This window comes from Massilia sp. MS-15 (assembly GCF_020176695.1).
Lineage (GTDB): Bacteria > Pseudomonadota > Gammaproteobacteria > Burkholderiales > Burkholderiaceae_D > Telluria > Telluria hydrophila.
The window spans coordinates 1-53735 of record NZ_JAIWIA010000030.1 but is presented as its reverse complement, the minus strand read 5'-3'; the positions used below and the strand labels follow the sequence as shown (position 1 = coordinate 53735).

The window sequence follows — 53735 nt, the reverse complement described above, 5'->3', positions numbered from 1 at the left end:
TCACCGGTCCCTACAAGACCTTGCGCGCGCTGCGCCAGGGCGACAGCATCTCGGCGACCGACAGGCCGGCGCAGGACGCGACCGCAGCAAGCGCGCCAGCGCCGGCGCCAACGAAGTCCGCGACATGAACCAGGCTGTCCCGCTCATCCGGCTCGAAGGCATTACCAGGCACTACACGATGGGAGGCGAAACGATCGCGGCGCTGGCCGGCATCGACCTCGAGATCGCGCGCAACGACTACGTCGCCTTCATCGGCTCGTCCGGCTCGGGCAAGTCGACCATGATGAACATCCTCGGCTGCCTCGATTCGCCCAGCGGCGGCCGCTACTTCCTCAACGGACGCGACGTGGCCGGCATGAGCGAGTCGGAGCTGGCGCGCGCGCGCAACGAGGAGATCGGTTTCATTTTCCAGAGCTTCAACCTGCTGACCCGCGCCACCGCCCTGCAGAACGTGATGCAGCCGCTGATCTACCGCGGCGTGCGCCCCGCCGAGCGCGCGCGCCGTGCGCGCGAGGCGATGGCGCGCGTGGGACTGGAACACCGCATGGACCACCTGCCCAACCAGCTGTCCGGCGGCCAGCGCCAGCGCGTGGCGATCGCCCGCGCCCTGTGCAGCGAGCCGTCGATCCTGCTGGCCGACGAACCGACCGGCAACCTCGATTCCAGCACCGCTGCCGACATCATGCAACTGTTTGACACCCTGCACCGCGAAGGCCAGACCCTGATCGTCGTGACCCACGAGCCCGACATCGCCGCCCATTGCCGGCGCACGGTCAGGCTGGCCGACGGCAAGGTGCAGAGCGACACCCTGAACAGCGCACGCGAGGCCGCCCATGTTTAGCCTGGTCGAGAGCTTCCGCTCGGCCCTGCAGAGCATCTTCGCCCATGGCTTTCGCAGCTTCCTGACCTCGCTCGGCATCATCATCGGTGTCGCCTCGGTCATCGCCGTGGTCTCGATCGTGCAGGGCTTCTCGGCCTCGATCAGCAGCGAGTTCAAGGGCCTGGGCTCGAACAGCCTGACGGTGCAGGCCTATACGCCTTTCGAGGAAGCGCTGCAGGGCAAGGAAAATGTGCTGAGCCTGGGCGACTACGAACGCATCGTGGCCCACATCGACGACATCAGCAACGTCTCGCCCACCTTCGCCCCGTTCGGCAACTTCGGCACCACGGTGCGCGCCGGCAGCCAGACCAGCTTCACCCAGGTGCTGGCCGTGACCGAAGCCTACATGGAGTCGAGCCAGGTGTTCCCGCAGAGCGGGCGCTTCATCCGCGCCAGCGACGACGCTTCGCGCCGCAAGGTGTGCGTCATCGGCAGCAAGCTGCTCGAGAAGCTGCGCCTGCCCGCCGATCCGGTGGGCCAGTTCCTGGAGATCGGCGGCGAATGGTTCAAGATCATCGGCGTCACCGAGGAAAAAGGCGAGGCCTTCGGCTTCAGCAAGGACGACTACATCCTGATTCCGTTCTCGGTCGGGCAGATCGTGGCCGGCGCCGGCACCCGGCTGAACATCTCGATCAGCTTCACCGTCGACGACATCGAGCAGATCGATGCGGTGCAGGGCCGGGTGACTTCGCTGCTGCGCCAGGCCCACCACCTCAAGCCGGGGCAGCGCAACGACTTCAAGGTGCAGTCGGCACAGCAGTTGTCCGATGCCTTCGAGAAGATCGTCGGGATGATGACCCTGGTGCTGGGCGGGATCGTCGGCATCTCGCTGCTGGTGGGTGGCATCGGGATCATGAACATCATGCTGGTGTCGGTCACGGAGCGGACCCGCGAGATCGGCATCTGCAAGGCCCTTGGCGCCCAGCGCCACCACATCCTGATGCAGTTCCTGATCGAAGCGACCACCTTGTCGCTGCTGGGCGGGCTGGTCGGCCTGGTGCTGGGCTACCTGCTCGGCTTCGGCGTGGCCAAGCTGATTCCGGGCTTTCCCGGCGCCGTCGTGCCCTGGTGGGCGGTCCTGATGTCCTTCGGCTTTTCCAGCCTGGTGGGCATCCTGTTCGGCATCATGCCGGCCGCGAAAGCCGCCAACCTGCACCCGATCGACGCCCTGCGCTACGAATGATCTGACAGTGGTTTGTTGGACAACGTACCGCGAGGGAGTCTGGTCGGCAGGCGGGTAGCGCTGAACCGCTGAACCAGGCGCAAATAGCCGATGTCAAACGGTGATAGTCGTTTCTGCCCGAGGCGGCCTGGATGCGAAGGCGATCAGGCTGCTTGAAAAATGGCGGCTCCAGGCCGCCATTCCACACTGTCGCAAGGCTTGCCGCTTGGTCCGGCCTTGCCTGCTCAGCCCATGGCCACCGGCGCCCCGCCCTGCTCCGTCACGTATTGCGACAGCGAGGCGAACAGCTCGCTGTCGTCGCGCGTATTGCGCCACTCGCCGCCCACCCGCTTGTAGTGGTAGCCGCCCGAACGCGCGGCCACCCACATTTCCTGCAGCGGGGCCTGGCTGTTGATGATGATCTTCGACGCGTTGCGCAGGAATTCGACTTCGAGTACGTTGCCGCTGCGCTTGCATTCGACGTCGACCACGTCGTCGTCGTTGAGCTTGTCGAGGCAGGCCTCGATGCGGTCCAGGGTGCTTTCGGCCAGCGCCAAAAATTCGGATTCGGTCATGCTACACTCCAAAGTCTGCTAATCAAACCCCCATTCTAATCGTGAAGTCCACCACCGCACTGCTTTCCGGCGCCGCCCTGCTCGCCGTCCTGAGCGGCTGTGGCCAGACGGGTCCGCTGTACATGCCGAACCCGCCGGCCAAGCCTGCCCCTGCCAACCCGCAGCCGGCCCAGCCCGTTCCATCCAACAACGCCTCGACCCCGGCCCCGACCAAGTAACGCATCCCATGTCGCATTTCCAGTACCAGAACGGCGCCCTGCACGCCGAACGTGTTTCCCTGTCCGCCATCGCCGCGCAGTTCGGCTCGCCGACCTATGTCTATTCCAAAGCCGCGCTGCTGGAAAACTTCGGCGCCTATGCCGACGCCTGCCAGGGCCGCGACGCGCTGGTGTGCTATGCGATGAAGGCGAACTCGAACCTGGCCATCCTCGACCTGCTGGCGCGCGCCGGCGCCGGCTTCGACATCGTCTCGGGCGGCGAACTGCTGCGCGTGATCGCGGCCGGCGGCGACCCGGGCAAGACCATCTTCTCGGGCGTCGGCAAGACCGTCGAGGAAATGCGGCTGGCGCTGGAGAAGAACATCCTGTGCTTCAACGTCGAATCGATCCCCGAGCTGCACCGCCTGAACGAGGTGGCCGGCAGCATGGGCAGGCGCGCGCCGGTGTCGCTACGCGTGAACCCGAACGTGGACGCCAAGACCCATCCCTACATCGCCACCGGCCTGAAAGCCAACAAGTTCGGCGTCGCGTTCGACGACGCGCTGCAGACCTACCGCAGCGCCGCCGCGCTGCCGCACCTGGACGTGGTGGGCATCGACTGCCACATCGGCTCGCAGCTGCTGGACGATGCACCGCTGCTGGAGGCGCTGGACAAGCTGATCGAGCTGATCGACACGCTGGCGGACGAAGGCATCCATCTGCACCACCTCGACATCGGCGGCGGCCTGGGCGTGAACTACGGCGCCGAGGGCGACCAGCCGCCGGTGCCGGTGGGCGACTACCTGGGCCGCCTGTTCGCCCGCATCGACGCCTGGCGCGCCGGCAGGCACGGCGGGCAGCCGATCAAGGTGATCTTCGAGCCGGGCCGCTCGATCGTGGCCGACACCGGCGTGCTGCTGACCAGGATCGAATTCCTGAAACCGGGCGTGGAAAAGAACTTCGCCATCGTCGACGCCGCCATGAACGACCTGATGCGTCCGACCCTGTACCAGGCCTGGATGGGCGTGCAGCCGGTGGTGCCGCGCGAAGGCGACAAGCTGACCTACGACGTGGTCGGCCCGGTGTGCGAATCGGGCGACTGGCTGGCGCGCGAGCGCGATCTCGCGGTCGCGCCGGGCGACCTGCTGGCCATCATGACGGCGGGCGCCTATGGCATGACGATGGCCTCGAATTACAACACGCGCGGCCGCGCGGCCGAGGTGATGGTCGATGGCGACCGCGTGCAGCTGATTCGCCAGCGCGAGCATCCGGCCGATCTGTTCGCGCTCGAGTCGATGCTGGAATAAACCGGGCCGTCCATCCGGATCATGCATTGGCACAGCGCATCCGGAAGCTGAACGCGTGGGCGGGAGACCCGCCCACCCTACTTCCTTGCCACGCGCCAGTACACCCGCAAGCCCAGCAGCAGCGCCACGATCAGCCCGAACACGATTGGCTGCTGGAAGTCGTTCTTCCCCGCCTTCATCCACCAGAAATGCAGGATGCCCAGCACCGCCACCACATAGACCAGCCGGTGCAGCCACTGCCAGCGCTTGCCGCCCAGGCGCCGGATCATGCCGTTGGTACTGGTCGCCGCCAGCGGAACGAGCAGCACGAAGGCGATGAAGCCCACCGTGATGAAGGGCCGCTTCACGACATCCTTCAGCATCGCCGCGATGTCGAAGAAATGGTCGAACCAGAAGAAGCAGCTGAAGTGCAGCAGCGCGTAGAAAAAGGTAAACAGCCCCAGCATGCGCCGCAGCTTGACCACCCAGTTCCAGCCCGTGAGCCGGCGCAGCGGCGTCACCGCCAGCGTGATGCAGAGGAGATACAGGGTCCAGTCCCCGGTACCGCGCGTGAGGAAGGCCAGCGGCTCGACCAGCGCGCCTTGCGCCACCAGCCAGGCCATGCGCAGGAAAGGCAGCAGCGCCATCAAGAACACGGCCGCCTTGATGCCGGCCAGCTGGCGCGGGGAAGGAGTCCAGGCCATCGTCAGAAAAACTTTTTCAGGTCCATGCCGCCGTACAGCGAAGCCACCTGTTCGTAGCCGTTGAACATCAGGGTCTTGCGCTTGGGCTTGAAAAAGCCGTCTTCGCCGATGCGGCGTTCGCTGGCCTGCGACCAGCGCGGGTGGTCCACGTTCGGGTTCACGTTCGAATAGAAGCCGTATTCGTTGGGCGCCGATTCGTTCCAGGCGGTGCGCGGCTGGCGACTCAGCAAACGGATGCGCACGATCGACTTGGCCGACTTGAAACCATACTTCCAGGGCACCACCAGGCGTACCGGCGCGCCGTTCTGGTTCGGCAGCACTTGTCCGTACATGCCCAGCCCCAGCAGCGTGAGCGGATGCATCGCCTCGTCCATGCGCAGGCCTTCCACATAGGGCCAGTCGAGCACGGGACTGCGCAGGCCGGGCATCTGCCGGTTGTCGGCCAGGGTGGTGAACTCCACGAACTTCGCATTGCCGGTCGGCTCGACCTGCTTCAGCAGATGCGACAGCGAGTAGCCGACCCAGGGAATCACCATCGACCAGCCCTCCACGCAGCGCAGGCGGTAGACACGCTCTTCCAGCGGCGCCAGCTTGAGGATGCGATCGATGTCGAGCGTGACGGGCTTTTTCACCTCGCCCTCGATCGTCACCGTCCACGGCCGGGTGCGCAGCGTGTGCGCGTTGCGGGCCGGGTCGTCCTTGTCCAGGCCGAACTCGTAGAAGTTATTGTAGGACGTGGCGTCCTTGAACGAGGTCTGGGCTTCCTGCGTGGACAGGGCCGCGTTGCGGACCGCGGCCAGCTTCGTGCCCTGGGCGAAGGCTTCACGGTTGGCCATTTCCCAGATTCCCGATCCGACCGCGGCCGTGGCGGCGATACGGGCGATGAATTGACGCCGGCCTTCATAGACCTCGCGCGGTGTGATCTCGGAAGGATACGGGAGATCCATTCCATTCGGACTGCGTTTGAAAAGCATGCTTGACTCCGCTTCAGAGAGATATCAGGTTACACCAGCCGCCTTGGGCGCACGTTAGTACCGTGCGCCAATCGGCGAGGATGGCCCTGCCGCGCTGGACAAAAGCGTGTCAGGGGCCGCGTCCTGCTTACCCGGTGGGAAAAGCAAGGACAAAACGGGTTTCGGGACCGTTCGACTGCAGCGTCGCCTTGCCACCATGCAAATTCAGGATGGCGTTGACGATGGACAGGCCCAGCCCCGTGGAACCCTCCGCGTCGCTGCGCGCACTGTCGACGCGGTAGAAGCGGTCGAACAGGTGGTCCAGGTGTTCTTGTGGAATCGCCGCGCCCACGTTGGCCACGCTCAGCTCCAGCATGCCGGCACGCGGCTCGGCATGCAGCGTGATCGTGCTGCCCGCATCGGCATGGCGCACGGCGTTCGAGACCAGGTTGGCCAGGGCCCGCCGCACCAGCGCCGGGTCGGCGGCAAAGCTGCCCGCGCCGCTGCAGCGCAGGCGCAGGCCGCGCTCCTCGGCCATGCCTTCGTAGAAATCCGCCACCCGCTCCAGCTCGTCGAGCGCCACCAGCGGCTGGCGCGCCAGGACCACCTCGTCCTGGCCGGCGCGCGCGAGGAAGAGCATGCTCTCGATCATGCGCGCGAGACGCTCGAGTTCCTCGATGTTCGATGCCAGCAGGGCCTCGTATTCCTCACGGCTGCGGCCCTGCCCGAGTGCGACCTGGCTTTGTCCGATCATGTTCGTGATCGGCGTCCTGAACTCGTGCGCCAGGTCGGCCGAGAAGCCGGACAGGCGCGCATAGCCGTCCTGCAGCCGTTGCAGCATGGCGTTGAACGCGTCGATCAGCGGACGCAGCTCGGAGGGCGCGGCGACGATGTCGAGGCGCTGCGCCAGCGTGCCCGGCTTGATGAAGGCCGCGTGCTCGGCGACCTCGCGCAGGGGCCGCAGGCCATGGCGCAGCATCAGCGCCGCCAGCGCCGCGGCCAGCACGGCGCCGACCGCGCAGGCGGCCAGGATGCGGGCGCGGTAGCGCGCGAACATGGCGGTGCGCTCGGCATAGGCGCGCGCCACCACCACCGCTACCTGCGCCGTACCCAGGCGGGCACTGCCCGCTACCACCTGGCCGGGCGTGCCGTCCCGCGTGGTCCAGGCGGCGATGGCGCCGCGTCCCGGCGCCGGTCCGGCGTCCGGCGGCGTGGGGTAGCGCTCGCCATGCGGATTGATATCGGCCAGCACTGCGCCCCCCGGCCCGACGATGCGCACCAGCGAGTTCTCCTGGCCGCTCATGGTGTCGCGGAAGAAGTCGGGTTGCGCCACCAGCAGCTCGGCCGCGCCCGGCCGGCCCAGCACGATCTGCACCTGGCGCAGCTTGCCCAGCAGCTGCAGGTCATCGCGGCGCGCGATCTCGGCCACGAAGGCGCGGTACAGGTAGATGCCCAGGCCCGCCGCAATGAAGGAAACGATCAGCACGAAGGCGAGCGTCACGCGCAGGGTCAGGGAATGGCGCCAGGAGGATGTCATGCCGGGTCCTGCGCGTCGCAGACATAGCCCATGCCGCGCCGCGTGTGGATCAGTTTATGGGTGTACGGGTCGTCGATCTTGCGCCGCAGGCGGCGCACGGCGGCGTCGATGACGTTGGTATCGCTGTCGAAATTCATGTCCCAGACCTGGGATGCGATCAGGGCGCGCGACAGCACCTGGCCCTGGCGCCGCGCCAGCAGGTGCAGCAACGCGAATTCCTGGGCCGTGAGCGCGATCGTCGCGCCGCCGCGCCGCACGCGGCGGCGCAGCACATCGATCTCGAGGTCGGCGATCCGGATCAGTTCTTCCTCGCGCACCGGCCCGCGCCGCAACAGGGTGCGGATGCGCGCCACCAGCTCGACGAAAGCGAAGGGCTTGACCAGGTAATCGTCGGCGCCGAGTTCAAGTCCGCGCACCCGGTCCTCGACCTCGTCGCGCGCCGTCAGGAACAGCACCGGGAGCTGTTCGGTATCGGGGTCGGCGCGCAGGGCGCCGAGCACCTGCCAGCCATCCATGCGCGGCAGCATCACGTCCAGTACGACCAGCGCGATCTCGTCCTCGCGGACGATGGCCAGGCCGTCGCGGCCATTGCGCGCGAGGCGCACGGCAAAGCCCGACTCGGCCAGGCCGCGCTGCAGGTAATCGCCGGTTTTCGGCTCGTCTTCGATCACGAGGATGGTCATGGCGCTGGCAAGGGGAACAAAACCTCATTCTAGGCCGATGCCATCGCTTCCGACATGACAGGATTGTCATCTGGCGGTCAGGCTGGCGTCGCCAGGTACATGCCAGGATGGCGTCCATCCCACCACGAAGGAACACCATGTCCAAGCAACTTGCCATCCTCCTCACCGCGCTGGCCGCGGCACCGGCCGGCGCCGCACTGCCCCGGCATCCGGATCTCGACCTGGAAGCCGCCAACCGGCTGGCGGCGCGCGCGATCGCATCCTGCCGTGCAGAAGGCCGTGCGATCGTCGCCGCCGTGGTCGACCGTGGCGGCAACCTGGTCGCCCTGCAGCGCGACGACGGCGTCGGACCGCACAACACCGAGGCCAGCCGGCGCAAGGCCTATACCGCGCTGTCGACGCGCAAGCCGACGCTGCTCCTGGCACGCGATGCGCAGGCCGTCCCCGACACCCGCAACCTGGCGACCCTGCCCGAACTCCTGCTGCTCGGCGGGGGCATACCGCTGCTGGTAGAGAAGCAGGTCGTCGGCGCCATCGGCGTGGCCGGTGAAGGCGGGCCGCTGAACGACCATGCCTGCGCGCAGCGCGCGATCGGCGCCGTGCCCGGGCTCGACCAACCCACCCCGTGAATTTCTTGTCTTAACCTAGGAGAACACCATGCAAACCATCCACCGACTCGCCCTCGCCAGCCTGCTGGGCTGCGCCAGCCTCGCGGCAGGCGCCGCGCCGAATCCGCTCAGCGTCCATGTGCTCGACCTGCAGAGCGGCCAGCCCAGCGCGGGTATCGAAGTCACGCTGGAACAGCGCGCGGGCAGCGGGTGGCGCGAACTGGCGCGCGGCGTCACGAACGAGCAGGGCCGCATTCCTGCCCTGTATCCGGAAGATACACCGATGGCGGCGGCAAGCTACCGCATCGTGTTCAAGACCGGGGAGCACTACAGGCGCAAGGGACAGGCCAGCTTCTTCCCGCAGATTCCGGTCGAGTTCACGGTGGATGCGCCGGCCCAGCATTACCACGTTCCCCTGCTGCTGAGCCCTTACGGCTACTCGACCTACCGGGGCAACTAGGCTTACAGCTCGCCGTAGGAGTGCAGGCCCGACAGGAACATGTTCACGCCCAGGAAGGCGAAGGTCGTCACCAGGAGGCCCACCACCGACCACCAGGCCGCTACGCGCCCGCGCAGGCCCGACATCAGGCGCATGTGCAGCCAGGCCGCGTAGTTGAGCCAGACGATCAGGGCCCAGGTTTCCTTCGGGTCCCAGGACCAGTAGCCGCCCCAGGCCTCGGCCGCCCACAGGGCGCCGAGGATGGTGGCGACGGTGAAGAAGGCGAAGCCGACCGAGATCGACTTGTACATCACGTCGTCCAGCACCGCCAGGGACGGCAGGCGGTCTTCCAGGATGCCGTGCGACTTGAGCAGGTAGGCGCAGCCGACCATCGCGGCCAGCGCGAAGGTGCCATAGCCGATGAAGTTGGCCGGCACGTGGATCTTCATCCACCAGCTCTGCAGGGCCGGCACCAGGGGCTGGATCTGGGCGGCGTCGCGCGAGACCGTGTACCACAGCAGGAAGGCGACGGCGGCCGCGATGACCAGCAGCACGAAGGGCCCCAGCTGGCGGGTGCCGTAGCGGGCCTCGTAGTACAGGTAGAACATCGCGGTGATCAGGGAGAACAGGATGAACACTTCGTACAGGTTCGACACCGGGATGTGGCCCACGTCCGGTCCCAGCAGGTAGGACTCGAACCAGCGCACCATCATGCCGGTCCAGCCCAGCACCACGGCCGCCCAGCACAGCTTGCTGCCGACGGCACCGCCGAAGTTCGAACGGCTCACCAGCCCCAGCCAGTAGAACACGGTCGAGAACACGAACAGGGCGCTCATCCACAGGATGGCGGACTGGCTCGACAGCATGTACTTGAGGAAGAATTTCTGGTTGGCCGCATCGATGGCGCCGCCATACTGCGCGATCGCCCACAGCGCCAGCACGGCCACCAGCGGGATCAGCCAGCGCACCGGCTTCCAGTGCCAGCCCAGCAGGGCGAAGGTGGGCGCGCTCAGCACCAGGATCACCTGTTCGTAGATGTCCATGTGATGGGCGTAGCGGTTCAGCGCGAACAGCGCCGCGGCCAGCAGGGCCGCACCGTACAGCCAGTCGATCGCGTTCAGGCTGCGGAAAAAGCCCGGCTTCTGCACATAGGTGCCCGGCTGCACGGTCTTGGATTGCGACAGTTCCATCTTGGTCTCCTTGCCGCGTTCAGGCCCGCTGCGGCAGTTTTGCTTTCAAATCCTCGAACTCGCGCTCGAAGTCGAGCGTCTTGCGCTGGGTACTCATGGCCATCAGCGCATGGGCGCCGCCATCCGCATTGCGCACCCAGACCCACATGCGCCGTTCACGAATATAAAACATTGCGAACACGCCCGCCACCAGCAGCAGGCAGCCGAAGTAGACGATGCCCTTGCCCGGGGAGCGGGTCAGCTGCAGCACGGACGCCTTGACCTCGGTGAACTCCTCCAGCTGCAGGTAGACCGGGGCGCCATAGAACACGCTGTCGGACAGGGCATTCGTGGCCAGCTGCAGGTAGCGGCCGTGGGCCTCGGTGGGCTCGACCGGCGGCTCGCCCGCGCGCGCATTGGCGGCCTGCCACAGCTCCCACAGGGAGCCGTTGAGCATCTTCATGAAGATGGCGGCGGCCTTTTCCTGCTCGGCCGGCGGAATCTTTTCCAGGAATTGCGAGACGCCCACGAAGCCGCCCCGTCCGCCGCCCGTACCTGCCCCTGCCCCTTCTCCGGCGAAGATGGCCAGGGTGCGCGCCGCCGATTCCTCCAGCTGGCCGCTGAGCTTGTCCTGTCCCGGCGCCAGCGCGCGCGCCGCATAGCGCCGCGCCGCGTCCTGGCGCAGGGCCGGATCGGCCAGCGCCGCGCGCAGCCGCATCCAGGTGCGTACGCTGTAGGCGTCATCGGCCGGGATGCGCAGGAAGCTGAAGTTTTCCGCCGGGCTGGCGCGCACGCCGGCCAGGTACACCTGCGCGCCCTCGAGCGTGACCGGCTGCATGTAGTTCAGGAATTCGCGCGCCTGCCCGGTCTTGTCGCGCAGCTTGTACTGCACGCTCGGGCCGACATTCTTGAGGTCCTTGTTGTCGTGGTTCTTCGCGGCCGAGCCGGAAGCCTTGCCCAGGGTGGCCGCGAACTGCTGGTCGAAGGGCGTGTTCTTGGCCACCGCGCGCGCGTCCTGCCCGGCCGCGACGTTCTCGACGTTGAAGGGGCGGAAGCCCGACCATTCGACGGTCCAGGCCTCGCCATCCTGCTTCAGCTCGGTCGTGGAACCGACCGTGCCTTCGATCAGGAAATCCTTGCTGGCGCTGCCGCGCATCGGGAAGCCGGTGAGCTTGAGCTTGCTGCCGCCATCGTCAAAGCTCGACTGGTAGACGGCGATGCCCTTGTAGATCAGCGGATGGTTGACCTTGATGGTGGCCGGGAAGCGCTTGCCGTTCTCGGGATCGTGCACGATGACGTCGCTGGCGAACAGCTTGGGCATGCCGGTCGAGTAGAAATCGATGTGGAATTTCTTCAGCTCGATGGAAAACGGCAGTTCCTGCACCAGGACGCCCGACGCTTGCGGCAGCAGCGCGGTATGGCTGGTCTGGCCTTCGGCGATCAGGGTATTGCCGCGGAAGCTGGGGTTCGACACGCTCAGGCGGTGCTGGGCCGGGATATCGGCGATCACGCCGCTGCCGCCGAACGGCGTCTTGCCCAGGAACCACTGCTGGAACTTGACGGGCAACTCCGAATCGAGCATGCCGCCCAGCAGGATCACGATGATGGCCGTGTGGGCGAAGATATAGCCGAACTTGTTGCCGGCGCCCTTTTTCGCCGCCACCAGGATGCCCCGTTCCTTCTCGACCAGCTTCACGGCATAGCCGGCATGGCGCAGCCGTTCGGCGGTCTGGCCGGCGAGCGCGGCCTGGTCCAGCGGCGCCTGCCATTCGAGCTTATGGTGGAAGTTGCGCAGCGACTCTTCGCGCACGTGTTCGCGCCAGCTGCGCATGTCGCGCAGCATCTTCGGCGCGTTGCGCACCACGCACAGGGCGGTGGACACGATCAGGACGACCAGGATCAGCAGGAACCACCAGCTGGCGTACACGCTGTACAGGCCGAGTTTGGCGAAGATCTCGAACCAGAAGGGACCGAACTGGTTCACGTAGTTCGGCATCGGCTCGTTCTGCTTGAGCACCGTGCCGATGACCGAGGCGATCGCCACGATGGTGAGCAGGCTGATGGCGAAGCGCATCGAGGATACCAGCTCGACCGCTTCGGCGAGCCCGCGGCGGCGGGTGTTCAGTTCAATTCCGGTGGTACTCATTCGTTACAGCTTTCGTGAAGCGCCAGCAAATCATCGAGCATACCGCAATGCAGGGTGGGCGGGTCTTCCGGCCCACGCGTTCAAACTTCGGCGATGCTGCCTGTGCGGCTGCTCATCTTCTGGCTGAACGCGCGGGCGGCACAGCCGCCCACCCTACGAACAACGAGACGTCGCGAATTCCTTCCCTGCGCTGCTTATTTCAAGCCCGCGATATAGTCGGACACCGCCTTCATCTCTTCCGCCGACATGCGCTGCGCCAGCGTGGTCATCTGGATGCTGTTCTTGCGCGCGCCATTCTTGAAGGCGTCCAGCTGGGCATAGGTGTAGTCCTGGTGCTGGCCCGACAGGCGCGGGTACTGGGCCGGGATGCCATTGGCGGTGGCGCCGTGGCAGCTGGCGCAGGCGGCGACGCCCTTCTCGGCGATGCCACCGCGGTAGATCTTGCGGCCCAGTTCCACGGTGTCCTTGCTCTTGGCGGCGCCCGGCTTGGCCTTCTGGGTCGAGAGGTAGGCGGCGATGTCGCGCTTCTCGGCCTCGGTGAGCATCTTGGCGTAGGTGCTCATCACCGGGTTCTGGCGGTTCGGCGTAGTGAAGTCGACCAGCTGCTTGTGGGTATAGGCATCGATCTGGCCGGCCAGCTTCGGATTGGCGACGATGGTCGAGTTGCCGGCGGCACCGTGGCAGGACATGCAGGCGGGCAGGCCGCGCGCGGCATCGCCCGAATCGTACAGGGTTCCGCCCTTGGCCGGGTCGGCCTTGGCAACGGCGGTGTGCGGTGCATCGGCCGCGGACACGCTACCGCACAGGGCCAGGCTTGCAACCAACAAGGACTTCAAAAGCGGAAACGTCAAACGATTCATTCAAGCACCCTGAAAAAGTCAAAAACAGATTTTGGAATTTACAGTGAAACAGTGCAGCAGTCTTCTTGGCGCCCCCCCGGGGCGGAGCATGGATCAACCCCTTATTGTACAATAGCTTTGTTTCCCTATCGCCATTTCGTTGTCATTTCAGCCTGCTTCCAGGTCTCCTCTTATGTCCAAATTATGGCAAGCCCGGTTCTTCACGACCGTTAACCAGTTGCGCGACCTGCCGGGCACCCAGGTTCCCGAAATCGCCTTCGCCGGGCGCTCGAACGCGGGCAAATCCACGGCGATCAATATTCTCACCAACCAGAAGGGCCTGGCCTTCGCGTCCAAGACGCCGGGCCGCACCCAGCACATCAATTACTTCTCGATCGGCGGCGCCCACGTGGGCCAGCACCGCAAGGACCCGACCATCGTCGACGAGATCCGGGCGCTGCTGGTCGACCTGCCGGGCTATGGCTACGCCGAAGTGTCCGGCACGGCCAAGCTGCACTGGCAGAAACTGCTGGGCGACTACGTCCAGCGCCGCGAACAGCTGGCCGCGCTGGTCCTGATCATGGATTCGCGCCGCCCGTTCACCGACCTCGACGTGCAGATGCTCGAATGGTTCGCCCCCACGGGCAAGCCGATCCACTGCATTCTCACCAAGGCCGACAAGCTCAATCAGAACGAAAAGACCAATGTCCTGCGCCAGGCGCAAAAGATCCTCGACAGCTACGTCGACGAGGAAGGCGAGGGCTTTCCGTTCACGGTGCAGCTGTTCTCGGCGCTCAAGCGCATCGGCATCGAGGAGGCGGACGCCAAGATCCTTGCGCTGCTCGGCCTGGACCGGGACGCCGGCGAAGCAGAAGAACCTGATGACAGCGCCCAGGATCATCCGGATTCACAATAATCCTCAAGTCCCGTATTGTTTTTCTTGATAAGAGACGCCATGACCATCATCACCCCCGCCAGCTACCCGGCCGCGCGCATGCGCCGCATGCGCCGCGATCCGTTCTCGCGCGCCCTGATGCGCGAGAACGTCGTTACCGCCTCGGACCTGATCTACCCGGTGTTCATCCTCGACGGCCAGAACCAGCGCCAGCAGGTGGCCTCGATGCCGGGCGTGGAACGCCTGTCGGTCGACCTGCTGCTGAAGGTCGCCGAGGAATGCGTGGCGCTCGGCATTCCGATGCTGGCGCTGTTCCCGGTGGTCGATGCCGCCCTCAAGACCTATGACGGGGTGGAAGCGACCAACCCGGAGGGCCTGGTGCCGCGCGCCGTGCGCGAACTGAAGCGCCACTTCCCGGAACTGGGCATCATGACCGACGTGGCGCTCGACCCCTACACGACCCACGGCCAGGATGGCTTGCCGGACGAGAGCGGCTATATCGTCAACGAGAAGACCATCGAGATGCTGGTCAGGCAGTCGCTGGCCCAGGCCGCGGCCGGCGTGGACGTGGTGGCGCCCTCGGACATGATGGACGGCAGGATCGGCGCGATCCGCAACGCCCTCGAAGAGCAGGGCCACATCCACACCCGTATCATGGCCTACTCGGCCAAGTATGCATCGAGCTTCTACGGCCCCTTCCGCGACGCGGTCGGGTCCAGCGCCAACCTGGGCAAGGCGGACAAGAACACCTACCAGATGGATCCGGCCAACAGCGACGAGGCCCTGCGCGAAGTGGCGCTCGACCTGGCCGAAGGCGCCGACATGGTGATGGTCAAGCCGGGCATGCCCTACCTGGACGTGGTGCGCCGCGTGAAGGACGAGTTCAAGGTGCCCACCTTTGCTTACCAGGTCAGCGGCGAATACGCGATGCTCAAGGCCGCCGCCCAGAATGGCTGGCTGGACCATGACAAGGTCATGATGGAAGCGATGATGGCCTTCAAGCGCGCCGGGGCGGACGGGGTGCTGACCTATTTCGCGCTGGACGTGGCGCGCAAGCTGAAGGCGCAGGGCTGATTCGCCTGCGGCCAGCATGTCAACACGGCGCTCGATGCGCCAATGCGGTTTAGTGAGAGCACAAGCGTAGGGTGGGCGGCTCTGCCGCCCACGCGGTCACGCGCCGTTTCCAAGCCCGCACCGTGGCGCTCGAACGCATGCTGACCGCGTGGGCGGCGTAGCCGCCCACCCTACAATCGTTCTTGTCAACGCCACTGTTGCGGCGGCTTGTATTCCGGGAACATTTCCTTGAACAGGAAAGTCATCAGGGCATCGGTGTCTTCCACGCGGGCACTGAGCTTCACGATCCGGCCCAGCCGGTGCGAATCCCACTCGAAGTCGCCCTTCTTTTCGCGCCGGATCAGTTCGATCATCTTCTTGACCACGGCGATCTCGACATCCGCCTCGCTGCCCTGCTCCACCGTCACCTGCGTCAGCCAGCGCCGCTGGAAGTTCGGGTTCCAGCCGCGGAACTTCAGGTCCATGCTGTGGAAGGTCTTGTTCGACACCGAGAACACCCCGCCGGTCTCGTTGCGGTCTTCGCGGCCGCGGCCATTGATGGCGGCAACGTTCGCCAGCGCATTGCGCATGCCCTTGGCCGATTCGCTTTCCTCGGAGGATGATTCGCTGCCGCTGGCCGCGCCGCGCTGGCGGCGGCGCGCTTCGATGAATTCCCGCATGTCGACCGGCCGCGATTCGTCGAACTTCTGCGGCGGCCGGGTTTCCTTCACCGGCTGTTCCGGCGGCGTGGTGATGGTGTCGGGCAGGCGCGCGATCTCGATACGCTCCTGGAGCGGCACCGGGACGGGCGGCAGGGGCAGCGGCTTGGGCGCCTGCTCGCGCGGCGCTTCCGTGGCTTTCTGCTTCATCGGCGACACGTACACGACCTTGCCATCGTCGCCCGAGGCCGGTTTCGCCTGCTTCGCATCCTTGTCGGGATGGAACAACCAGATCAGCACCAGCAGCAGGTGCAGCAGGATCGTGCCGGCCAGCGCCGGGCGGTTCGGTCCCTGGCGGCCGTACGCGAGCACGCTGCGCTCCGCCTGGGGCAGCGGCTGCCCGCAGTGCGCGCACACGTCGCTGTGCTCGTCGTAGGTATGGGAATGGTCACGCAAGGTCGAACGGGTCCTGGATCGGCGTCTATCAATACTGCACGAGAGCCGAAGTCTAACCGTTTTGTGGAAGCGGCGCAGCTTAGGGCAAGCTTAGGCAGGCTTCCACGGCACGGAAGGATGTTACAAGATGTTTCAGCAGCCGGCAGACCGGCAGGCGGGAAGGATCCCGCCCGCGCCGGCGTCAGTGCGCGGCTTCCAGTTTCGCCAGTTGCTTGTCCGTCATCGGTCCGGTGCCGCTGTACTTGTCGAGGTACAGGTAGATCACCGGGGTGATGTAGAGCGTGATCACCTGCGAGAAGATCAGGCCGCCCACGACGGCCAGGCCGAGCGGCTGGCGCAGCTCGGCGCCGGCGCCGATGCCCAGCGCGATCGGCAGCGCACCCATCATCGCCGCCAGCGTCGTCATCAGGATCGGACGGAAGCGCAGGATGCAGGCCTCGCGGATGGCTTCCTGGGGCTTCAGGCCCTGGGTGCGCTGGGCGTCGAGGGCGAAGTCGATCATCATGATCGCGTTCTTCTTGACGATACCGATCAGCATCAGGATGCCGATCATCGCGATCAGGGTCAAGTCCATGTCGAACAGCCACAAGGTGAGCAGCGCGCCCACCGCCGCCGACGGCAGGCCGGCCAGGATGGTCAGCGGGTGGATGTAGCTCTCGTACAGCACGCCCAGCAGCACGTAGATCACGCCGATGGCGGCGATGATCAGGATCAGCTGGCTCGATTGCGTGTCCTTGAACACGGCCGCGTCGCCGCCGTAGTTGGTGATGATCGAGGCCGGCAGCTTCATGTCGCGGCCCATCTGCTCGATGGCGGCGGTGGCGTCGCCCAGCGGCACGTCCGGCGCCAGGTTGAACGACAGCGTGATCGCCTGCAGCTGGCCCTGGTGGTTGACCGCCAGCGGGCCCACGGTGCGCTTGACGGTGGCGAAGCTCGACAGCTTGACCAGGTCGCCGGTCTTGGCGCGCACCGACACCCGCGACAGCGCCTCGTCGTAGTAGCGGTCGCTCGGGGCCGCTTCCAGGATCACGTAGTAGCTGGCCGCCGTCGAATAGATGGTCGAGACCTGGCGTTCGCCGAAGGAGGCGTACAGCACGGTGCGGATGTCGGCCATTTCCACGCCCAGCAGCGCGGCCTTGTCGCGGTCGATGTCGATGGTGGCCTGCAGCGCCTTGTTCTGCGAGTCGCTGGTGACGTCGCGGAAGCGCTGGTCCGCGCGCATGCGCTCCAGGAACTGCTCGGCCCAGCCGCTGATCTCGCCGCCCGACACGCTCTGCAGCGTGTACTGGTAGCGGCTCTTGGACTGGCGCCCGCCCAGCTGCAGGTTCTGCACCGGCGACAGGAACACCTGCACCCCGGCCACCGCGCGCGTGGCCTTGCGCAGCGCGTCCACGACCTCCGGCATTGGCGGGCGCTCGCTGCGCGGCTTGAGCACCAGGAACATGCGGCCCGTGTTGCCGCCGCCGCTAAACGAGGTGACGTCCTTCACGTGCGGATTGGCGCGCACGATGTCCACCACCTGCGCCTGCAGCTGCATCAGCTTGAACGAGGACGTGTCTTCGGACGCTTCCACCATCACCCGCAGCTGGCCGATGTCTTCTTCCGGGAAGAAACCTTTCGGCATGGTCGAGTACAGCACGACGGTCAGGACCACGGTGCCAAGCGCCAGCATCAGCACCACGAAGCGGTGGCGCAGCGCGATGTCCAGGGTGCGCGCATAGCCGTCGCGCACATTGGTGAACATGGCTTCGAAGCGGCGGCCGATCCAGGACATTTCCTTCGGATCGACGTGGCCGCCATGCTTGATCAGGCGCGAGCACAGCATCGGCACCAGGGTCAGCGAGACCACCGCCGAGACCAGCACCGCCAGGCCGACGATCACGGCGAATTCGCGGAACAGCAGGCCGATCACGCCCGGCATGAAGAAGATCGGGATGAACACGGCCACCAGCGAGATCGAGATCGAGATGATGGTGAAGCCCATCTCGCGCGAGCCGACCAGCGCGGCCTGCATCGGCTTCTTGCCCATCTCCATGTGGCGCACGATGTTTTCCAGCACCACGATGGCGTCGTCGACCACCAGGCCCACCGCCAGCGTGATGCCGAGCAGCGAGATGTTGTCGAGGCTGTAGCCGAAGGCATACAGCAGCGACAGCGCGCCCAGCAGCGAGATCGGCACCGTCACCGCCGGGATGAAGGTGGCCGTGAGGCGGTGCAGGAACAGGAAGATCACCAGGATCACCAGCACGATGGTGCCGGCAAGGGTCAGGTTGACGTCGTGGATCGCTTCGCGGATCGAGTCCGAGCGGTCGTTCACCAGGTGGATCTTGATCGACTGCGGCAGCTGGGTCTCGAAGCGCGGCATCAGCTCGCGCACCGCGTCGACCACCTGCACGGTGTTGGCGTTGGGCTGGCGTTGCACCATCAGCACGATCGAGCGCTCGCCGTTCAGGCTGCCCGTGGCCTTGACCGACTGGTAGCTGTCCTCCACCTCGGCGATGTCGCGCAGGCGCACCGGCAGGCCGTCGCGGGTGGCGACGATCAGGCCGGCGAAGTCGGCGGCGCGCATCAGCTGGCCGCCGCCCTGGATGGTCAGGCTCTGGGTCGGGCCGTCCAGGATACCGAGCGGCGTGATCGAATTGGCCGAGCGCAGCGCGGCGGCCAGCTCGGTCATCGAGATGTTACGCGCGCTCATCAGGTCGTGTTTGGCGCGTACCCGCACGGCGAAGCGCTTGCCGCCGTTGACCGTCACCTGGGCGATGCCGGGCAGGGTCGAGATCGCCGGGGAGACCAGGTTTTCCGCGTAATCGTTCAGCTCCGACAAGTCCATCGACGGCGAGGTCATGTGCATGAACAGGATCGGGGAATCGGCCGGGTTGATCTTGCGGTAGGACGGCAGGTCGGTCATTTCCTGCGGCAGCTGGCGCTGGACCTGCAGCAGCGCGGCCTGCACGTCCACGGCGGCCTGGTTGACGTCGATCGATTCGTCGAACTCGAGCGTCAGCGAGGTGTTGCCCTGCGTGTTCGTCGAGCTGATCATCTTGATACCGGCGATGGTCGCGAACTGCTTTTCCAGCGGCAGCGCGACCGACGAGGCCATGTTTTCCGGGCTGGCACCGGCCAGGTTGGCGTTGACGTTGATGACCGGCGTGTTATAGCTCGGCAGCGCCGCGACCGGGATGTGCATGTAGGCCAGCACGCCGACCAGCACCAGGGCCAGCGACAGCAGGACCACCATCACGGGACGGCGGATACACAGTTCCGACAGGTTCATGCCTTGTCACCTTTTTGTGCCGATGCGGGCGCGCCCTGGGCCCTGGCGCCGGCCGCCGGAGTGCCGGCCGGACGCACCTTGCCGCCCGGACGCAGGTTCTGCTTGCCCTCGGTGATGACCTTTTCGTTGCCCTGCAGGCCGGTGACGGCAGCATACTCGCCGAAGCCGTGCAGGCGCGCCACCTTGACCTGGCGCGCCTCGTTGCCCTCGCCCACCACGTACACGAAGGTGCCGTTGGTGGCGGTGATGATCGCGCTCTGCGGGATCACGACGGCGTCGCGGATGGTCTGCACGGTGATGCGGGTGCTGACGTACTGGCCCGGCCACAGCGCGCTCTGCGGATTGGCGAACTGGGCCTTCACGCGGATGGTGCCGGCAGCGGGATCGACCGCGTTGTCCACGAACTTCAGCTCGCCCGTGAGCGCCGCCGCGGCATCTCCGGCCCCGGTCGAGGCCTGCACCGCCACCTTGCCGGCGCGCTGGGCCGCCAGCACGGAACCGAGGGCCGACTCCGGCAGGGTGAAGGAAACGTCGATCGGGTCGAGCTGGGTGATGGTGGTCAGCGAGGTGGACGGCTGCACCAGGGCGCCCGGGTGGATGTCGATCGCGCCGACACGGCCCGACATCGGAGCGCGGATCGCGGTGTAGCTGGCGCTGACCTGGCTGGCGCGGGCGGCCGCCGCATTGCTCTGGACCAGGGCGCGCGCCGCTTCCACCTGGCTCTTCAGGGAATCGGTGGCGCTGCGCGACAGGAAGCCCTGGGCCGACAGTTCCTGGCTGCGCTGGTACTGGCGCTCGAGGTCGGCGAGGGTGGCGCGGTTCTGGGCCACCTGGGCCTCGGCGCGCGCGACGTTGGCGCGGTCGGCGCGGTCGTCCAGTGAGAACATGAGCTGGCCTTCCTTGACGAACTGGCCTTCGCGGATGTGCACCTGGCGGATGGTGGCGGTGGTCTGCGGGTGCAGGTCGACGGTGCGCACCGGAGTGACCGTGCCGTTCGCCGACAGTTCCACGCCCACATCCTGGCGCTGCGGCGCCACCACGTTGACCGTGACCGGCGGCATGCCGCCCTTGCCCCCCGGCCCGCCCGGACCGCCCTTGGCCTCGGCATGGGCGCCCTCGTCCCTGTTCAGGTACCAGGCGCCGGCCACGGCCAGCGCCACGGCGCCCACGATCAACCCTGCATTCTTCTTTTTCATGTTCGTCCCTTGCCGCCCGTCCCGGCAGCTCTTTCTCGTGTTATCCGGCGCGCGGCAGGACCGCGATCGCGGCGCTGCATTCTCGCACACCAGGGTTCATGGCTTGTAGTCGGCGTTTTACTTGTTCGGATAGTACTCCGGCAGGACCAGCGTCACTTCCAGGCCGCCGTCGGGGTGGTTGGCCAGCGCGATGCTGCCGCCGTGCTGTTCGGCGATGTTGCGCGCGATGGTCAGGCCGAGGCCGGTGCCACCCGATTCGCGCGAGCGCGACGTCTCGATCCGGTAGAACGGATCGAATACCCGTGCCTGCTCGCCCAGCGGAATACCCGGGCCGCTATCGCGGATGCGCACGCGCGCCGCGCCGTTGATGCGTTCGACGCAGACCCGCGCCTCGCGGCCATACTTCACCGCGTTGTCGATCAGGTTGCCGAGGCAGCGGCGCAGGTCGAGCGGACGGCCCAGCAGGGCGATGCCGGCCCGCCCTTTCAGGTCCACCTGCTGGCCGGCATCGACCGCGTCGGCGCACACGGCTTCCAGCAGCGAATCGAGGTCCAGCATCTGCATGTTCTCGGTGGTGTCCATGCTGCGCGCCAGCACCAGGCCTTCGCGCACCATTTCCTGCATCGCCGACAGGTCGCCGATCAGGCGTTCCTGCAGTTCGGTATCGGCCACCTTTTCCAGGCGCAGGCGCATGCGGGTGAGCGGCGTCTGCAGGTCGTGGGTGATCGCCGCCAGCATCTGGGTGCGCTGCAGGATGTACTGGCGGATGCGCGCCTGCATGGCATTGAAGGCGGCGCTGGCCTGGCGGATCTCGCTGGCGCCGTTCAGCTCGAGCGGCGCGCGGTTGATGTCCTGGCCCAGGTCCTGGGCGGCGCGCGCCAGCACCTTCAACGGCCGGGTGGTCATGCGCGCCACCACATAGGCCAGGGCCGCGATGCTGAGCAGGAACAGGCCGATGGTGGTGCGGTAGTCGGTTTCCGGACCGGTGAAGACCGAGCGCGGCGGCAGCACCGACAGGCGCAGTTCCTCGCCGTCGCGCAGGCGCACGTTCAGGGTTTCGCAGGCGCCCTTCCACTGGGTGCGGATCAGGCCATACAGGACCGTCTGCTGGTGCGGCATGTCACAGGAAGCGGGGCGGCCGGCCGCCGAGCTGATGCGGTAGCCGTCACCGAGGCGCGCCGCCAGCGAGCGCGCGAACCAGCTTTGGCCCTGGGCCAGTGGCTGCGGCGTGCCGACTTCCAGGCGCAGGCCGGGGCGGTTGGCCACCGACAGGTAGACCGAGCGCGCCGAGGTCGGCACGATCTCGGTCGCCATCACGAGTTGCTCGGCGCGTTCGAGGAGGTGCTGGTCGCGCTGCTGTTCGATGACGCGCTGGCGTTCCAGGTCGGCGGCCAGCTGGGTCAGTGTCGCAGAGATCAGGATACCGAGCAGCAGCGTGACGAACACGCGCCCGGTCATCGATCCGAAAAAAGCTTTCACGCAGGCGGCTCCACGGTCACCTGGCCGGCCAGCACGTAGCCGCCGTTGCGCACGGTCTTGATGATCTGCGGCATGCGCGCGTCCTCGCCCAGCTTCTGGCGCAGGCGCGAGATCTGGATGTCGATCGAGCGGTCGAAGGGATCGGCGTCGCGGCCCTGGGTGAGATTCAGCAGCTGGTCACGGTTGAGCACGCGGTTCGGATGTTCGAGGAACACCCGCAGCAGCCGGAACTCGGCGCCCGAGAGCATGATGACCACGCCTTGCGGGTTGACCAGGTGGCGCGCGGTCAGGTCCAGGGTCCAGCCCGAGAAGCGCATCTGCTGCACGTTCTCTGTCGGCGCATTGGACGGCATCGCGTGCGAGCGGCGCAGTACGCTGCGGATGCGCGCCAGCAGCTCGCGCGGCTCGAAGGGTTTCGGCAGGTAGTCGTCGGCGCCCATCTCGAGGCCGAGGATGCGGTCGAGCGGCTCGTTGCGGGCGGTCAGCATGATCACCGGCAGGCTCGAGGTGGCGCGCAGCTTGCGGCACAGGGTCAGGCCGTCGTCGCCCGGCATGTTCAGGTCGAGCACGATCAGGTCGGGACGCGCGTCGTCGAGCGCCTTCCACATGCCGGTGCCGTCCGCGGCCGCGATGGTGCGGTAGCCGTTCGATTCCAGGTAGTCGGCGAGCAGAGTACGGATGTCGCGGTCGTCGTCGACGATCAAAATCGTAGAGGGATTGTCCATAGCCTCAATTATCCGCATCTATTGCAGGCTTGGACAACGGTTTTGTATCGGCTTGTATAAGCCGATAGGGACGAAACATATTGATACAAAGTGTCTGGCAGGGGAAATCCGGCGGTTACACTTGGGCGCGATGATGGGAACCGTGCAGCGAGCAGTCCGGATGCAAAGTGCACACCAAGCCGACTTCTCACTAAAGGAACACATAATGAACACCGTCCACAAACACATCGTGATCGCCCTGACCGCTTTCGGTATCGCCGGCGCATCGCTCGGCGTACAGGCCCAGACCACCGCCCCGCTTGACGGCCGCCACGGCCATGCCGTCGGCAAGGAGCAGCGCCAGGCCATGCGCGCCGAATTCCTCAAGCTCACCCCCGAGCAGCGCCAGGCGAAGATGGCCGAGTTCCGCGCCAAGCGCCTCGAGCAGCGCGCCGCGCGCCAGGCGAAGCTGGCCGAGTCGCTGAAGCTGACGCCGGCCCAGCAGCCGGTATGGCAGGCGTTTGTCGCCAGCACCACGCCGCAGCAGGGTGAACACGCCGGCCAGCGCCTGACCAGGGAGCAGCGCGCCGCCCTCAGCGCCCCGCAGCGCCTGGAACGCCGCATCGCCCTGCAGAAGCAGCGCACCGCCCGCATGGAAGCGCGCCTGTCGGCCCTGAACAGTCTGTACGCGGCCCTCACGCCGGAACAGCGCAAGCTGTTCGATGAGCAGCAGCGCCGCGGCGGCCGTCACCATGGCGGCCACGGTGGCCACGGTGGCCACGGCAAGATGATGCGCGGCTAAGCCGGTCCCTGGAATGCAAAAAACGCCCGCAAGGGCGTTTTTTCGTCGGGTGGGCGGGTTCCTCGCCCACGCGGTCACCTCACGGCAGCTTCGCCAGTGAGCGCAAGAACTTCTCCGGATCCTGGTAGCCGATCACCCGGCTGTCCGCGATTTCCTTCCCATCCGATCCGAACAGGATGATGCCCGGCGGCCCGAACAGCCCGAAGCGCTTCAGCATCGCCTTGTCCGCGGCATCGTTGGCGGTGACATCGACCTGCAGCAGGATGGTATGCGCCAGCTTCGCCTGCACCGCTGGATCGACGAAGGTCAGCTTTTCCATCTCCTTGCAGGACACGCACCAGTCCGCATAAAAATCGAGCATGACAGTCTGGCCGCCGGCATTCGCCAGCTCCCGGTCCAGGTCCTGCACCGTCTTGATGCGCTTGAATGCCAGCCCGCCGTGCGCCTCGCCCGTCAGGTGCGCCAGCGGCGCCAGCGCATCGCGCCCGCCCGTGGCCGCCCCCACCAGCTGCACACCGCCCAGCAGCGCGAACGCGGCGCCCGCTCCCAGCGCGCCCCAGTGCCGGTGGCGGCGCAGCAGATAGGCCCCGTAGCCGAGCAGCAGCGCCGACCAGCCCAGCATCTGGACCAGGGACGGCAGCACCGGCGATACCAGCCACAGGGCCATGGCCAGCATCAGGACGCCGAACAGGCGCTTCACCGACTCCATCCAGGCACCCGCGCGCGGCAGCAGCGCACCGGCCGAGACCCCGACCAGCAGCAGCGGGATGCTCATCCCGACCGCCATCGCGAACAGGGCCGCGCCGCCAATCACCACGTCACGGGTCTGGCTGATATAGACCAGGGCGCCGGCCAACGGCGCTGCCACGCAGGGACCGACGATCAGGGCCGAAATCGCGCCCATCGCGAACACGCCGGCCAGCTTGCCCCCCGACTGGCGTCCGGACGCTTGCGCCAGGCGCGTCTGCAGCGCAGCCGGCAGCTGCAATTCATAGACACCGAACATCGACAGGGCCATCGCCACGATCAGCAGGCCGAAGGCGCCGAGCACCCAGGGGTTCTGCAGGGCCGCCGCCAGGCCTTCGCCGGCCAGGCCGGCGGCCACGCCCAGCGCCGTGTACACGATGGCCATGCCGAGCGAATAGGTGGCCGACAGCAGGAAGCCGCGCGCGCGCCCCGCCTGCCTGCCCTCGCCCACGATGATCGAGGACAGGATCGGCACCATCGGCAGCACGCAGGGCGTGAAGGCCAGGCCCAGGCCGAGCAGGACGAAAGCGGGGACGATCGCCAGCAGGCGCCCGCCAGCCAGGATGCCGGCGATGCCGGCCAGGTCGGACTGCGGGGCCGGGCTTGCCGCGGGCGCCGCCGCCATGGCTGCCATCCCAGCCGGCGCAGCTTCTGCTGCCGGCGCCTGCACCGGGGTGGCCGGCGCCATGTCCAGCGCCGCTGCGGATGTGAGCGGCGCAGCCGGAAGCTGCGCCGCATTCGCGCCGATCGGCAAGGCGGGCGCTGCGCCCACACCGGCGCCGCTCGTCAGCTGCGCGCTGTGCTCCTGCGGCGGATAGCACAGGCCGGCATCGGCGCAGCCCTGGCTGCTGGCGCTCAGGGTGAACGGACCGGCCCCCTCGACCGGGATGCGGATCAGGAGCTCGCCCTTGTGGGTCTCGACCTCCTTGCCGAAGGTCTCGTCGAACTTCACCTTGCCCGTCGGGATCTCGGCCGCGCCCAGCTTCGCGCCCTGCGCGCGGAAGGCGAATCGTTCGCGATACATGTAGTAACCGTCGGCGATCTGGTAGCGCAGCTCGACCGTCCGCGGATCGGCCATGCGTGCGCTGAAGCGGAAGGCAATGGCCGGGTCGAGGAAGTCCTGCTCGGCCGCACGCAGCGGACCGGCGTGCAGCATTGCAAACGCGGTGAGGAACAGGAGGCAGGCCTGCCACAGGCGGCGGACGTTGGTGAGGATCATGGTGTAGGACGAAGTTTGGTGCCGGCGGGAATGGTACACCGGTACGGCCCAAGCTGTCTGTTACAGCCCGAAAATGGCAGCGCCTCCTGGCGCCGCCGCGATGGCTGGCGACCGCTTCAGGCCCGGGTGCCGGCCGCGCGCGACTGTTGCGCCTCCTGATATTCGTTCTTCAGGGCGCGGTAGATCGCATCGAGCTCCTCGATCTGGCCCGTATGCTCGTGCAGGTTCTCCTTGCCCTCGAAGGCATGCCGGGCGCGCCCGGAAAGCAGCTTGACCGCAGCAACCCATCTGTTCCAGGAAGGCAGCGCCGCCAGGCGTCCGCCATGCGCCCGGTCGAACTGCTCGACCAGGTAGAACATGGAACGGTCTTCCGCCATCAGGTGCTTGCCATCGCCCGCGACAAAGATCGCGAAGGGCGCGATCATCTGCCCGGAAATGACCGGGTCGATGCTCTTGCGCTGTCCAAACCCGAGCCGCGCCATCACCCACTGGTCGATCCCGATCACGCCCATCGTCGGATCGACGGGCAGCCAGCTGCCCGAGGTTTCGTCATACACCTCCAGCCAGCGGTGGTCGTTGTGGCGGGCGCCGAACAGGGAGTAGCGCGCGCCCTTTTCCCTGACCATCTGGCTGGCCTGCTGCTGGCGTTCGGCGTTCGGGGTGGCCAGGTTGATTTCGGCGATCGAACGGGTCTTGATGCCCACGGCCTTGACGATCTCGACATACACGAGCGCCAGGTCGTAGCAGTTGCCGCCGCCCCGCTCCAGGATTTCCTTCACGCTGCGGCGCTGGTAGTCGGTTGCCTTCCATTCGAGGCGGTTGCTGACCCAGTCGAGCAGCGTGACCGCTTTCTGGTAATCGGTCTGGTCGCTGGCGGTGATCTGCTCGCCCAGGATCTTCAGGTCGAGGTTCGCGGTGTCGATCCTTTCCGCGAGATGGGTGCGCTGCGATTGGGCATGGCCATGCAGGGGCTGCATGGCAAGTAACAGCAGGAAGACGAGTTTTTTCATGGATACCGGGATGTGCTTCGTGAGGACAGGCGCTGACGCGGGATGCCGGCAAGTCAGGCGCAAAACGTTGCTTGCCGGCACTATGGACTATCGCACGAAAATATTGCCGGGTCAGCTACACCTTTTGCAGAGGCGGCGCCCCGGCGGCCCACCATGCGGACGAAAAAAAACCAGGCACGAAGCCTGGTTTTCTCAGTCGTCGCCAGAAGCGATTACTCGGCGGTCGGTGCTTCTTCAGCCGAGGTGACTTCCGGACGGTCCAGCAGTTCGACGTAGGCCATCGGCGCATTGTCGCCCACGCGGAAACCCATTTTCAGGATGCGCAGGTAGCCGCCGTTACGGTTGGCGTAACGCGGGCCCAGTTCGGCGAACAGCTTCTGCACCATTTCGCGGTCGCGCAGGCGGGCGAATGCCAGGCGCTTGTTGGCCAGGGTGTCGGTCTTGCCCAGGGTCAGGATCGGCTCGATGACGCGACGCAGTTCCTTGGCTTTCGGCACGGTGGTCTTGATGGCTTCATGACGCAGCAGCGAGACGGTCATGTTGCGCAGCATTGCCAGGCGGTGGGACGAGGTACGGTTCAGTTTACGGAGGCCGTGACGGTGACGCATGGTACTTCCTTTCGAGTGTTTACATTCCAGTTCTTCGATCGTTCATGCTTGCGCAAGCCCGCGGACCGGTTTTAGTGGTTAAAGACTGCCCGGACAGACATTGTCCGGGCAGGTACGGCAATTACTTTTCCAGGCCTGCCGGCGGCCAGTTCTCGAGCTTCATGCCGAGAGTGAGACCGCGCGAAGCCAGGACTTCCTTGATTTCGTTGAGCGACTTGCGGCCCAGGTTCGGCGTCTTGAGCAGTTCGTTTTCCGAACGCTGGATCAGGTCGCCGATGTAGTAGATGTTCTCGGCCTTCAGGCAGTTCGCCGAACGGACGGTCAGTTCCAGGTCGTCCACCGGACGCAGCAGGATCGGATCGACCAGCGGAGCACGCGACGGTGCTTCGGCGGCGGCTTCGGTGCCTTCCAGGGCGGCGAACACGTTCAGCTGGTCGACCAGCACGCGTGCCGACTGGCGGATCGCTTCTTCCGGGGTGATGACGCCGTTGGTCTCGATGTTGATGATCAGCTTGTCCAGGTCGGTACGCTGTTCGACACGGGCCGATTCCACGGCGTAGGACACGCGACGGACCGGCGAGAACGATGCGTCCAGGATGATGCGGCCGATGGTCTTGTTGGTGTCTTCCGACAGGCGGCGCACGTTACCAGGAACGTAGCCGCGGCCCTTCTCGACCTTGATCTGCATGTCCAGCTTGCCGCCGGCGGTCAGGTGGGCGATCACGTGATCCGGGTTGATCAGTTCCACGTCATGCGGCAGGTCGATGTCCGAAGCCAGCACGGCGCCTTCGCCTTCCTTCTTCAGGGTCAGGGTGACGGCATCGCGGTTGTGGACCTTGAACACCACGCCCTTCAGGTTCAGCAGCAGGTCGACGACGTCTTCCTGCACGCCATCCAGCGACGAGTACTCGTGCACGACACCGGCGATCGTCACTTCGGTCGGCGCGTAGCCGGTCATGGACGACAGCAGCACGCGGCGCAGCGCGTTGCCCAGGGTGTGGCCATAACCACGTTCGAACGGCTCCATCACGACTTTGGCGTGGCCGGCGCCGAGGGTTTCGACGTCGATGATACGTGGTTTCAACAGACTGTTTTGCATGAAATGTCCTTTTCAATACCCTCGGCTCGTTACACCGATAAGGCTGATGGCATTAGTAGAAAAGCCCACATGCCGTTCGCGGCAAGCAGGCGGGTACGACTCGGATTCGGGGTTCTACCGGCAGGAAGCGGCGGCGCGCCGCCGCCTCCTGCCCGTAAGGACGGCGGCGCCAGGGCGCCGCGATCCATTAACGCGAGTACAGTTCGACGATCAGCGCTTCGTTGACGTCGGCAGCGATCTCGTTACGTTCCGGGAACGAACGGAAGGTGCCTTCCATCTTCTTGCTGTCGACCGACACCCAGCTCGGCATGCCGACTTGTTCAGCCAGCGACAGGGCTTCCTGGATACGCACTTGCTTCTTGGCCTTTTCGCGCACAGCGATCACGTCGCCGGTCTTGACCTGGTACGAAGCGATGTTCACGACGTTGCCGTTCACGGTGAAGGCCTTGTGGCTCACCAGCTGGCGTGCTTCGGCGCGGGTCGAGCCGAAGCCCATGCGGTAGGCGACGTTGTCCAGGCGGGCTTCCAGCAGCTTCAGCAGGGTTTCGCCGGTGTTGCCCTTGCGGCGCGATGCTTCGGCGAAGTAACGGCGGAACTGGCGCTCGAGCACGCCGTACATGCGCTTGACCTTCTGCTTTTCACGCAGCTGGTTGCCGTAGTCCGAGGTGCGGGCACCCGACTTGACGCCGTGCTGGCCTGGCTTGACGTCCAGCTTGCACTTCGAATCGAGCGAGCGGCGTGCGCTCTTCAGGAACAGGTCGGTGCCTTCACGGCGCGACAGTTTTGCTTTTGGTCCGATATAACGTGCCACGTTGAATCCTTAAAATAATAATCACGCCCCGGAGGCATCGCGAGCGATGCGGCAGGCGCTAGTCCGCTTCTGCATGAGAGCGGACGTGGCTTGAAAAAACGCCCGCCGTGGAAACGGCAGACGACAAGAGCCGGGCAGTATAACCCAATTCAGGGCACCGCGCCGGCCAATCTCGTAAAACACAACGGGGCGCAAGGCCCCGTCGTTGGCTTTTCGCGACGCAGGAGCGGGTTTGCACCCTCCCCTACTGCCGAGTCAGCGTCGTATCAGATACGACGACGCTTCGGCGGACGGCAGCCGTTGTGCGGAACCGGGGTCACGTCCTGGATCTCGGTGATCTTGATGCCCAGGTTGTTCAGTGCACGCACAGCCGACTCACGGCCCGGGCCTGGGCCCTTGATACGCACTTCCAGGTTCTTCACGCCCGATTCCTGAGCGACCTTGCCTGCGGCTTCGGCAGCAACCTGCGCTGCGAACGGGGTCGATTTGCGCGAACCCTTGAAGCCGGCGCCGCCGGAGGTTGCCCACGACAGGGCATTGCCCTGGCGATCGGTGATCGTGATGATGGTGTTGTTGAAGGACGCGTGCACGTGGGCGATGCCCTCGGCGACGTTCTTCTTGACTTTCTTGCGTGCGCGGGCTGCTGCTGCGGCTGCGCTGCTCTGTTGCTTGGCCATGGTCGGTTCCTAGATTATTTCTTGAGCGATTGAGCTGCCTTGCGCGGGCCCTTGCGGGTACGTGCATTGGTGCGGGTACGCTGACCGCGCACTGGCAGGCCCTTGCGGTGACGCATGCCGCGGTAGCAGCCCAGGTCCATCAGACGCTTGATGTTCATGGACAGTTCGCGGCGCAGGTCGCCTTCCACGACAAACTTCGCAACTTCGTCACGCAGCTTCTCGAGTTCGTTATCGTCGAGGTCCTTGACCTTCTTGTTGGTAGCGATGCCGGTCGAATCGCAGATCTTCTGCGAACGTGGGCGGCCAATACCGTAGATAGCCGTCAGGCCGATCACGGTGTGCTGATGATTTGGGATGTTAACCCCTGCAATACGTGCCATTCGTTATTCCTCGAAATTAACCTTGACGCTGCTTGTGACGCGGCTCGACGCAGATCACACGGACCACGCCCTTGCGCTTGATGATCTTGCAGTTGCGGCAGATCCGCTTGACTGAAGCGTTAACTTTCATTTTGCACTCTCTTCGGTTCGTTTACTTTAATGATTTTTACTTGGTGCGGAACACAATGCGGGCCCGGGACAGATCGTACGGGGTCAGTTCCACCGTTACCTTGTCACCCGGGAGAATGCGGATGTAATTCATCCGCATTTTACCCGAGATATGTCCCAGAACCACGTGCCCGTTTTCCAGCTTCACGCGAAATGTTGCGTTCGGGAGATTCTCGAGAATCTCCCCCTGCATTTGGATGACGTCGTCTTTTGCCATTCGGTCTATGCCTTCCCCGCTTAACGCGACGGAATCCCGCCCTTGAAGTTCGCCTTGCGCAGCAGCGAATCGTATTGCTGCGACATGACGTAGTTCTGCACTTGTGCCATGAAGTCCATCGTCACCACCACAACGATGAGGAGGGACGTGCCACCGAAGTAGAAGGGAACCTTCCACTGGGCGGTCAGGAACTCCGGCACCAGGCACACCAGGGTGATGTAGACCGCACCGACCAGGGTCAGGCGCATCAGGATCTTGTCGATGTAGCGTGCGGTCTGCTCACCCGGGCGGATGCCCGGAACAAACGCGCCGCTCTTCTTCAAGTTATCCGCCGTTTCCTTGCTGTTGAATACCAGCGCGGTATAGAAGAAGCAGAAGAACACGATCGCCACCGCATACAGCAACGCGTGGATCGGCTCGCCCGGTGCCATCGACGCTGCGAGGTCTTTCAGGAACCCGATGACCGGGCCACTGGAGTCCTTGCCGCGCGTGAACCAGTCGACGATCGTCGCCGGGAACAGGATGATCGACGATGCGAAGATCGGAGGAATCACGCCTGCCATGTTCAGCTTCAAGGGCAGGTGGCTGCTTTGGCCACCATAGATCTTGTTGCCGACCTGGCGTTTGGCGTAATTGACCAGGATCTTGCGCTGGCCGCGTTCAACGAACACGACCGCGTAGGTCACTGCTGCCACCAGAAGAACGATGATGATCGCGGAGATACTGCTGATCGAACCGTTCGAGATCAGGGTGAACAGGCCACCCAGAGCCGACGGCAGACCTGCTGCGATACCGGCAAAAATGATGATCGAAATACCGTTGCCAAGACCACGCTCGGTAATCTGCTCGCCCAGCCACATGAGGAACATGGTGCCAGTCAGGAGCGTCGTCACCGTGACGAAGCGGAAGCCCATGCCCGGATCGAGCACGAGGCCAGGCTGCGCTTCGAGCGCGACCGCGATGCCGAACGCCTGGAACAGTGCCAGTGCCACCGTGAAGTAACGGGTGTACTGGGTGATCTTGCGGCGGCCGGCTTCGCCCTCTTTCTTCAGCGCCTCGAGTTGCGGCGAGACGATCGATGCAAGCTGCATGATGATCGAAGCCGAAATGTAAGGCATGATGCCGAGGGCGAACACGGTAAAGCGGGACAGGGCGCCACCCGAGAACATGTTGAACATGCCCAGGATGCCGCCTTCGTTCTGCTTGAACAGCGCTGCCAGCTGCACCGGGTCAATCCCGGGGACCGGGATGTGAGCACCGATGCGGTACACGACCAATGCGCCAAGCAAAAACCACAGCCGACCCCAGGGGAAGCCGGAAGCGGCGCTTTTACCAAGTTGTGAATTAGTCGCCAATTTTTGCTCCGATCAGGCAGGGCCGCGATTAAGCGACCGAACCGCCAGCTGCTTCGATCGCCGCTTTCGCGCCGGCAGTTGCCTTCAGGCCCTTGAGGGTCACCGCTTTGGTGATCTCGCCCGACAGGATGACGCGCACGTCGCGTGCCACCACCGGCAGGATGCCTGCTGCTTTGAGCACCAGGATGTCGATTTCGCCGACCGCCAGGTTGTTCAGGTCCGACAGACGCACTTCAGCCTTGAAGGTCGCGTTCAGCGACTTGAAGCCGCGCTTCGGCAGACGACGCTGCAGAGGCATCTGACCGCCTTCGAAGCCGACTTTGTGGAAGCCGCCCGAACGCGATTTCTGACCCTTGTGACCGCGGCCGGCAGTCTTGCCCAGGCCCGAGCCGATACCGCGGCCAACGCGACGCTTCGCGTGCTTGGCGCCGTCCGCTGGTTGAATGGTATTGAGTTCCATTGATTTCTCCGTACGTAAGCCCGAGGGCTTACGAAACAACTTTAACGAGGTACGCGACTTTGTTGATCATGCCACGCACAGCTGGGGTGTCCTGCAGCTCGGAGACCGAGTTGACACGACGCAGACCCAGGCCGCGCACGGTGGCACGGTGATCCTGACGGGTACCGATCAGGCCCTTGACGAGCTTGACTTTGACAGTGTTTGCCATGTGTGTTCCCCTTAACCCAGGATGTCTTCAACCGACTTGCCGCGCTTGGCAGCGATGTCGGATGCGGTGCTCATTTTCGACAGGCCGTCGAGGGTTGCGCGCACCAGGTTGTACGGGTTCGACGAACCGGTCGACTTGGCGACCACGTCGGTCACGCCCATCACCTCGAAGATAGCGCGCATTGCGCCACCAGCGATCACGCCGGTACCCGGCTTGGCCGGCGACATCATGACGCGCGAGGCGCCGTGACGACCGGTCACGGTGTGGTGCAGCGTACCGTTCTTGAGGGGCACCTTGATCAGGTTGCGGCGGGCTTCTTCCATCGCTTTTTGCACGCCGACTGGAACTTCCTTCGACTTGCCTTTACCCATGCCGATGCGGCCATCGCCGTCACCGACAACGGTCAGCGCTGCAAAACCCATGATACGACCACCCTTGACCACTTTGGTCACGCGGTTGATCGCGATCATTTTTTCGCGCATGCCATCATCCGGCTTGTCGCTTTGCATTTTCGCTTGCATTTTTGCCATGACGATTCTTCCTTAGAACTTCAGACCGGCTTCGCGGGCAGCTTCTGCCAGCGCTTTGACACGGCCGTGGTAACGGAAACCCGAACGGTCGAAAGCGACCTCGGTGATCCCTGCTTTCAGTGCCTTCTCGGCGACGCGCTTGCCGACCAGGGCAGCAGCGGCAGCGTTGCCGCCGGCGCCAGTCTTGCCAGCCAGTTCGGCGCGCACTTCTGCTTCCAGCGTCGAAGCCGACACCAGCACCTTTGCGTCCGGGCTGATCAGGTTCGCATAGATGTGCAGGTTGGTGCGGTGAACCGACAGACGGTTCACGCCAAGCTGGGCGATCTTGATGCGGGTTTGACGTCCGCGACGCAGACGCGATTGTTTCTTGTCCATGTCAGCTCCGATTATTTCTTCTTGGTTTCTTTAAGCTTCACCACTTCGTCCGAATAACGGACGCCCTTGCCCTTGTAAGGCTCAGGAGCGCGGTAAGCACGCACTTCAGCGGCCACCTGGCCGACCTTCTGGCGATCGATACCCTTGATCAGGATTTCGGTCGGGGTCGGGGTCACTGCGGTGACGCCTTCCGGCATCGCGTGCAGCACCGGGTGCGAGAAGCCCAGCGACAGGTTCAGGGCGTTGCCCTGCACTGCTGCCTTGTAGCCCACGCCGACCAGGTTCAGCTTCTTCTCGAAGCCCTTGGTGACGCCGGTAACCATGTTGTTGACCAGGGCGCGCAGGGTGCCCGACATGGCGTTCGATTCACGCGAATCGTCGACCACGTCGAAAGTCAGCGTGCCATTGTTGTTTTCCACTTTGACCAGGCCGTTCAGCGGCTGGGTCAGGGTGCCGAGCGGGCCCTTGACGGTGATCGACGACGCGTTGATCGCGACATCGGTACCTGCCGGGACGGCGATTGGCATCTTAGCTACTCGAGACATGTCTACTCCTTAAGCCACGTAGCACAGCACTTCGCCACCGACGCCGGTAGCACGTGCCTTGCGGTCAGTCATCACGCCTTGCGGAGTCGAAACGATTGCCACGCCCAGGCCGTTCATGACCGACGGGATTTCGTTCTTGCCCTTGTAGACGCGCAGGCCAGGACGGGACACGCGCTCGATGCGCTCGATGACCGGACGGCCGGTGTAATACTTCAAACCGATTTTCAGTTCCGACTTGCCACCTTCGGTGGACACGGCGAAATCTTCGATGTAACCCTCGTCCTTCAGGACGTTGGCAATGGCAACCTTGACTTTCGACGACGGCATTGCGACCGTGGTTTTCGAAACAGTTTGTGCGTTGCGAATGCGGGTCAGCATATCGGCGATAGGATCGCTCATACTCATTGCTTATTCTCCTATTACCAGCTGGCTTTGGTCATACCCGGGATTTCGCCTTTCATGGCGAATTCGCGGACTTTGGTGCGGGCAAGACCGAATTTACGGAAAGTGCCACGTGGGCGGCCGGTCATGGCGCAGCGGTTACGCTGGCGGGTCGGGGCCGAGTTGCGCGGCAGTGCCTGCAGTTTCAGGCGTGCTTCGTAACGCTCTTCTTCCGACTTCGACTGGTCGTTGATGATCGCTTTCAGAGCTGCACGCTTTGCGGCGAATTTCTCCACCAGGTCTGCACGCTTCTGTTCGCGGTTAATCAGTGCAAGTTTTGCCATGCTCTTAGTTCCTGAACGGGAATTTGAAGGCGGCGAGCAGCGCTTTGGCTTCTTCGTCGGTCTTAGCGGTGGTCGTGATCGAGATGTTCATGCCACGCAGCGCATCGATCTTGTCGTAGTCGATTTCAGGGAAAATGATCTGTTCCTTGACACCGATGTTGTAGTTGCCACGACCGTCGAACGATTTGCCATTGACACCGCGGAAGTCACGCACGCGCGGCAGTGCCACGGTGATGAAGCGGTCCAGGAATTCGTACATGCGGTTGCCACGCAGGGTGACCATGGTACCGATCGGGTAGCCTTCGCGGATCTTGAAACCTGCGATTGCCTTGCGCGCCTTGGTGACGACCGGCTTCTGGCCGGCGATCTTGGTCAGGTCGCCAGTGGCGTGCTCGATGATCTTCTTGTCAGCGACTGCTTCCGACAGACCCATGTTCAGGGTGATCTTGGTCAGGCGCGGGACTTCCATGATCGACTTGTAACCGAATTTCTCGGTCAGCTCGGCGACGACTTTGTCTTTGTAAATTTGTTGGAGACGGGCCATTGTTCTTACCCCTTCACTACTTCGCCGTTCGACTTGAAGACGCGGACTTTTTTACCGTCCTGGTCTTTGAAGCCAACGCGATCTGCCTTGCCGGTCGCAGCATTGAACAGCGCGACGTTCGACACGTGAATCGGCATAGTCTTGTCGACGATACCACCAGTAACACCGGTCATCGGGTTCGGCTTGGTCGCTTTCTTCGCGACGTTGACGCCTTCAACGATGACGTGTTCAGCGTCTACACGCTTCTGAACGACGCCACGCTTGCCCTTGTCCTTGCCAGCCAGAACGATGACTTCGTCGTTTTTACGAATTTTATCCATGTCGAATCCTTACAGAACTTCAGGTGCCAGCGACACGATCTTCATGAACTTCTCGGTACGCAGTTCGCGCGTGACCGGTCCAAAGATACGGGTGCCGATCGGCTCCAGCTTGGCGTTCAGCAGGACGGCGGCATTGCCGTCGAACTTGACCAGGGAACCGTCCTGGCGGCGCACACCTTTAGCGGTACGCACAACCACGGCGTTGTAAATTTCGCCCTTCTTGACGCGACCACGCGGCGCAGCCACCTTAACGGTGACCTTGATGATGTCGCCAATGCTCGCATAACGGCGCTTCGAGCCGCCCAACACCTTGATGCACAGAACTTCCTTGGCACCGGTGTTGTCGGCCACTTCGAGCCGGCTTTCGGTTTGAATCATAGTATTTTCTTTCCCAACTTAAGCCGTAGAAAACCCCACGGAAACCGTGGGCCTGCGGTCAGTCTTGGTCCCGCCATGACGCCCCTGCTGGAGCCCCATGTTTGGGTGATGGACTTTCCATTCGTTACAGGCCGCAGAACCGCGGAGGAATACTGCGGCAACACATGAACGAAGCCCGCTAGTATCACAGATACCAGCGGGCCACGCAAGACAAATTTTTAGGCTTTAGATGACCTGTGCTTGCTGCACAACACGGGTCACGGTCCAGGCCTTCGTCTTCGAGATCGGGCGACCTTCCGTGATCTCGACCGTGTCACCGGCCTTGACTTGGTTGGTCTCGTCGTGCGCGTGATACTTGTTCGAACGCACGATGATCTTGCCGTACAGCGGGTGCTTCACGTGACGCTCGATCAGGACGGTTACCGTCTTGTCCATTTTGTCGGACACGACCTTGCCGACCAGCGTACGCTTCAGCGCCGTTTTAGTGGTGTCGTTCATTTGGCTTCCTTCGAGTTCATCACAGTCTTCACACGCGCGATGTCGCGACGTACTTTCTTGAGCTGCGCGGTGTTGCCCAGCTGCTGGGTAGCGATTTGCATGCGCAGGCCGAACTGGGCCTTCAGCAGCTCATTCAGCTCCTTTTGCAGCGCTTCCTGGTCCTTGCCGCGGAGTTCCGATGCTTTCATATTCAACTCCTGTTATTGGCCGACTTGACGGACCACGAAGGTGGTCGCCAGCGGCAGTTTGGCAGCGGCCAGGCGGAACGCTTCGCGCGCCAGTTCTTCTGCGACGCCATCCATCTCGTACAGGACTTTGCCTGGCTGGATTTCAGCGACGTAGTACTCCGGGTTACCCTTACCGTTACCCATACGGACTTCGGCCGGCTTGTTCGAGATCGGCTTGTCCGGGAAGATACGGATCCAGATACGGCCGCCACGCTTGATGTGACGGGTCATGGCGCGACGCGCCGCTTCGATCTGGCGTGCGGTGATACGGCCGCGGGCAACTGCCTTCAGGCCGAACTCGCCGAACGAGACCGCGGTGCCGCGGGTGTGCGAAATGCCGGTGTTACGGCCTTTCTGCTCTTTACGATACTTCCTGCGCGATGGTTGCAGCATGCTTATTCTCCTGCTTTCTCAGCTGGCGCAGCGGCGGCCGGAGCGGCAGGCTTGACAGCCGGACGTGCGCGGACGGTAGGTGCTGCATTACCAGGACGACCGGCGCCAGCCGGACGTGGGCCGCGCGACGGCTTGCCGTCGTCGCGACGCGGGCCGCGTGGCTTCTTCTCATCCGGCGGGGTGTCGATGACTGGGGCTTCGCCGGTGACCGAACGGTCGCCCTTGTAGACCCAGACCTTGACGCCGATGATGCCGTAGGTGGTCGATGCTTCGCTGGTGCCGTAGTCGATATCGGCGCGCAGGGTGTGCAGAGGCACACGGCCTTCGCGGTACCATTCGGTACGTGCGATTTCGATGCCGTTCAGGCGGCCCGACGACATGATCTTGATGCCGACGGCGCCCAGACGCATGGCGTTCTGCATGGCGCGCTTCATCGCGCGGCGGAACATGATGCGCTTTTCGAGCTGCTGGGCGATCGAATCGGCGATCAGCTGCGAGTCGATTTCCGGCTTGCGGATCTCTTCGATATTGACGTGCACAGGCACGCCCATGATCTTCGCCAGCGACGACTTCAGCACTTCGATGTCTTCGCCCTTCTTGCCGATCACGACGCCAGGACGCGACGAGTAGATCGTGAAGCGTGCGTTCTTGGCAGGACGCTCGATGACGACGCGGCCGACCGAAGCGTTCTTCAGCTTCTTCTTCAGGAAAGCGCGCGCTTCCAGGTCTTCCTTCAGCATGTCGGCGAAGTTGCCGTTGCCAGCATACCAGCGCGACGCCCAGTTACGGGTGACCGCCAGGCGGAAGCCGGTTGGGTGGATTTTCTGACCCATCGTGTGACCCCTTAGTTACCGACAGTCACGTAGATGTGACAGGATTGTTTCGAAATACGATCGCCGCGGCCCTTCGCACGTGCGGTGAAGCGCTTCAGGATCGGGCCCTTTTCAACGTAGATCTGCACGACCTTCAGCTCGTCGATGTCGGCGCCATCGTTGTGTTCCGCGTTGGCGATTGCCGACTCGAGAACCTTCTTGATGATGGTCGCGCCCTTCTTCGGGCTGAACTGCAGAATGTTGAGTGCTGCGTCAACTTTCTTGCCGCGGATCAGGTCCGCCACCAGGCGGCCCTTCTGTTCCGACAGGCGAACGCCTTTGAGGATTGCTTTAGTTTCCATTATCGTTTCGCCTTCTTGTCAGCAGCGTGGCCCTTGAACGTACGGGTCAGCGCGAATTCGCCGAGCTTGTGGCCGACCATGTTCTCCGACACGTACACCGGCACGTGGACCTTGCCGTTGTGCACGGCGATGGTCAGACCGATGAAGTCAGGAGAGATCGTCGAGCGGCGCGACCAGGTTTTGACTGGCTTCTTGTCTTTGGTCGCTTGCGCGGCTTCGACTTTCTTCACCAGGTGGGCGTCAATGAACGGCCCTTTTTTCAATGAACGAGTCATGTTTTATCCCTTATTTCTTGCCGCGGCGCGAGACGATCATCGACGAAGTACGCTTGTTCGAGCGCGTCTTCTTGCCCTTGGTCTGCTGGCCCCATGGCGACACCGGATGGCGACCTGCTGCCGTACGGCCTTCACCACCACCGTGCGGGTGGTCGATCGGGTTCATGACGACACCACGGACGGTCGGGCGGACACCGCGCCAACGCATCGCACCGGCTTTACCGATCTTGCGCAGGCTGTGCTCGGCATTGCCGACTTCACCCACGGTTGCACGGCACTCGATGTGCACGCGGCGGACTTCACCCGAGCGCAGGCGAACCTGGGCATAGGTGCCTTCGCGGGCCATCAGGACGACAGCGGCGCCGGCGGTGCGGGCCATCTGTGCGCCTTTGCCAGGCAGCATTTCGACGCAGTGCATCACGGTACCAACCGGGATGTTGCGGATCGGCAGGCAGTTACCGGCCTTGATCGGTGCTTCCGAACCGTTCATCAGGGTATCGCCCACAGCGACGCCCTTCGGAGCGATGATGTACGCACGGGCGCCGTCCGCGTAGCACAGCAGAGCGATGTGCGCGGTACGGTTCGGGTCGTATTCGATACGCTCGACCTTGGCAGGGATGCCGTCCTTCTGGCGCTTGAAGTCGACCAGACGGTAGTGCTGCTTGTGGCCACCGCCGATATGGCGGGTGGTGATGTGACCGTTGTTGTTACGGCCAGCAGTCTTCGATTTCTTCTCAACCAGGGCTGCGAGCGGACGGCCTTTGTACAGGCCTTCGGTCACAACTTTCACCATGCCGCGACGGCCTGGGGAGGTTGGCTTCATCTTAACGAGTGCCATTATTTAGCCTCCTCGACAAAATTGATTTCCTGACCCGGCTTGAGGGCCACGAAAGCGCGCTTGGTGTGGTTGCGGCGACCGGTGAAACGGCCCGAACGCTTGACCTTGCCTTCGCGGTTGACGGTTTGCACCGATTCCACTTCGACCTTGAACAGCAGTTCGACGGCAGCCTTGATTTCCGGCTTGGTGGCATCCGGCAGAACCTTGAACACGATCTGTTCGTTCTTTTCAGCGACGAAGGTCGCCTTTTCGGAAATCACCGGAGCCAGCAGCACCTTCATCAGGCGCTCTTCGCTGAATTTGATAGCGGTGCTCATGCGTACATCTCCTCGATCTTGGCCAGAGCAGCTTTGGTGACCAGGACTTTCTTGTAGAACACCAGCGACATCGGGTCGGCTGCCTTCGGCTCGACGACGAGCACGTTCGGCAGGTTGCGCGATGCCAGTTCCAGGTTTTCATCGATGGTGTCGGTGATCACCAGGACCGATTCCAGGCCCATGCCCTGCAGCTTTTGCGACAGCAGCTTGGTCTTCGGAGCTTCGATCGACAGGTTTTCGACAACGTTCAGACGGCCTTCGCGGGCCAGCTGCGAGAAGATCGAGCAGATACCTGCGCGGAACATCTTCTTGTTGACCTTGTGCGAGAAGTTCTCGTCCGGGGTATTCGGGAAGATGCGACCACCGCCGCGCCACAGAGGCGACGACGACATACCAGCACGAGCGCGGCCGGTGCCCTTCTGGCGCCATGGCTTCTTGGTGGTGTGGCTGACTTCTTCACGGTCTTTCTGCTTGCGGTTGCCGCTGCGCGCGTTGGCGGCGTAGGCGACCACGACCTGGTGGATCAGGGCTTCGTTGTATTCGCGGCCGAACACGGTGTCGGCAGCTGCAACGCCGGCGCCAGCTTGACCTTGCTCATTCAGGAGCTGGAGTTCCATACTTAGGCTCCTTTCTTGGCTTTGGTTTTGACAGCCGGCTTGACGATCACCTGGCCGTTCTTGGCGCCAGGAACGGCACCCTTCACGAGCAGCAGTTGACGGTCAGCGTCGATGCGGGCGATTTCCAGGTTCTGGGTGGTGACGGTAACGTCGCCCATGTGACCGGTCATGCGCTTGCCTGGGAACACGCGACCCGGATCCTGCGCCATACCGATGGAGCCAGGAACATTGTGCGAACGCGAGTTACCGTGGGTCTGACGACCCGAGGCGAAGTTGTGACGCTTGATGGTACCGGCGTAGCCCTTACCGATCGAGGTGCCCTGCACGTCGATTTTCTGGCCCACTTCGAACATCGAAGCATTGATGGTGTCGCCGGCTTTGAGTTCAGCGGCTTTAGCGGAATCGATGAGGAATTCACGCAGCATCGTGCCAGCTTCCACGCCAGCTTTGGCGTAGTGACCAGCAGCAGCCTTGTTCACGCGGGAAGCGCGACGCTGGCCGAAGACGACTTGCACAGCAGTGTAGCCGTCAGTTTCAGGGGTTTTGACTTGCGCAACACGGTTGTTGGACACGTCCAGCACGGTGACAGGGATCGAATCGCCGTCATCCGTGAAGATACGCATCATACCAACCTTGCGACCGAGGAGGCCCAGGCTCATTTTTTCTCCATTCCCACCTACGATTGGGCGGGGCTAATTAGTACTACTAAAAAAGCATGGGCTGAAAAAGACGCGCCCACACCGAAGCCGGCTAGTATAGCGCGCAAACGGCAACGGCGCAACAGGATAAATTCGAGGTGACCTCGGCCTGTTGCGTTTTCCGCAGTAGCTGGAGAGAGCAAGGAATCTGACCTGCTGGTCAGCACAGAAAAGGCACACCGCTGCGCCTTTTCTCTGCAGGCTACGACCATTGCTGGGAGCCTGCGATCTGGAAGTCTGGTGGGCGGTGCAGGATTCGAACCTGCGACCCCTTGGATGTCGACCAAGTATTCTAACCAGCTGAACTAACCGCCCGGGGAGCCGCATTATACGTAGCAGCCCAGCAGTTTTGCAATAGCTTTTTTTCGATCGTGTCGAACGGGCCGCTCGCAAGCCCCGCCACTCCCGTCCAGGCGGGCGGATCGCGGGTTGTCGTTGCCCGCTCAAAATGTTATTGTACAAATGTATTTTGCGGAACAGGCGCCGGCGGCGACGTGCAGGGCACGGTGCGGCCGCCGGCCAGCCCTCCCGCATTCCCATGTTTTTCTTCGCCGGCAGCCGGCGCGGCAGTGCCGACGGCAGCTGTGCCGCGCCCTGCCCTGTTCCCTGGCATGTCCGCCCTCTGGCGACCTCCCCATGCCCCGACCTGGTCCGCCGCCCTGCGGGCGGACGCATCGCAAAAAAAGGATGCACCATGACTATCATTGATGCGCAACGCTGGTCCCGCCCCCTCGATCCCGCCCGCCTCGTGCTCGCCACCGACCTCGACGGCACGCTGCTGGCCGGTACGCCCGAGGCACGGCGCCGCGTGCGCGACCTGTTCAGCGCCACCGGTACCCAGCAGGCCTCCCGTCCCACCCTCGTATTCGTCACCGGGCGCGGCCTGGAAAGCGTGATGCCCCTGCTGAGCGATCCGACCATTCCGCGTCCCGACTACATCATCGCCGACGTCGGCGCCACCGTGGTCGATCGCGAGCTGCGCCCGGTGGAGCCGATCCAGCACGAACTCACCGCCCACTGGCCGGGCAGCCAGGCCGTGCTGCGCGCCCTGGCGGGCTTTCCGCAACTGGTGCGCCAGAGCGTGCCGCAGGAAAGACGCTGCTCCTTCCTCGCGACCGAAGACGCCATCACGCCGGCACTGCGCGCGGCGGTGGCCGCGCTCGACTGCGAGCTGCTGTTCTCGGCCGGCCGCTACCTCGACGTGCTGCCGCGCGGCGTCGGCAAGGGTATGGCCCTGCGCCGCCTGGTCACGGTCGCCGGTTTCGATCCGGCCAGCGTGGTGGTGGCGGGCGACACCTTGAACGACCTGTCGATGTTCGAGACCGGTTTGCGCGGCGTGGCCGTGGGCGGCGCCGAACCGGCCCTGGTCGAGCGCGTATGCCGCAATCCGCGTGTGCACCTGGCCACGGCCGAAGGCTGTGGCGGCATTCTGGAAGGCCTGGCGCACCACGGCATGGCGGCCGGTGCCGCATCCGCGCTGCCCGCGCCCCCGGCCGTGGATGGCGCCGACCTGGTGATGGTCTACCACCGCCTGCCCTACGATGAACTGGTGGTGGACGGCATCACGCTGCAGCGCCGCCCGAAGAGCCCGAACGGCATCATGCCGACCCTGCTGAACTTCTTCGCCGGCGGGCGCAAGGGCTCGTGGGTGGCCTGGTCGCAGCAGGCCTCGCGCACGCCGCAAGGTTTCGACACCCACGTGGCGGTCGACCCGCAGCGCTATCGGCAGCTCAAGGCGGCGCGCATCGCCCTCACCCGCGAGGACATCGATCTGTTCTACAAGAAGTTCTCGAAAGAGGCCTTCTGGCCGATCATTTTCTCCTTCCCCGACAAGGCCGAATTCCACCAGGCCCATTGGGAGCGCTTCCTGGAAGTGAACCGCCTGTTTGCCGAGCAGACCGCGCGCGAGGCCGCCCACGGCGCCACCGCCTGGATCCACGACTACAACCTGTGGATGGTGCCGGCCTTCCTGCGCCCGCTGCGCCCGGACCTCACGATCGCCTTCTTCCACCACACCGCCTTCCCCTCGAGCGACGTGTTCAACATCCTGCCATGGCGGCGCGACATCATCGGCAGCCTGCTGCAGTGCGACTACGTGGGCTTTCACATCCCGCGCTACGTCGAGAACTTCGTCGATGCGGTACGCTCGTTCGCGCCGGTGGACGTGGCCGGCAGCGTCCCATGCGCGCCGCGCTTCCTCACCTATGGCTGCGCGCTCGGCGTCGACCGCATGAGCACCGCGATCGAGGTCGGCGGACGCCGGGTGGCACTGGGCGCCCATCCGGTCGGCACCGACGTCAAGCTGATCCGGCACCTGCTGGACCAGGGCGAGGTACGGCGCCAGCTGGCCGAACTCGACGGGCTGCTGGAAGGCAGGACCGGGATTGTCTCGATCGAGCGCCTCGACTATGTGAAAGGCTCGCTGGAGAAGCTGCAGGCCTACGAGCGCATGCTGGAACGCCATCCGGAACTGCTGGGCAAGGTGACGCTGCTGAACATCGTCACGCCGGCCGCCAGCGGCATGGAGATCTACGACAGCCTGCGCGAGGAACTCGACCGCACCGTGGGCCGCATCAATGGCCGCTTCTCGACGCTTGACTGGGTCCCGGTGCGTTACTTCTACCGCTCGCTGCCCTTCGAGGATGTAGTGGCCCACTACGCCGCCTGCGGCATCGCCTGGATCACGCCCCTGCGCGACGGCCTCAACCTGGTGGCCAAGGAGTACGTCGCCACCCGCGGTGCGGTGGGACGGCCCGGGGTACTGATCCTGTCCGAATTCGCCGGCGCCGCAGTGGAGCTGCACGGCGCGCTGCTGGTCAATCCCTACGACGCCAACGCCATGAGCGAGACCCTGTACCAGGCGCTGAGCATGGGCGAGGACGAAGTCGCCTACCGCGCCGGGCGGCTGGCGATGATCGTGGACGAACACGACGTCACGCGCTGGGGCGACGGCTTCCTGGCCGCGCTGGCGCCGCAGGACGCGCCCGCCCGCGACGAGCGTTGTGCCGCCTGAAGAAAGGAACACGCATGAACTCCATTTTCCTCGCCAACCCCCTGGGCGACTGGCTGGTGGCGCTGGCACTGGCGGCCATCGTCGCGGTTGGCCTCGATACGCTGAAATCGATCCTGCTGCGGCGCCTGCGCGCCTGCGTCGCCGCCGCGCCGGAAGCTGCACGCCCGGCCGCCGTGACGCTGGCCGCGTTGTCGGCAACCCGGCTGGCGGTGCTGGTCGTGATCGGCCTGTACGCCGGCGCCAGCCTGCTCACGCTGTCCGAACGCGCACAGCTCCTGGTGGGCCGCGTGGCGATCGCCGCGGTGCTCGCCCAGTGCGCGATCTGGGGCGACCATGCGGTGCGGGCCTGGCTGGCCGCCGCCCGCGCCCGGCAAGTGGCCGATCCCGACCGCGTCACCACCTCGGTGGCGATCGCCTACCTGGGCCGGGTGGCGCTGTGGTCGGTCGTGGGCCTGATGATCCTCGATAACCTTGGCGTCAACATCACCACGCTGGTGGCCAGCCTCGGTATCGGCGGCATCGCGCTGGCGCTGGCGGTGCAGAGCATCCTGGGCGACCTGTTCGCCTCGCTCTCGATCGTGGTCGACAAGCCCTTCGTGACGGGCGACTTCATCATCGTCGACAGCATGCTTGGCACGGTCGAACGCATCGGCCTGAAGACCACCCGCGTGCGCAGCCTGGACGGCGAGCAGATCGTGTTCTCGAATGCCGACCTGCTCAAGAGCCGGATCCGCAACCTGCGCCGCATGGAAGAACGGCGCGTGGTATTCCGGATCGCGGTCACCTATGATACGCCTGAACCTACCCTGCGCGCCCTGCCCGGCCTGCTCGAAGCGATCGTCGCGGCCCAGCCGCAGGTGCGCTTCGACCGCGCACACCTGGGCTCACTCGCCGCGCCGGCCTATACCTTCGAGGTGGTGTACTACGTGAACAGCGCCGACTACCGCGTCTACATGGACGTGCAGCAGGACATCTACCTGGGCATCGTGGCCATGCTGGGCCAGCAGGGCGTGCGGCTGGCGCTGCCGGCCCACCAGGTGCGCCTGGACACGGCCAGCAGCCAGCCAATGGTGGACCAGGTCGCGCCCGACAGGCGCGAAGCCGCGTCAACGCGCTGCCAGGCGTGACATACAAACACGCGAGAGAGTGAACATTGTGAAATCCGTAGCGTGTACAATCGGATAATGTACGTCCGCCGGCCCGCGTGCCCTTCGCGGTACGAGGCTGGCCGATCCACCCCTGACCTTTCATAGGAGTTCATATGGCAATCAGTCTGCAAAAAGGCGGCAACGTCAACCTGAGCAAGGAAGCCCCCGGCCTGACCAAGGTCATCATCGGCCTGGGCTGGGACCCACGCGCCACCGATGGCGCGGCCTTCGACCTCGACGGCAGCGCCTTCATGCTCAAGGCGGATGCCAAGGTGCGCGGCGACAGCGACTTCATCTTCTATAACAACCTGAAGTCGACCGATGGCTCGGTGGTCCACGCCGGCGACAACACCACCGGCCAGGGCGATGGCGACGACGAGAAGATCGCGGTCGACCTGTCGCGCGTACCCGCCGACATCGAGAAGGTCTCGTTCTGCGTCACCATCCACGACGCCGATGCGCGCCACCAGAATTTCGGCATGGTCGCCAAGGCCTACATCCGCTGCCTGAACGGCAACGGCGAAGCCGAGATCGCGCGCTACGACCTGTCCGAGGACAGCTCGACCGAAACCGCGATGATCTTCGGTGAACTGTACCGCCATGGCGGCGAATGGAAATTCCGCGCCGTCGGCCAGGGTTTCAACGGCGGCCTGGGTCCGCTGGCCCGCTCGTTCGGCGTCAACGTCTAAGCAGTCCGGATACGATAAAGAGCAGCGCCAGCCGCCTGCATTACCGCGCCCGCCCTTCCGGCGGGCGTTTGTCCACCTGTCTTGAAAGAGTCCATGCGCGTCTGGTACAACAGGACCTTCTCGTCCGTCTACGCCGCGATCCGGCTGGTGCGCGCCGCCGATACGGCAGGCCGCTTCACCATCATCCACAGCAATGCGAACCGCCACACGCCGGCCGCGCTGCTGGCCCACGAATTCCACCGCGAACCGGTCGGGCTCGAGTCGACGGCCTACGTCGACTGGTGCCTGGAGTTCTGCCGCGCCCAGCGCATCGACATCTTCGTGCCGGGCCGCGAGGCGACCGCGCTGGCGGCCCACCACGCGCGCTTCCTGGAGATCGGCACGCGCGTGCTGAGTGCCGCCACGCCGGCCAGGCTGCAGCTCATCCACGACAAGGCCGGCTTCTATGCCGAAACCCGCCTGCCACAGGCGCCGGTGGCCGAGTTCCGCCGCTTCGAGGACCTGGCCGGCTTCGACGCCGCCTGGGCCGAGCTGCGCCCGCGCCATGCGAAGCTGTGCATCAAGCCCTCGCACGGCATCTATGGCATCGGCTTTGCCGTGGTCGACGAGGAGCGCAGCAGCGCCGCCCTGCTGCTGGGCGGGGTCGAATACCACATCGGCTACCACGACCTGCGCCGCGGCCTGGCCGAACTCGGCGAGTTTCGCACCATGCTGCTGATGGAATTCCTTGAGGGCCACGAGTACAGCGTCGACTGCGTCGGCGACGGGGGTCGCCTGGTGGCGGCGGTAGCGCGCCGCAAGCTGGGCCAGGCCGGCGCCGGCCAGCTGATCGACATGCGGCCCGAGATCATCGAGGCCACCACGCAGCTCGCCGCCGATCATGGCCTGAACGGCGTGTTCAACGTGCAGTTCCGCGAAGCGAACGGCAAACCACGCCTGCTGGAAATCAACCCGCGCATGTCGGGCGGCATCGGCATGGCTTGCGCGGCCGGGCCGAACCTGCCCTGGATCGCGCTGAAGGGCTTTGCCGACGGCTTCGACACGGTCGAGGTGCCGCCGGTCGCCAACGGCATGCGGGTGGCCGAAGTGGCTGACGCGCTGGAGCTGCCATGAATGCCACGTCCGACCCGGCCCTGCTGGCCCGGCGCAGCGTGGCGCTGCCCACCGGCCTGCTCGAGCTCACGCTCGAAGACGGCGCCGGGGAAGCCGATGCCCTGCTCGGTTTCGCCGCGCGCGCCAATGCCAAGCGCGGCTTCCTGTTCCTGAGCAAGGTACTGGGCAAGCACTGGCCGGTGAGGCCGGCCGCCATGCTCGCCGTTCACGAGCGCCTGGCCGCCACCGTGCCGGAGAACGAAGGCCCGCTGGTCTTCATCGCGATGGCCGAAACCGCGATCGGCCTGGGCCAGGGCGTGTTCGAGGCCTGGCTGCGCGCGCATCCGGGCCGTGAGGCGCTGTTCATCCACACCACGCGCTACCGCGTGGGCAGCGGACCGCTGATCGAATTCGAGGAAGCGCACAGCCACGCGCCGCGCCAGTTCCTGCATCTGCCGCAAGACCCTGCGCTGCGTGCGCTGCTGCTGGGCGCACGCACGCTGGTGCTGGTCGACGACGAAGCCAGCACCGGCAACACCTTCCTGAACCTGACCGATGCCTGCCGCCGCCTGAATCCAGGCATCGCGCGCGTGCACCTGGCCACGATCACCAATTTCATGGGACGCGCCGCCACCGCGGGCCTGGCAACGCGTTTCGGCCTGCCCGTGAGCATGGGCGCGCTGGTCAGCGGAGAGTACCGCTTCACGCCGGGCGACTACGTGGCCCCTGCCGGTGCAGCCCAGCGTTTCGACCCGGACGCCGACCGCGGCGCCAGCCCCGCTTTCGGGCGCCTCGGGCTGCGCGCCGCGCTGCGCACTCCGACGGAACTGGCGGCCAGGCTGGCGGGCGAATTCACCCCTGGCGCGCGCGTCGCCGTGCTGGGTACGGGCGAATTCATGCACGCGGCACTGCTGCTCGGCCGGGCGCTGGAAGACCGCGGCCTGGACGTGCACGTGCAGTCGAGCACGCGCTCGCCCATCCTCACCTGGGGCGCGGTCGGCCATGCCCTGTCCTTTCCCGACAACTACGGTGAGGGCGTCCCCAATTTCATCTACAACATCGCGCCCGGCCAGTACGACCACGTGCTGGTCTGCCACGAGACCGCGCCGAATGCCGCCCTGCGCGGCTTCGCCGGACAGCTCGGCGCGCGCCTGTTCCACTTCCAGTCCGAGACCGACGTTGAAGAAGTTCCTGTTCGCTGACCTGGACGACACGCTGTTCCAGACCTTCGAGAAGTGCGCGCCGCGCGCGCACCTCGAGCCGGCCGCCTACTACAAGGACGGCAGCATCTGTTCGTACACCACGCGCGCCCAGCGCGCCTTTCTCGGCTTCGTGCAGGACGGGATGACGGTGATCCCGACCACCGCGCGCGACCACGACGGCCTGCGCCGCGTGCACCTGCCTTTCGACAGCTACGCCATCATCAACTATGGCGGCGTGGTGCTGGAGCCCGGCGGCGTCCCCGACCAGCCCTGGCTGGGCGAGATGCGCGCAGCCATGCACGCCGCCCTGCCGGGCCTGGAAGAGCTGGCGCGCCACATCGAGGCCTATGCCGCCGCCACCGGTTTCGGCGGCCGCGCGCGCATGATCGAGGATTTCGACACGCCCTTCTTCCTGGTGGTGAAGGACCCGGACAAGCAGCATGCGCGCCTGGCGCCAATCGAGGACGAGGTCGTGCGCCCCTGGATCGCGGCCGGCAACCCGGGCTACGTCGTGCACCGCAACGGCAACAACCTGGCGATCCTGCCGAAGGCGCTCGACAAGGCCAATGCCGTGGCCCACGTCACGCACCGGCTGCGCGCCGAGCACGGCGACATCGTCACCTTCGGCATGGGCGACAGCCGCTCGGACGCGCGCTTCATGGCGGCCTGCGACTATGCCATCGTGCCGCGCGCCACCCAGCTGGCGCGCCTGACCGTGGAGGCGCTATGAGCTTCGCCGGCAGCTACCGCAGCGGCGAGGTCGATTTCCTGCTGACCCGCCTGCAGGCCCGGGCCCAGACCTTCACCGACGTCGCCGCCAAGGAACGCCTGATCCAGTCCGGCCAGCGCCACTACAGCCAGATGCTGTCACCCGAAGCGGTGCCCTCGCAGCGCTACATGGACCTGTTCGAGCAGGCCTGCCGCGCCAACAATGCGCGCATGGCGGCCGACTGCCTGCGACTGGCGGCGCTGATCGCCGATCGCCGCGACGGCCCCATCACCCTGGTCTCGCTGGCGCGCGCAGGCACCCCGGTGGGCGTGGTGGTGGCGCGCCTGCTGCGCGAAACCTTCGGACGGCAGGCGGTGCACTATTCGGTGTCGATCGTGCGCGACCGCGGCATCGATGCGGCGGCGCTGCGCCACATCCTGGCCAGCGGCCACGCGCCGGCATCGATCGTGTTCGTGGACGGCTGGACCGGCAAGGGCGTGATCGCGCGCGAACTGGCGCGCTCGGTGTCGGCCTTCAACGCGGCGCAGGACACCTGCATCGACCACGGCCTGTACGTGCTGTCCGACCTGGCCGGCGCGGCTGCCTGCGCGGCATCCGGCGAGGATTACCTGATCCCGTCGAGCATCCTGAATGCCACTGTGTCGGGCCTGGTCAGCCGCACGGTGCTGGACGAACGCATCGGCCCGGACGACTTCCACGGCTGCGTCTTCTACGAACAGTTCGCCCCGCACGACCAGTCGCAGCGTTTCGTCGATGCGCTGGTGGCGCTGGCGCCCGCCTCGGTGCCGGACGCGCAGCCGCTCGACGCCCGGGCCGCGGCAGTACGTTCGCGCGGCTACCTGGAGGCGGCGCTGGCGCGCCATGGTATCCAGGACGTGAATCTGGTCAAGCCCGGTATCGGCGAAGCCACGCGCGTGCTGCTGCGCCGTGTGCCGCGCCTGCTGGTGCTGCGCCGGGCTGGCCACGCCGAGGTGGCGCACCTCGAGCTGCTGGCACAAGAAAAACAGGTTCCGGTCGTCATCGACCCGGAGCTGCCCTATCATGCCGTTTCCCTGATCAGGAGTGCATCGGATGCTTAAGCTGGCAAACCAGTCGCTCGGCGCGTCGCTCTACGTGCCGGCCAACCACAAGGACCTGGCCAGCATCGCCGATGGCGACAAGCTGCCCGGCGCGCGCTCGCTCATCTTTTGCCTGGAAGACGCCATCGCCGAGCGCGAACTGAGCTGGTCGTTGTTCAACCTGTCGGTGGTGCTGGCCAACATGCGCGCCGACGCCACCGTCGAGCGCTTCGTGCGGGTGCGCAACCCGGACGTGCTGGCGCGCGTGCTGGCCATGCCCGGCGTGGAGAAGCTGGCCGGCTTCGTGCTGCCGAAGATCACGCGCCACAACTTCGAATCCTATTTCCGCCTGGTGCGCGACACCGACCACGTCCTGATGCCGACACTGGAAACGGCCGAGGTCTTCAGCGACGGCGAAATGCAGCAGCTGCGCGCGGTGTTCGAGGCGCCCGGCGTGCGCCACCGCATCCTGGCCCTGCGCATCGGCGGCAACGACCTGCTCGCCCTGCTCGGACTGCGCCGGCCGCGCGGCATGACCATCTACCGCACCCCGCTGGGCCCGGTGATCGCGCGCCTGGTCACCACCTTCCGCCCCTATGGCTTCGCGCTGACGGCGCCGGTGTTCGAATACCTCGACCTGCCCGAGCTGCTCGACCAGGAGGTGCTGGAAGACCTGGCCCACGGCATGGTCGGCAAGACCGCGATCCACCCGACCCAGGTCGACCCGATCGAGCGCCACTACCAGGTGCGCCCGCAGGACCTGGCGGTGGCGCGCGCCATCCTGGACGAAACCAGTCCCGCCGTGTTCCGCATGGATGACGCGATGTGCGAAGTGGCGACCCACCGCGCCTGGGCCGAGCGCCTGGTGGAGCAGTCCCACCGTTTTGGATCCCGTTCGATGGAAGGAGAACCCTCATGAACCTGTTTTCGCGTGGCCAGAAAGGCAAACTGGCCGACCTTGGCTGCGGCAGCGCCTTCACCGTGGAGCTGGACATCGCCGCGCCCGGCATGTCGGTCGACGTGTCCTGCTTCGGCCTGGATGCGGCCGACAAGCTGTCGGACGAGCGCTACATGGTGTTCTACAACCAGCTGGCCAGCCCGGAGGGCGCGGTGCGGCTCGAGCTGAGCGGCGCGCTGGCCCGTTTCACCGTGAATCTCGATGCCCTGCCGGCGACGATCGCGAAGCTGGTGTTCGTGGCAGCGATTGACGGCACGCAAACCATGCGCGCGCTCGGCGCCTGCGCCCTGAACCTCGGCAACGCGGTGCGCTTCCCGTGGTCGGGTGCCGACTTCGGCGACGAGAAGGCGGTCATCGTGGCGGAACTGTACCGGCGTGACGGCAGCTGGCGCTTCGGCGCCGTCGGCCAGGGCTTCAATGGGGGCCTGTCGGCGCTGCTGGCGCACTTCGGCGGTACCGAGGCGGCGCCTGCCGCTCCTGCCGCTCCTTCCCCGGTCCCGGGCCCGAAGGTCTCGCTGTCGAAAGTCACGCTGGAAAAACGTGGCGACAAGGTCTCGCTCGACAAGCGCGCCGGCGGCGGCTTCGGACGCATCCACGTCAACCTGAACTGGAACCAGTCGGCCACGGCCGCACCGCCGCAGCCGCAGCCGCCCGCGAAGACCGGTTTCTTCGACAAGCTGATGGGCGGCATGGGGGGCATGGGTGGCGGTGCGCGCAAGGGCCGTGGCGGCATCGACCTCGACCTCGGCTGCATGTACGAACTGGCCGATGGCCGGCGCGGCCTGGTGCAGGCGCTCGGCAATGCCTGGGGCGACTTCGAGCGCGAACCCTACATCCAGCTCGACGCGGACGACCGCACCGGCGCCGCGGCGGGCGGCGAGAACCTGTACATCAACGGCGAGCGCTTCGACCTGATCCGGCGCGCCCTGATCTTTTCCTTCATCTACGAGGGCGTGCCCAACTGGTCGGCGACCGATGGCGTGGTGACCATCGCCGCGCCGGGGCAGGCGCCGATCGAAGTGCGGTTGGACGGCGGGGGCAACCAGATCATGTGCGCGATCGCGCTGATCGAGAACCGCAACGGTAACCTGCAGGTCACCAAGCTGGCCGAGTACTTCCAGCAGCAGGGCGGCACCAGTGCGCACGAGCTGATGGACCGCCATTTTGGCTTCGGCATGCGCTGGAAGACAGGAACGAAGGGTTGAGTGGACGACGCGCTGGCTTGCCAGTGCGTTGTCGAAAAACTTTACAGTTCACTATGAACAAGGGAAGTTGAAATTCGTAAATATCTGATTGGAAAGAGAAATTTATTCTTGGCATGTTATTTGCTACAGGATATAGAACAATAACCAATCCAGAGATTGACGACCATGCTTAAATTTTCCACCATTGCCCTTGCCGCACTGTTCAGCTTCAGCAGCGCCGCCAACGCAAGCGTCCTGTCAGGTTTCGCCAAGAAATATGCCGGCAACAGTGCAAACTCAGCGACCTACACGCTGCCGAAGGCAGATACCGATGGCATCAGCATCGATTTCACGTTCAGTTTCACGCCGACCAAGTCCAAAACTGCCAAGGATGAGCTGGATAACAATGATTTCCTGGGCTTCTGGTTCAACAGCTCGGACGAAGCTAGTGTTGGGGTCAAGGCCAATTGCGGCGACGGTACCTGCACCGACGACGTGTTCGTGCGCCTCGGCGGTACCAGCGGCGTCTTCCTGAGCGGCAGCGACCTCGAAGACGGCAAGGAATACCGCATCTTCGCCTACCTCTACAAGAGCGAGGGCAGCGCCTACTACGACAATCTGGATGCGTGGCTGAATCCGAGCCAGTCGGAGATGCTGAGCTTGACCGGCGCGCACGTCCACGCCGATACGAAGGTGAAAGGTGCAGGCAGCAACAAGTCGACCCAGATCGCCTCGGTCGGCTTCCGCACCGCGAATGTGGACAACGGTGTGGTCTTCACCGTCACGGCCCCCAACCTGAACGTGGATGCGGCCGCCGTGCCGGAACCGGGCAGCCTGGCGCTGATGGGTCTCGCGATGGCCGGCCTGGGCGCCGCGCGCCGCCGCAAGAAGAACTGATCATCCCGGCAAACAGCGCTTCGGCGCTGTTTTTTTTTGGCGCTGTCAGCGTTATCTGTTGATGGCGCTGATCGCGTTATGCAGTCATTGCTCGGCAGGAGTGATTCGCTCGCCGCAGGAAGCGGCATGACTGCCTGGACGGAAACGACAAGGGCCGGGAGTCCTCGCGGACTTCCCGGCCCTTGCTGCCGCAGCGGATGTTCCGCTTGCGTCAATCAGGCATTACTGCAGCTTGATCTCGACGTCGACGCCAGCCGGCAGGTCGAGCTTCATCAGCGCGTCGACGGTCTTGTCGGTCGGATCCACGATGTCCATCAGGCGCTGGTGGGTGCGGATTTCGAACTGGTCGCGCGAGGTCTTGTTGACGTGCGGCGAACGCAGGACGTCGAAACGCTGGATACGGGTCGGCAGCGGGACCGGGCCCTTGACCACAGCGCCGGTGCGCTTGGCGGTGTCGACGATTTCCAGGGCGGACTGGTCGATCAGCTTGTAGTCGAACGCTTTCAGGCGGATGCGGATTTTCTGGTTCGGAGCGGACATGCTATTTCCTTTTAAAGAACGTTCCGGCGAAGGCCGGCAATGTGTGAAAGGTGCTTCGGTACTGCTCAAGAGGCGGGAGTATAACATCGTTCCCTCTCATAAAGATGGGGACAGA

Annotated in this window: 64 protein-coding genes and 1 tRNA gene (1 of these 65 running past the window's edge); 20 read left to right on the top strand and 45 right to left on the bottom strand. The window is 64.9% G+C overall.

All coding sequences use genetic code 11. From position 1 onward, the window contains the following. The 3 genes in view from LCI23_RS12680 to LCI23_RS12670 are tightly spaced (each overlapping or abutting the next) and all read left to right on the top strand, a layout consistent with a single transcriptional unit that may run on beyond the window. A protein-coding gene (locus LCI23_RS12680) for an efflux RND transporter periplasmic adaptor subunit (RefSeq protein ID WP_224946812.1) crosses the window boundary here: on the top strand, positions 1-128 show its 3' portion. It extends 1171 nt beyond the left edge of the window; 128 of the gene's 1299 nt are visible here — the last part of the coding sequence; its start codon lies off the left edge, out of view; the stop codon is at positions 126-128. Continuing rightward, positions 125-841: an ABC transporter ATP-binding protein gene (locus LCI23_RS12675; RefSeq protein ID WP_224946811.1), complete on the top strand. Its 717-nt coding sequence runs from the start codon at positions 125-127 to the stop codon at positions 839-841. Before LCI23_RS12680 ends, LCI23_RS12675 begins: the two co-directional genes overlap by 4 nt. Next, positions 834-2063 carry an ABC transporter permease gene (locus LCI23_RS12670; RefSeq protein WP_224946810.1) on the top strand — a complete coding sequence of 410 codons (1230 nt, stop codon included), beginning with the start codon at positions 834-836 and terminating at the stop codon, positions 2061-2063. Before LCI23_RS12675 ends, LCI23_RS12670 begins: the two co-directional genes overlap by 8 nt. 224 nt (positions 2064-2287) lie before the next feature. Here the strand turns inward: LCI23_RS12670 and cyaY are convergent, their stop codons facing one another. Next, positions 2288-2617 (bottom strand): iron donor protein CyaY, encoded by a 330-nt coding sequence (gene cyaY, locus LCI23_RS12665; RefSeq protein WP_224946809.1) that lies wholly within the window; start codon positions 2615-2617, stop codon positions 2288-2290. 41 nt (positions 2618-2658) lie between these two features. On the opposite strand from cyaY, the gene LCI23_RS20680 reads away from it, so the two are divergent. Then, entirely contained in the window at positions 2659-2835 is a 177-nt protein-coding gene (locus tag LCI23_RS20680) for a lipoprotein (protein ID WP_224946808.1), read from the top strand. Between the two features lie 8 nt (positions 2836-2843). Further along, the gene (lysA, locus tag LCI23_RS12655) at positions 2844-4121 is read left to right on the top strand and encodes a diaminopimelate decarboxylase (protein ID WP_224946807.1); all 1278 of its coding nucleotides are present in this window, start codon (positions 2844-2846) and stop codon (positions 4119-4121) included. Positions 4122-4198: 77 nt separating this feature from the next. Here the strand turns inward: lysA and LCI23_RS12650 are convergent, their stop codons facing one another. The 4 genes from LCI23_RS12650 to LCI23_RS12635 all read right to left on the bottom strand — a co-directional run bounded on the left by LCI23_RS12650 (position 4199) and on the right by LCI23_RS12635 (position 7977). Then, a complete protein-coding gene (locus LCI23_RS12650; RefSeq protein ID WP_224946806.1) occupies positions 4199-4804 on the bottom strand; it encodes a sulfite oxidase heme-binding subunit YedZ in 606 nt (201 codons plus the stop codon). A 2-nt stretch (positions 4805-4806) separates the two neighbouring features. Then, entirely contained in the window at positions 4807-5778 is a 972-nt protein-coding gene (gene msrP / locus LCI23_RS12645) for a protein-methionine-sulfoxide reductase catalytic subunit MsrP (RefSeq protein WP_224946805.1), read from the bottom strand. Positions 5779-5905: 127 nt separating this feature from the next. Further along, entirely contained in the window at positions 5906-7294 is a 1389-nt protein-coding gene (locus tag LCI23_RS12640; protein ID WP_224946804.1) for a heavy metal sensor histidine kinase, read from the bottom strand. Further along, entirely contained in the window at positions 7291-7977 is a 687-nt protein-coding gene (locus tag LCI23_RS12635) for a heavy metal response regulator transcription factor (protein WP_224946803.1), read from the bottom strand. The genes LCI23_RS12640 and LCI23_RS12635 overlap by 4 nt, the downstream gene beginning before the upstream one ends. A 137-nt stretch (positions 7978-8114) precedes the next feature. Here LCI23_RS12635 and LCI23_RS12630 point away from each other — a divergent pair, with 137 nt between their 5' ends. Together LCI23_RS12630 and uraH are read left to right on the top strand one after the other, a co-directional pair. Continuing rightward, a complete protein-coding gene (locus LCI23_RS12630) occupies positions 8115-8606 on the top strand; it encodes a heme-binding protein (protein ID WP_224946802.1) in 492 nt (163 codons plus the stop codon). 28 nt (positions 8607-8634) lie between these two features. Beyond that, positions 8635-9045: a hydroxyisourate hydrolase gene (gene uraH, locus LCI23_RS12625; RefSeq protein WP_224946801.1), complete on the top strand. Its 411-nt coding sequence runs from the start codon at positions 8635-8637 to the stop codon at positions 9043-9045. A gap of 2 nt (positions 9046-9047) precedes the next feature. On the opposite strand, the gene ccsB is transcribed toward uraH, so the two are convergent. From ccsB to LCI23_RS12610, 3 genes are all read right to left on the bottom strand, one after another. Then, positions 9048-10214, bottom strand: coding sequence for a c-type cytochrome biogenesis protein CcsB (gene ccsB, locus LCI23_RS12620; protein ID WP_224946800.1), 1167 nt, complete (start codon positions 10212-10214; stop codon positions 9048-9050). 19 nt (positions 10215-10233) lie between these two features. Beyond that, a complete protein-coding gene (locus LCI23_RS12615; RefSeq protein ID WP_224946799.1) occupies positions 10234-12339 on the bottom strand; it encodes a cytochrome c biogenesis protein ResB in 2106 nt (701 codons plus the stop codon). A gap of 194 nt (positions 12340-12533) precedes the next feature. After that, positions 12534-13199 carry a cytochrome c gene (locus LCI23_RS12610; protein WP_224946798.1) on the bottom strand — a complete coding sequence of 222 codons (666 nt, stop codon included), beginning with the start codon at positions 13197-13199 and terminating at the stop codon, positions 12534-12536. A 172-nt stretch (positions 13200-13371) separates the two neighbouring features. Between LCI23_RS12610 and yihA the strand changes: the two genes are divergently transcribed. Beyond that, positions 13372-14094, top strand: a complete 723-nt coding sequence (yihA, locus tag LCI23_RS12605; RefSeq protein ID WP_224946797.1) for a ribosome biogenesis GTP-binding protein YihA/YsxC — start codon at positions 13372-13374, stop codon at positions 14092-14094. A 39-nt stretch (positions 14095-14133) separates the two neighbouring features. Further along, positions 14134-15147, top strand: coding sequence for a porphobilinogen synthase (gene hemB / locus LCI23_RS12600; RefSeq protein ID WP_224946796.1), 1014 nt, complete (start codon positions 14134-14136; stop codon positions 15145-15147). 185 nt (positions 15148-15332) lie between these two features. Here the strand turns inward: hemB and LCI23_RS12595 are convergent, their stop codons facing one another. The 5 genes from LCI23_RS12595 to LCI23_RS12575 all read right to left on the bottom strand — a co-directional run bounded on the left by LCI23_RS12595 (position 15333) and on the right by LCI23_RS12575 (position 22915). After that, complete coding sequence (locus tag LCI23_RS12595) at positions 15333-16241, bottom strand: hypothetical protein (protein WP_224946795.1); 909 nt, start codon at positions 16239-16241, stop codon at positions 15333-15335. Between the two features lie 181 nt (positions 16242-16422). Next, positions 16423-19515 (bottom strand): efflux RND transporter permease subunit, encoded by a 3093-nt coding sequence (locus tag LCI23_RS12590; protein WP_224946794.1) that lies wholly within the window; start codon positions 19513-19515, stop codon positions 16423-16425. Beyond that, a complete protein-coding gene (locus LCI23_RS12585) occupies positions 19512-20711 on the bottom strand; it encodes an efflux RND transporter periplasmic adaptor subunit (RefSeq protein ID WP_224946793.1) in 1200 nt (399 codons plus the stop codon). The genes LCI23_RS12590 and LCI23_RS12585 overlap by 4 nt, the downstream gene beginning before the upstream one ends. 117 nt (positions 20712-20828) lie before the next feature. Next, the gene (locus LCI23_RS12580; protein WP_224946792.1) at positions 20829-22190 is read right to left on the bottom strand and encodes an ATP-binding protein; all 1362 of its coding nucleotides are present in this window, start codon (positions 22188-22190) and stop codon (positions 20829-20831) included. Beyond that, positions 22187-22915, bottom strand: coding sequence for a response regulator (locus LCI23_RS12575; protein ID WP_224946791.1), 729 nt, complete (start codon positions 22913-22915; stop codon positions 22187-22189). The genes LCI23_RS12580 and LCI23_RS12575 overlap by 4 nt, the downstream gene beginning before the upstream one ends. 205 nt (positions 22916-23120) lie before the next feature. Here LCI23_RS12575 and LCI23_RS12570 point away from each other — a divergent pair, with 205 nt between their 5' ends. After that, complete coding sequence (locus LCI23_RS12570; RefSeq protein WP_224946790.1) at positions 23121-23696, top strand: Spy/CpxP family protein refolding chaperone; 576 nt, start codon at positions 23121-23123, stop codon at positions 23694-23696. 79 nt (positions 23697-23775) lie between these two features. Here the strand turns inward: LCI23_RS12570 and dsbD are convergent, their stop codons facing one another. The 31 genes from dsbD to LCI23_RS12415 all read right to left on the bottom strand — a co-directional run bounded on the left by dsbD (position 23776) and on the right by LCI23_RS12415 (position 41424). After that, the gene (dsbD, locus tag LCI23_RS12565) at positions 23776-25662 is read right to left on the bottom strand and encodes a protein-disulfide reductase DsbD (protein ID WP_224946789.1); all 1887 of its coding nucleotides are present in this window, start codon (positions 25660-25662) and stop codon (positions 23776-23778) included. Positions 25663-25778: 116 nt separating this feature from the next. Then, a complete protein-coding gene (locus tag LCI23_RS12560) occupies positions 25779-26672 on the bottom strand; it encodes a transglutaminase family protein (protein ID WP_224946788.1) in 894 nt (297 codons plus the stop codon). A 212-nt stretch (positions 26673-26884) separates the two neighbouring features. Continuing rightward, positions 26885-27280: a 50S ribosomal protein L17 gene (gene rplQ / locus LCI23_RS12555; protein ID WP_005663400.1), complete on the bottom strand. Its 396-nt coding sequence runs from the start codon at positions 27278-27280 to the stop codon at positions 26885-26887. Between the two features lie 121 nt (positions 27281-27401). Next, the gene (locus LCI23_RS12550) at positions 27402-28379 is read right to left on the bottom strand and encodes a DNA-directed RNA polymerase subunit alpha (protein WP_224946787.1); all 978 of its coding nucleotides are present in this window, start codon (positions 28377-28379) and stop codon (positions 27402-27404) included. A 187-nt stretch (positions 28380-28566) separates the two neighbouring features. Next, complete coding sequence (gene rpsD, locus LCI23_RS12545; RefSeq protein WP_224946786.1) at positions 28567-29190, bottom strand: 30S ribosomal protein S4; 624 nt, start codon at positions 29188-29190, stop codon at positions 28567-28569. Positions 29191-29456: 266 nt separating this feature from the next. Then, positions 29457-29867: a 30S ribosomal protein S11 gene (gene rpsK / locus LCI23_RS12540; RefSeq protein ID WP_027867243.1), complete on the bottom strand. Its 411-nt coding sequence runs from the start codon at positions 29865-29867 to the stop codon at positions 29457-29459. Positions 29868-29881: 14 nt separating this feature from the next. Then, positions 29882-30247: a 30S ribosomal protein S13 gene (gene rpsM / locus LCI23_RS12535; protein ID WP_027867244.1), complete on the bottom strand. Its 366-nt coding sequence runs from the start codon at positions 30245-30247 to the stop codon at positions 29882-29884. A 16-nt stretch (positions 30248-30263) separates the two neighbouring features. Continuing rightward, complete coding sequence (rpmJ, locus tag LCI23_RS12530; protein ID WP_005663407.1) at positions 30264-30377, bottom strand: 50S ribosomal protein L36; 114 nt, start codon at positions 30375-30377, stop codon at positions 30264-30266. 36 nt (positions 30378-30413) lie between these two features. Further along, positions 30414-30632: a translation initiation factor IF-1 gene (gene infA / locus LCI23_RS12525; protein WP_005663428.1), complete on the bottom strand. Its 219-nt coding sequence runs from the start codon at positions 30630-30632 to the stop codon at positions 30414-30416. A gap of 20 nt (positions 30633-30652) precedes the next feature. Further along, a complete protein-coding gene (secY, locus tag LCI23_RS12520; RefSeq protein ID WP_224946785.1) occupies positions 30653-31987 on the bottom strand; it encodes a preprotein translocase subunit SecY in 1335 nt (444 codons plus the stop codon). Between the two features lie 28 nt (positions 31988-32015). Continuing rightward, positions 32016-32447 (bottom strand): 50S ribosomal protein L15, encoded by a 432-nt coding sequence (rplO, locus tag LCI23_RS12515; RefSeq protein ID WP_027867246.1) that lies wholly within the window; start codon positions 32445-32447, stop codon positions 32016-32018. 28 nt (positions 32448-32475) lie between these two features. Further along, positions 32476-32655 (bottom strand): 50S ribosomal protein L30, encoded by a 180-nt coding sequence (gene rpmD / locus LCI23_RS12510; protein WP_027867247.1) that lies wholly within the window; start codon positions 32653-32655, stop codon positions 32476-32478. Between the two features lie 11 nt (positions 32656-32666). Next, positions 32667-33185, bottom strand: coding sequence for a 30S ribosomal protein S5 (rpsE, locus tag LCI23_RS12505; protein ID WP_224946784.1), 519 nt, complete (start codon positions 33183-33185; stop codon positions 32667-32669). 12 nt (positions 33186-33197) lie between these two features. Then, positions 33198-33560 carry a 50S ribosomal protein L18 gene (gene rplR, locus LCI23_RS12500; protein ID WP_005663438.1) on the bottom strand — a complete coding sequence of 121 codons (363 nt, stop codon included), beginning with the start codon at positions 33558-33560 and terminating at the stop codon, positions 33198-33200. 11 nt (positions 33561-33571) lie between these two features. After that, entirely contained in the window at positions 33572-34105 is a 534-nt protein-coding gene (gene rplF / locus LCI23_RS12495) for a 50S ribosomal protein L6 (protein ID WP_224946783.1), read from the bottom strand. A 9-nt stretch (positions 34106-34114) separates the two neighbouring features. Beyond that, a complete protein-coding gene (rpsH, locus tag LCI23_RS12490; RefSeq protein WP_224946782.1) occupies positions 34115-34510 on the bottom strand; it encodes a 30S ribosomal protein S8 in 396 nt (131 codons plus the stop codon). A gap of 14 nt (positions 34511-34524) precedes the next feature. Beyond that, a complete protein-coding gene (gene rpsN, locus LCI23_RS12485) occupies positions 34525-34830 on the bottom strand; it encodes a 30S ribosomal protein S14 (RefSeq protein WP_159698324.1) in 306 nt (101 codons plus the stop codon). Between the two features lie 4 nt (positions 34831-34834). After that, on the bottom strand, positions 34835-35374 hold the full coding sequence (gene rplE / locus LCI23_RS12480; RefSeq protein ID WP_224946781.1) for a 50S ribosomal protein L5: 540 nt from the start codon (positions 35372-35374) through the stop codon (positions 34835-34837). 5 nt (positions 35375-35379) lie between these two features. Next, positions 35380-35694, bottom strand: a complete 315-nt coding sequence (gene rplX / locus LCI23_RS12475; protein WP_027867252.1) for a 50S ribosomal protein L24 — start codon at positions 35692-35694, stop codon at positions 35380-35382. Between the two features lie 9 nt (positions 35695-35703). Then, complete coding sequence (gene rplN, locus LCI23_RS12470; protein WP_005663451.1) at positions 35704-36072, bottom strand: 50S ribosomal protein L14; 369 nt, start codon at positions 36070-36072, stop codon at positions 35704-35706. A gap of 225 nt (positions 36073-36297) precedes the next feature. Continuing rightward, positions 36298-36570 (bottom strand): 30S ribosomal protein S17, encoded by a 273-nt coding sequence (gene rpsQ / locus LCI23_RS12465; RefSeq protein WP_036246286.1) that lies wholly within the window; start codon positions 36568-36570, stop codon positions 36298-36300. Continuing rightward, positions 36567-36758 (bottom strand): 50S ribosomal protein L29, encoded by a 192-nt coding sequence (gene rpmC, locus LCI23_RS12460; protein ID WP_027867254.1) that lies wholly within the window; start codon positions 36756-36758, stop codon positions 36567-36569. The genes rpsQ and rpmC overlap by 4 nt, the downstream gene beginning before the upstream one ends. A 12-nt stretch (positions 36759-36770) precedes the next feature. Next, positions 36771-37190, bottom strand: a complete 420-nt coding sequence (gene rplP / locus LCI23_RS12455) for a 50S ribosomal protein L16 (protein WP_005663456.1) — start codon at positions 37188-37190, stop codon at positions 36771-36773. A gap of 2 nt (positions 37191-37192) precedes the next feature. Continuing rightward, positions 37193-38023, bottom strand: coding sequence for a 30S ribosomal protein S3 (gene rpsC, locus LCI23_RS12450; RefSeq protein WP_224946780.1), 831 nt, complete (start codon positions 38021-38023; stop codon positions 37193-37195). 11 nt (positions 38024-38034) lie between these two features. Then, a complete protein-coding gene (gene rplV / locus LCI23_RS12445) occupies positions 38035-38367 on the bottom strand; it encodes a 50S ribosomal protein L22 (protein WP_171085678.1) in 333 nt (110 codons plus the stop codon). Beyond that, positions 38364-38639 carry a 30S ribosomal protein S19 gene (rpsS, locus tag LCI23_RS12440; RefSeq protein ID WP_137172337.1) on the bottom strand — a complete coding sequence of 92 codons (276 nt, stop codon included), beginning with the start codon at positions 38637-38639 and terminating at the stop codon, positions 38364-38366. Before rpsS ends, rplV begins: the two co-directional genes overlap by 4 nt. Before the next feature lie 10 nt (positions 38640-38649). Next, entirely contained in the window at positions 38650-39477 is an 828-nt protein-coding gene (rplB, locus tag LCI23_RS12435; protein WP_224946779.1) for a 50S ribosomal protein L2, read from the bottom strand. Next, positions 39477-39794: a 50S ribosomal protein L23 gene (gene rplW / locus LCI23_RS12430; protein ID WP_027867259.1), complete on the bottom strand. Its 318-nt coding sequence runs from the start codon at positions 39792-39794 to the stop codon at positions 39477-39479. Before rplW ends, rplB begins: the two co-directional genes overlap by 1 nt. Next, positions 39791-40411, bottom strand: coding sequence for a 50S ribosomal protein L4 (gene rplD / locus LCI23_RS12425; protein WP_036246292.1), 621 nt, complete (start codon positions 40409-40411; stop codon positions 39791-39793). The genes rplW and rplD overlap by 4 nt, the downstream gene beginning before the upstream one ends. Positions 40412-40413: 2 nt before the next feature. Then, on the bottom strand, positions 40414-41070 hold the full coding sequence (gene rplC, locus LCI23_RS12420) for a 50S ribosomal protein L3 (RefSeq protein WP_224946778.1): 657 nt from the start codon (positions 41068-41070) through the stop codon (positions 40414-40416). Between the two features lie 277 nt (positions 41071-41347). After that, positions 41348-41424, bottom strand: a tRNA-Val gene (locus tag LCI23_RS12415). Between the two features lie 379 nt (positions 41425-41803). On the opposite strand from LCI23_RS12415, the gene ggpS reads away from it, so the two are divergent. The 10 genes from ggpS to LCI23_RS12365 all read left to right on the top strand — a co-directional run bounded on the left by ggpS (position 41804) and on the right by LCI23_RS12365 (position 53080). After that, positions 41804-44122, top strand: coding sequence for a glucosylglycerol-phosphate synthase (ggpS, locus tag LCI23_RS12410; RefSeq protein WP_224946777.1), 2319 nt, complete (start codon positions 41804-41806; stop codon positions 44120-44122). A gap of 14 nt (positions 44123-44136) precedes the next feature. Further along, entirely contained in the window at positions 44137-45249 is a 1113-nt protein-coding gene (locus LCI23_RS12405; RefSeq protein WP_224946776.1) for a mechanosensitive ion channel family protein, read from the top strand. A 134-nt stretch (positions 45250-45383) separates the two neighbouring features. After that, positions 45384-45959, top strand: coding sequence for a TerD family protein (locus tag LCI23_RS12400; RefSeq protein WP_224946775.1), 576 nt, complete (start codon positions 45384-45386; stop codon positions 45957-45959). A 93-nt stretch (positions 45960-46052) separates the two neighbouring features. Further along, positions 46053-47072, top strand: coding sequence for an ATP-grasp domain-containing protein (locus tag LCI23_RS12395; protein ID WP_224946774.1), 1020 nt, complete (start codon positions 46053-46055; stop codon positions 47070-47072). Further along, complete coding sequence (locus LCI23_RS12390; RefSeq protein ID WP_224946773.1) at positions 47069-48253, top strand: phosphoribosyltransferase domain-containing protein; 1185 nt, start codon at positions 47069-47071, stop codon at positions 48251-48253. Before LCI23_RS12395 ends, LCI23_RS12390 begins: the two co-directional genes overlap by 4 nt. After that, positions 48231-48983 carry a hypothetical protein gene (locus LCI23_RS12385; RefSeq protein WP_224946772.1) on the top strand — a complete coding sequence of 251 codons (753 nt, stop codon included), beginning with the start codon at positions 48231-48233 and terminating at the stop codon, positions 48981-48983. The genes LCI23_RS12390 and LCI23_RS12385 overlap by 23 nt, the downstream gene beginning before the upstream one ends. Then, complete coding sequence (locus LCI23_RS12380; RefSeq protein ID WP_224946771.1) at positions 48980-50062, top strand: cysteine protease StiP family protein; 1083 nt, start codon at positions 48980-48982, stop codon at positions 50060-50062. Before LCI23_RS12385 ends, LCI23_RS12380 begins: the two co-directional genes overlap by 4 nt. Then, positions 50055-50960, top strand: coding sequence for an HpcH/HpaI aldolase/citrate lyase family protein (locus LCI23_RS12375; protein WP_224946770.1), 906 nt, complete (start codon positions 50055-50057; stop codon positions 50958-50960). The genes LCI23_RS12380 and LCI23_RS12375 overlap by 8 nt, the downstream gene beginning before the upstream one ends. Beyond that, a complete protein-coding gene (locus tag LCI23_RS12370; RefSeq protein ID WP_224946769.1) occupies positions 50957-52204 on the top strand; it encodes a TerD family protein in 1248 nt (415 codons plus the stop codon). Before LCI23_RS12375 ends, LCI23_RS12370 begins: the two co-directional genes overlap by 4 nt. Before the next feature lie 165 nt (positions 52205-52369). Next, the gene (locus LCI23_RS12365; protein WP_224946768.1) at positions 52370-53080 is read left to right on the top strand and encodes a PEP-CTERM sorting domain-containing protein; all 711 of its coding nucleotides are present in this window, start codon (positions 52370-52372) and stop codon (positions 53078-53080) included. Positions 53081-53302: 222 nt separating this feature from the next. Here LCI23_RS12365 and rpsJ read toward each other — a convergent pair whose 3' ends face one another. Further along, entirely contained in the window at positions 53303-53620 is a 318-nt protein-coding gene (rpsJ, locus tag LCI23_RS12360; protein WP_005663509.1) for a 30S ribosomal protein S10, read from the bottom strand. Between the last annotated feature and the right edge of the window lie 115 nt (positions 53621-53735).

Excerpts from the sequence above, each read along its gene's own strand:
- rpsN (WP_159698324.1), bottom strand. The coding sequence starts at position 34,830 with ATGGCAAAACTTGCACTGATTAACCGCGAACAGAAGCGTGCAGACCTG.
- LCI23_RS12590 (WP_224946794.1), bottom strand. The coding sequence starts at position 19,515 with ATGAACCTGTCGGAACTGTGTATCCGCCGTCCCGTGATGGTGGTCCTG.
- rplC (WP_224946778.1), bottom strand. The coding sequence starts at position 41,070 with ATGAGCCTGGGCCTCCTCGGTCGCAAGGTTGGTATGATGCGTATCTTC.
- LCI23_RS12650 (WP_224946806.1), bottom strand. The coding sequence starts at position 4,804 with ATGGCCTGGACTCCTTCCCCGCGCCAGCTGGCCGGCATCAAGGCGGCC.
- rplO (WP_027867246.1), bottom strand. The coding sequence starts at position 32,447 with ATGGAACTCAATACCATTCAACCAGCGGACGGCGCCAAGCACGCGAAG.
- LCI23_RS12675 (WP_224946811.1), top strand. The coding sequence starts at position 125 with ATGAACCAGGCTGTCCCGCTCATCCGGCTCGAAGGCATTACCAGGCAC.
- rpsK (WP_027867243.1), bottom strand. The coding sequence starts at position 29,867 with ATGGCCAAGCAACAGAGCAGCGCAGCCGCAGCAGCAGCCCGCGCACGC.
- LCI23_RS12560 (WP_224946788.1), bottom strand. The coding sequence starts at position 26,672 with ATGAAAAAACTCGTCTTCCTGCTGTTACTTGCCATGCAGCCCCTGCAT.
- LCI23_RS12615 (WP_224946799.1), bottom strand. The coding sequence starts at position 12,339 with ATGAGTACCACCGGAATTGAACTGAACACCCGCCGCCGCGGGCTCGCC.
- LCI23_RS12585 (WP_224946793.1), bottom strand. The coding sequence starts at position 20,711 with ATGAAAAAGAAGAATGCAGGGTTGATCGTGGGCGCCGTGGCGCTGGCC.
- LCI23_RS12400 (WP_224946775.1), top strand. The coding sequence starts at position 45,384 with ATGGCAATCAGTCTGCAAAAAGGCGGCAACGTCAACCTGAGCAAGGAA.
- dsbD (WP_224946789.1), bottom strand. The coding sequence starts at position 25,662 with ATGATCCTCACCAACGTCCGCCGCCTGTGGCAGGCCTGCCTCCTGTTC.
- LCI23_RS12670 (WP_224946810.1), top strand. The coding sequence starts at position 834 with ATGTTTAGCCTGGTCGAGAGCTTCCGCTCGGCCCTGCAGAGCATCTTC.
- rplQ (WP_005663400.1), bottom strand. The coding sequence starts at position 27,280 with ATGCGTCACCGTCACGGCCTCCGTAAACTGAACCGTACCTCGTCCCAC.
- rplE (WP_224946781.1), bottom strand. The coding sequence starts at position 35,374 with ATGGCCCGTCTCCAACAAATTTACAAAGACAAAGTCGTCGCCGAGCTG.
- rpsS (WP_137172337.1), bottom strand. The coding sequence starts at position 38,639 with ATGACTCGTTCATTGAAAAAAGGGCCGTTCATTGACGCCCACCTGGTG.
- ggpS (WP_224946777.1), top strand. The coding sequence starts at position 41,804 with ATGACTATCATTGATGCGCAACGCTGGTCCCGCCCCCTCGATCCCGCC.
- msrP (WP_224946805.1), bottom strand. The coding sequence starts at position 5,778 with ATGCTTTTCAAACGCAGTCCGAATGGAATGGATCTCCCGTATCCTTCC.
- rpmD (WP_027867247.1), bottom strand. The coding sequence starts at position 32,655 with ATGGCAAACACTGTCAAAGTCAAGCTCGTCAAGGGCCTGATCGGTACC.
- LCI23_RS12405 (WP_224946776.1), top strand. The coding sequence starts at position 44,137 with ATGAACTCCATTTTCCTCGCCAACCCCCTGGGCGACTGGCTGGTGGCG.
- rplW (WP_027867259.1), bottom strand. The coding sequence starts at position 39,794 with ATGAGCACCGCTATCAAATTCAGCGAAGAGCGCCTGATGAAGGTGCTG.
- rpsQ (WP_036246286.1), bottom strand. The coding sequence starts at position 36,570 with ATGAACGACACCACTAAAACGGCGCTGAAGCGTACGCTGGTCGGCAAG.
- uraH (WP_224946801.1), top strand. The coding sequence starts at position 8,635 with ATGCAAACCATCCACCGACTCGCCCTCGCCAGCCTGCTGGGCTGCGCC.
- LCI23_RS12610 (WP_224946798.1), bottom strand. The coding sequence starts at position 13,199 with ATGAATCGTTTGACGTTTCCGCTTTTGAAGTCCTTGTTGGTTGCAAGC.
- rplR (WP_005663438.1), bottom strand. The coding sequence starts at position 33,560 with ATGGACAAGAAACAATCGCGTCTGCGTCGCGGACGTCAAACCCGCATC.
- cyaY (WP_224946809.1), bottom strand. The coding sequence starts at position 2,617 with ATGACCGAATCCGAATTTTTGGCGCTGGCCGAAAGCACCCTGGACCGC.
- rplN (WP_005663451.1), bottom strand. The coding sequence starts at position 36,072 with ATGATTCAAACCGAAAGCCGGCTCGAAGTGGCCGACAACACCGGTGCC.
- hemB (WP_224946796.1), top strand. The coding sequence starts at position 14,134 with ATGACCATCATCACCCCCGCCAGCTACCCGGCCGCGCGCATGCGCCGC.
- yihA (WP_224946797.1), top strand. The coding sequence starts at position 13,372 with ATGTCCAAATTATGGCAAGCCCGGTTCTTCACGACCGTTAACCAGTTG.
- LCI23_RS12390 (WP_224946773.1), top strand. The coding sequence starts at position 47,069 with ATGAATGCCACGTCCGACCCGGCCCTGCTGGCCCGGCGCAGCGTGGCG.
- infA (WP_005663428.1), bottom strand. The coding sequence starts at position 30,632 with ATGGCAAAAGACGACGTCATCCAAATGCAGGGGGAGATTCTCGAGAAT.
- rpsC (WP_224946780.1), bottom strand. The coding sequence starts at position 38,023 with ATGGGTCAGAAAATCCACCCAACCGGCTTCCGCCTGGCGGTCACCCGT.
- rplF (WP_224946783.1), bottom strand. The coding sequence starts at position 34,105 with ATGTCTCGAGTAGCTAAGATGCCAATCGCCGTCCCGGCAGGTACCGAT.
- rplX (WP_027867252.1), bottom strand. The coding sequence starts at position 35,694 with ATGGATAAAATTCGTAAAAACGACGAAGTCATCGTTCTGGCTGGCAAG.
- rpsJ (WP_005663509.1), bottom strand. The coding sequence starts at position 53,620 with ATGTCCGCTCCGAACCAGAAAATCCGCATCCGCCTGAAAGCGTTCGAC.
- LCI23_RS12380 (WP_224946771.1), top strand. The coding sequence starts at position 48,980 with ATGAGCTTCGCCGGCAGCTACCGCAGCGGCGAGGTCGATTTCCTGCTG.
- LCI23_RS12395 (WP_224946774.1), top strand. The coding sequence starts at position 46,053 with ATGCGCGTCTGGTACAACAGGACCTTCTCGTCCGTCTACGCCGCGATC.
- rpsE (WP_224946784.1), bottom strand. The coding sequence starts at position 33,185 with ATGGCAAAAATGCAAGCGAAAATGCAAAGCGACAAGCCGGATGATGGC.
- rpmJ (WP_005663407.1), bottom strand. The coding sequence starts at position 30,377 with ATGAAAGTTAACGCTTCAGTCAAGCGGATCTGCCGCAACTGCAAGATC.
- LCI23_RS12550 (WP_224946787.1), bottom strand. The coding sequence starts at position 28,379 with ATGCAAAACAGTCTGTTGAAACCACGTATCATCGACGTCGAAACCCTC.
- LCI23_RS12365 (WP_224946768.1), top strand. The coding sequence starts at position 52,370 with ATGCTTAAATTTTCCACCATTGCCCTTGCCGCACTGTTCAGCTTCAGC.
- rpsM (WP_027867244.1), bottom strand. The coding sequence starts at position 30,247 with ATGGCACGTATTGCAGGGGTTAACATCCCAAATCATCAGCACACCGTG.
- LCI23_RS12640 (WP_224946804.1), bottom strand. The coding sequence starts at position 7,294 with ATGACATCCTCCTGGCGCCATTCCCTGACCCTGCGCGTGACGCTCGCC.
- rpsH (WP_224946782.1), bottom strand. The coding sequence starts at position 34,510 with ATGAGTATGAGCGATCCTATCGCCGATATGCTGACCCGCATTCGCAAC.
- LCI23_RS12370 (WP_224946769.1), top strand. The coding sequence starts at position 50,957 with ATGAACCTGTTTTCGCGTGGCCAGAAAGGCAAACTGGCCGACCTTGGC.
- rplB (WP_224946779.1), bottom strand. The coding sequence starts at position 39,477 with ATGGCACTCGTTAAGATGAAGCCAACCTCCCCAGGCCGTCGCGGCATG.
- rpmC (WP_027867254.1), bottom strand. The coding sequence starts at position 36,758 with ATGAAAGCATCGGAACTCCGCGGCAAGGACCAGGAAGCGCTGCAAAAG.
- lysA (WP_224946807.1), top strand. The coding sequence starts at position 2,844 with ATGTCGCATTTCCAGTACCAGAACGGCGCCCTGCACGCCGAACGTGTT.
- LCI23_RS12570 (WP_224946790.1), top strand. The coding sequence starts at position 23,121 with ATGAACACCGTCCACAAACACATCGTGATCGCCCTGACCGCTTTCGGT.
- LCI23_RS12635 (WP_224946803.1), bottom strand. The coding sequence starts at position 7,977 with ATGACCATCCTCGTGATCGAAGACGAGCCGAAAACCGGCGATTACCTG.
- LCI23_RS12575 (WP_224946791.1), bottom strand. The coding sequence starts at position 22,915 with ATGGACAATCCCTCTACGATTTTGATCGTCGACGACGACCGCGACATC.
- LCI23_RS12375 (WP_224946770.1), top strand. The coding sequence starts at position 50,055 with ATGCTTAAGCTGGCAAACCAGTCGCTCGGCGCGTCGCTCTACGTGCCG.
- LCI23_RS12630 (WP_224946802.1), top strand. The coding sequence starts at position 8,115 with ATGTCCAAGCAACTTGCCATCCTCCTCACCGCGCTGGCCGCGGCACCG.
- rplP (WP_005663456.1), bottom strand. The coding sequence starts at position 37,190 with ATGCTGCAACCATCGCGCAGGAAGTATCGTAAAGAGCAGAAAGGCCGT.
- rplD (WP_036246292.1), bottom strand. The coding sequence starts at position 40,411 with ATGGAACTCCAGCTCCTGAATGAGCAAGGTCAAGCTGGCGCCGGCGTT.
- ccsB (WP_224946800.1), bottom strand. The coding sequence starts at position 10,214 with ATGGAACTGTCGCAATCCAAGACCGTGCAGCCGGGCACCTATGTGCAG.